The sequence below is a fragment of the Saccharopolyspora sp. 6V genome (genome assembly GCF_020176785.1).
In the GTDB taxonomy this organism is placed as follows: Bacteria; Actinomycetota; Actinomycetes; order Mycobacteriales; family Pseudonocardiaceae; genus Saccharopolyspora_C; species Saccharopolyspora_C gregorii.
This window is the reverse complement of record NZ_JAIUKB010000083.1, coordinates 1-40,839: the sequence shown is the minus strand read 5'-3', so window position 1 is coordinate 40,839 and position 40,839 is coordinate 1. Positions and strand designations below refer to the sequence as shown.

Annotated in this window: 37 protein-coding genes; 19 read left to right on the top strand and 18 right to left on the bottom strand. The window is 73.3% G+C overall.

The features are described 5' to 3' along the window. Positions 1–206: 206 nt before the first annotated feature. From LCD35_RS17185 to LCD35_RS17170, 4 genes are all read left to right on the top strand, one after another. Positions 207–548: a Rieske 2Fe-2S domain-containing protein gene (locus tag LCD35_RS17185; protein ID WP_224957703.1), complete on the top strand. Its 342-nt coding sequence runs from the start codon at positions 207–209 to the stop codon at positions 546–548. Positions 549–688: 140 nt separating this feature from the next. Further along, positions 689–1,441 (top strand): hydrogenase nickel incorporation protein HypB, encoded by a 753-nt coding sequence (gene hypB / locus LCD35_RS17180; RefSeq protein ID WP_224957702.1) that lies wholly within the window; start codon positions 689–691, stop codon positions 1,439–1,441. Positions 1,442–1,591: 150 nt separating this feature from the next. Continuing rightward, a complete protein-coding gene (gene rraA / locus LCD35_RS17175; protein WP_224957701.1) occupies positions 1,592–2,065 on the top strand; it encodes a ribonuclease E activity regulator RraA in 474 nt (157 codons plus the stop codon). A 207-nt stretch (positions 2,066–2,272) separates the two neighbouring features. After that, complete coding sequence (locus tag LCD35_RS17170; protein WP_224957700.1) at positions 2,273–3,208, top strand: phosphotransferase family protein; 936 nt, start codon at positions 2,273–2,275, stop codon at positions 3,206–3,208. A gap of 144 nt (positions 3,209–3,352) precedes the next feature. On the opposite strand, the gene LCD35_RS17165 is transcribed toward LCD35_RS17170, so the two are convergent. The 7 genes from LCD35_RS17165 to tkt all read right to left on the bottom strand — a co-directional run bounded on the left by LCD35_RS17165 (position 3,353) and on the right by tkt (position 12,462). Further along, positions 3,353–4,030 carry a pyridoxamine 5'-phosphate oxidase family protein gene (locus LCD35_RS17165; protein WP_224957698.1) on the bottom strand — a complete coding sequence of 226 codons (678 nt, stop codon included), beginning with the start codon at positions 4,028–4,030 and terminating at the stop codon, positions 3,353–3,355. 128 nt (positions 4,031–4,158) lie between these two features. Continuing rightward, positions 4,159–4,911 (bottom strand): 6-phosphogluconolactonase, encoded by a 753-nt coding sequence (gene pgl, locus LCD35_RS17160; protein WP_224957697.1) that lies wholly within the window; start codon positions 4,909–4,911, stop codon positions 4,159–4,161. Then, positions 4,908–5,897, bottom strand: coding sequence for a glucose-6-phosphate dehydrogenase assembly protein OpcA (gene opcA, locus LCD35_RS17155; RefSeq protein WP_224957696.1), 990 nt, complete (start codon positions 5,895–5,897; stop codon positions 4,908–4,910). The genes pgl and opcA overlap by 4 nt, the downstream gene beginning before the upstream one ends. Then, positions 5,894–7,429 carry a glucose-6-phosphate dehydrogenase gene (gene zwf, locus LCD35_RS17150; protein WP_224957695.1) on the bottom strand — a complete coding sequence of 512 codons (1,536 nt, stop codon included), beginning with the start codon at positions 7,427–7,429 and terminating at the stop codon, positions 5,894–5,896. The genes opcA and zwf overlap by 4 nt, the downstream gene beginning before the upstream one ends. After that, complete coding sequence (locus LCD35_RS17145; RefSeq protein ID WP_225044456.1) at positions 7,426–9,060, bottom strand: glucose-6-phosphate isomerase; 1,635 nt, start codon at positions 9,058–9,060, stop codon at positions 7,426–7,428. The genes zwf and LCD35_RS17145 overlap by 4 nt, the downstream gene beginning before the upstream one ends. A gap of 187 nt (positions 9,061–9,247) precedes the next feature. Continuing rightward, a complete protein-coding gene (gene tal / locus LCD35_RS17140; protein ID WP_224957693.1) occupies positions 9,248–10,348 on the bottom strand; it encodes a transaldolase in 1,101 nt (366 codons plus the stop codon). 14 nt (positions 10,349–10,362) lie between these two features. Next, positions 10,363–12,462 carry a transketolase gene (tkt, locus tag LCD35_RS17135; RefSeq protein WP_225044455.1) on the bottom strand — a complete coding sequence of 700 codons (2,100 nt, stop codon included), beginning with the start codon at positions 12,460–12,462 and terminating at the stop codon, positions 10,363–10,365. Between the two features lie 744 nt (positions 12,463–13,206). Between tkt and LCD35_RS17130 the strand changes: the two genes are divergently transcribed. Together LCD35_RS17130 and LCD35_RS17125 are read left to right on the top strand one after the other, a co-directional pair. Beyond that, the gene (locus tag LCD35_RS17130; protein ID WP_224957691.1) at positions 13,207–14,151 is read left to right on the top strand and encodes a heme o synthase; all 945 of its coding nucleotides are present in this window, start codon (positions 13,207–13,209) and stop codon (positions 14,149–14,151) included. 122 nt (positions 14,152–14,273) lie between these two features. Then, positions 14,274–15,257: a DUF2157 domain-containing protein gene (locus LCD35_RS17125; RefSeq protein ID WP_224977979.1), complete on the top strand. Its 984-nt coding sequence runs from the start codon at positions 14,274–14,276 to the stop codon at positions 15,255–15,257. Between the two features lie 77 nt (positions 15,258–15,334). Here the strand turns inward: LCD35_RS17125 and LCD35_RS17120 are convergent, their stop codons facing one another. Both LCD35_RS17120 and LCD35_RS17115 read right to left on the bottom strand, forming a co-directional pair. Next, positions 15,335–16,270 carry an ABC transporter substrate-binding protein gene (locus LCD35_RS17120; RefSeq protein WP_224977980.1) on the bottom strand — a complete coding sequence of 312 codons (936 nt, stop codon included), beginning with the start codon at positions 16,268–16,270 and terminating at the stop codon, positions 15,335–15,337. A gap of 52 nt (positions 16,271–16,322) precedes the next feature. Further along, positions 16,323–17,291, bottom strand: a complete 969-nt coding sequence (locus LCD35_RS17115; protein WP_224957685.1) for a quinone oxidoreductase — start codon at positions 17,289–17,291, stop codon at positions 16,323–16,325. Between the two features lie 146 nt (positions 17,292–17,437). Between LCD35_RS17115 and LCD35_RS17110 the strand changes: the two genes are divergently transcribed. From LCD35_RS17110 to LCD35_RS17100, 3 genes are all read left to right on the top strand, one after another. After that, positions 17,438–17,755, top strand: a complete 318-nt coding sequence (locus LCD35_RS17110) for a hypothetical protein (protein WP_224957682.1) — start codon at positions 17,438–17,440, stop codon at positions 17,753–17,755. Beyond that, a complete protein-coding gene (locus tag LCD35_RS17105) occupies positions 17,752–18,624 on the top strand; it encodes a hypothetical protein (protein WP_225044454.1) in 873 nt (290 codons plus the stop codon). Before LCD35_RS17110 ends, LCD35_RS17105 begins: the two co-directional genes overlap by 4 nt. A gap of 93 nt (positions 18,625–18,717) precedes the next feature. Next, complete coding sequence (locus LCD35_RS17100; protein WP_224957679.1) at positions 18,718–19,209, top strand: GbsR/MarR family transcriptional regulator; 492 nt, start codon at positions 18,718–18,720, stop codon at positions 19,207–19,209. Positions 19,210–19,235: 26 nt separating this feature from the next. Here LCD35_RS17100 and LCD35_RS17095 read toward each other — a convergent pair whose 3' ends face one another. From LCD35_RS17095 to mptB, 5 genes are all read right to left on the bottom strand, one after another. Then, positions 19,236–20,180, bottom strand: a complete 945-nt coding sequence (locus LCD35_RS17095; RefSeq protein ID WP_255615117.1) for a COX15/CtaA family protein — start codon at positions 20,178–20,180, stop codon at positions 19,236–19,238. Positions 20,181–20,248: 68 nt separating this feature from the next. Beyond that, on the bottom strand, positions 20,249–21,142 hold the full coding sequence (locus tag LCD35_RS17090) for a hypothetical protein (RefSeq protein ID WP_224977982.1): 894 nt from the start codon (positions 21,140–21,142) through the stop codon (positions 20,249–20,251). 48 nt (positions 21,143–21,190) lie between these two features. Beyond that, positions 21,191–21,913 (bottom strand): ABC transporter permease, encoded by a 723-nt coding sequence (locus tag LCD35_RS17085; protein ID WP_224957726.1) that lies wholly within the window; start codon positions 21,911–21,913, stop codon positions 21,191–21,193. Between the two features lie 131 nt (positions 21,914–22,044). Beyond that, complete coding sequence (locus tag LCD35_RS17080) at positions 22,045–22,986, bottom strand: ABC transporter ATP-binding protein (RefSeq protein WP_374108094.1); 942 nt, start codon at positions 22,984–22,986, stop codon at positions 22,045–22,047. Between the two features lie 50 nt (positions 22,987–23,036). Continuing rightward, positions 23,037–24,773: a polyprenol phosphomannose-dependent alpha 1,6 mannosyltransferase MptB gene (gene mptB, locus LCD35_RS17075; protein WP_224967060.1), complete on the bottom strand. Its 1,737-nt coding sequence runs from the start codon at positions 24,771–24,773 to the stop codon at positions 23,037–23,039. A gap of 130 nt (positions 24,774–24,903) precedes the next feature. On the opposite strand from mptB, the gene LCD35_RS17070 reads away from it, so the two are divergent. From LCD35_RS17070 to LCD35_RS17040, 7 genes are read left to right on the top strand one after another with little or no spacing between them, the layout of a single operon-like run. Next, entirely contained in the window at positions 24,904–25,755 is an 852-nt protein-coding gene (locus LCD35_RS17070; RefSeq protein ID WP_224967061.1) for a metalloregulator ArsR/SmtB family transcription factor, read from the top strand. Next, on the top strand, positions 25,752–27,215 hold the full coding sequence (gene sufB / locus LCD35_RS17065) for a Fe-S cluster assembly protein SufB (protein ID WP_224957675.1): 1,464 nt from the start codon (positions 25,752–25,754) through the stop codon (positions 27,213–27,215). Before LCD35_RS17070 ends, sufB begins: the two co-directional genes overlap by 4 nt. Position 27,216: 1 nt before the next feature. Beyond that, positions 27,217–28,407 (top strand): Fe-S cluster assembly protein SufD, encoded by a 1,191-nt coding sequence (gene sufD / locus LCD35_RS17060; protein WP_224957674.1) that lies wholly within the window; start codon positions 27,217–27,219, stop codon positions 28,405–28,407. A gap of 48 nt (positions 28,408–28,455) precedes the next feature. Then, positions 28,456–29,229, top strand: a complete 774-nt coding sequence (gene sufC / locus LCD35_RS17055) for a Fe-S cluster assembly ATPase SufC (protein ID WP_224957672.1) — start codon at positions 28,456–28,458, stop codon at positions 29,227–29,229. Further along, positions 29,226–30,527 carry a cysteine desulfurase gene (locus tag LCD35_RS17050; protein ID WP_224957671.1) on the top strand — a complete coding sequence of 434 codons (1,302 nt, stop codon included), beginning with the start codon at positions 29,226–29,228 and terminating at the stop codon, positions 30,525–30,527. The genes sufC and LCD35_RS17050 overlap by 4 nt, the downstream gene beginning before the upstream one ends. Before the next feature lie 18 nt (positions 30,528–30,545). Next, positions 30,546–31,007: a Fe-S cluster assembly sulfur transfer protein SufU gene (gene sufU / locus LCD35_RS17045; RefSeq protein WP_224957670.1), complete on the top strand. Its 462-nt coding sequence runs from the start codon at positions 30,546–30,548 to the stop codon at positions 31,005–31,007. Continuing rightward, positions 31,004–31,435, top strand: coding sequence for a metal-sulfur cluster assembly factor (locus LCD35_RS17040; protein WP_224957669.1), 432 nt, complete (start codon positions 31,004–31,006; stop codon positions 31,433–31,435). Before sufU ends, LCD35_RS17040 begins: the two co-directional genes overlap by 4 nt. A gap of 120 nt (positions 31,436–31,555) precedes the next feature. Here the strand turns inward: LCD35_RS17040 and LCD35_RS17035 are convergent, their stop codons facing one another. The 3 genes from LCD35_RS17035 to LCD35_RS17025 all read right to left on the bottom strand — a co-directional run bounded on the left by LCD35_RS17035 (position 31,556) and on the right by LCD35_RS17025 (position 34,894). Further along, positions 31,556–32,320, bottom strand: a complete 765-nt coding sequence (locus LCD35_RS17035; protein WP_374108093.1) for a diguanylate cyclase domain-containing protein — start codon at positions 32,318–32,320, stop codon at positions 31,556–31,558. Beyond that, positions 32,284–33,510, bottom strand: coding sequence for an EAL domain-containing protein (locus LCD35_RS30755; protein ID WP_374108092.1), 1,227 nt, complete (start codon positions 33,508–33,510; stop codon positions 32,284–32,286). The genes LCD35_RS17035 and LCD35_RS30755 overlap by 37 nt, the downstream gene beginning before the upstream one ends. Positions 33,511–33,691: 181 nt before the next feature. Further along, positions 33,692–34,894: a lycopene cyclase family protein gene (locus LCD35_RS17025; RefSeq protein WP_225044453.1), complete on the bottom strand. Its 1,203-nt coding sequence runs from the start codon at positions 34,892–34,894 to the stop codon at positions 33,692–33,694. Between the two features lie 142 nt (positions 34,895–35,036). On the opposite strand from LCD35_RS17025, the gene LCD35_RS17020 reads away from it, so the two are divergent. Then, on the top strand, positions 35,037–36,611 hold the full coding sequence (locus LCD35_RS17020; RefSeq protein WP_225044452.1) for a deoxyguanosinetriphosphate triphosphohydrolase family protein: 1,575 nt from the start codon (positions 35,037–35,039) through the stop codon (positions 36,609–36,611). A gap of 57 nt (positions 36,612–36,668) precedes the next feature. Here LCD35_RS17020 and LCD35_RS17015 read toward each other — a convergent pair whose 3' ends face one another. Then, entirely contained in the window at positions 36,669–37,964 is a 1,296-nt protein-coding gene (locus LCD35_RS17015; RefSeq protein WP_225044451.1) for an MFS transporter, read from the bottom strand. Positions 37,965–38,124: 160 nt separating this feature from the next. On the opposite strand from LCD35_RS17015, the gene LCD35_RS17010 reads away from it, so the two are divergent. Together LCD35_RS17010 and LCD35_RS17005 are read left to right on the top strand one after the other, a co-directional pair. Continuing rightward, positions 38,125–38,793: an acVLRF1 family peptidyl-tRNA hydrolase gene (locus LCD35_RS17010; RefSeq protein WP_225044450.1), complete on the top strand. Its 669-nt coding sequence runs from the start codon at positions 38,125–38,127 to the stop codon at positions 38,791–38,793. A gap of 251 nt (positions 38,794–39,044) precedes the next feature. After that, positions 39,045–40,673 (top strand): ABC-F family ATP-binding cassette domain-containing protein, encoded by a 1,629-nt coding sequence (locus LCD35_RS17005; protein ID WP_224957660.1) that lies wholly within the window; start codon positions 39,045–39,047, stop codon positions 40,671–40,673. Positions 40,674–40,839 lie beyond the last annotated feature (166 nt).

The window sequence follows — 40,839 nt, the reverse complement described above, 5'->3', positions numbered from 1 at the left end:
CCCGCCTCTGGGGTGTTTACACCTACAAACCCCCCCGGGGGGCCCCCCCGGGGGGCCCCCCGGGGGGGGGGCGGGCCCCCCCCCCGCCCCGCCTTCGCGTTGTTCGGCGTCCTCCGGACGAGGGGACATCGAGTTGTGGGCCGTCGCGGCGCGGTCGTAGCTTGGGGCGCACCGCAGCACGGCGTCGTCGCAGGAAGCAGGCCCGCATGGTGTCGTCCGAGAACAGCCGTCCCGCGCAGTCGTGGGTGCCGGTGCCGGGGGTGTCGGACCTCGCTCCGGGGGAGGTCGTGACCACCAAGATCGGTGGGGAATTCATCGCGGTGTGCAATGCGGACGGCGTCGTGCGCGCGTTCCGCGACGAATGCCCGCAGTGCGCGCTGCCCATCGGCGGCGGCCGGTTGCTGGGGGATCTGCTGTGGTGCGCCGGGTGCGCGGAACCATTCGACGTGTCCGCCGGGGGAGTCGGCAGGAAACGTGCTCGGTTCCGGCTCGCCGCTAGGTCACTGACCGTTTCCGAAGGTTCCGCGCGCATTGCTCTATCCGCGTGATGTGCGTGCGGAGCGCGTTTCGCGGGCCATTCCGGTATGGAGAACCGAACCGTTCTCTGCGACGATGAGATGATCTTTGCCGCGTCTGGACGGATCAGCCGGAATCCGCCCGGACGCCGCAGCTGGAGGTGTGAGAGACCATGCGCGGTGGGTACGCAGCAGCGGGCCGCGCCGGGGTCCGGGTGTCGGGTCCGGACTTCCCCGAGCCGTGCGGTCACGAAGGACCGTCCGCTTCGGACGGTGCGGTCCCCCGGCAGCGGATCTCCGACGCGTTGGCGGAGCGGACGCGGAACTCGTTGGCACGGCGCAGGATTCTCGCGCTGAACCTGATGAGCTCGCCCGGCTCGGGGAAGACCACCCTCCTGGAGCGGACGCTGCGCGAGCTCGGCTCGACCGTGTCGATCTCGGCGATAGAAGGGGACCAGGAGACCCACCTGGACGCCGACCGGCTGCGGGCCGCGGGCTGCCGCGTGGTGCAGATCAACACCGGTTCCGGCGGGCACCTCGACGCCGACATGGTCGACGAAGGACTTCGGTCGCTGCAACCGGCCGGGCGGTCGCTGGTGTTCATCGAGAACATCGGGAATCTCGCCGCGCCCGCGTTGTTCGACCTCGGCGAGCACCACCGGGTGCTGATCGCCTCGGTCACCGAAGGCGAGGACAAACCGCTGAAATATCCGCACGTATTCCGCAGCACCGATCTGGTGCTGCTGAACAAGGTGGATCTGCTGCCGCACCTCGATTTCGACGTGGACCGATTCATCTCGCACGCGCAGCGCATCAATCCGCGGATCCGCGTGTTGCGGTTGTCCGCGAAACGCGGCGAGGGGATCGGCGAATGGTGCCGTTGGCTGCGCGCGCACCACGACGGGACCGCGCCCATCCCCGCGTGAGCGCTGTGGCGTTGCTCGCCCGGCCCGCTCCGCGCGCTGATCGGCGGATACGCTCGCCGGATCATGCTCCGGGCGCGGTCGCCCGCGTCGGCTCGGCGCCCGGGAAGGTCCGGCGCCGCGGGCGCCGGTGGCCCAGCCGAGGAGACTGTGATGGACCTGTCGACCGCCGACCTCGCGGACCGCGAAGGACCGGCCATCCGCAGCTGCGATGTGCAGTTCCGGCAGTACGGGGGGCGGGAGGTGTTCGCCGGGCGGATCCGCACGGTCACCTGCTTCCAGGACAACGCGCTGCTCAAGAAGGTGCTCTCCGAGCCGGGGGAGGGCCAGGTGCTGGTGATCGACGGCGCCGGTTCGGTGCACACCGCGCTCGTCGGTGACCTGATCGCGGAGCTCGGCCGCTCGAACGGCTGGACCGGCATCGTGGTGAACGGCGCGGTGCGCGACACCGCGGTGCTGGCCGGGATGGAGTTCGGCGTGAAGGCGCTCGGCTCGAACCCGCGCAAGAGCGGCAAGACCGGCGACGGCGTCGTCGACGAGCCGGTGGAGCTCGGCGGGGTGCGGTTCGTGCCCGGCGAATACCTGGTGAGCGACCACGACGGCGTCGTCGTCCTCGCCGAACCGTGATCCGGCCCAGGTGAACGGCCCGGTCGCCCGGCCGGACACGGGCCGTTCACCTCGGCGGACGACCGGATCGCGCGCGGACCGCCCCGGATGTCCGGTTCGGTTACCTGCCGGACATCTGCGCCGCGGCAGTTGACCGGCCGGACACGCGCGCGTAGCAGAGCTGACGGTTCCCGCTCCTAACGTCCGAGGAGTGGGAAGCGTTGCCGGATGAGCGCCGGTCCAGACACGCGGGAGCCGCGGACCCGGCGTGCGGTGCACGCCCTGACCGGCCGCCACGACGTCGAGTACGAGCGGGCGGTGCCGCCGCGGCTGGACCGCACCCGGCAGGCCGCCGTGCACGACTGCCTGTTCCTCACCGGTGAGTGCGACGGCTGGTTCGCGACGGTGCTGCCCGAGGCCCTCGCCGAGCTCGTCGACACCGGGAGCGCCGCCGACTGCGCGGCCGTCGCGCACACCACCGGTGTCGCGCCCGCCGTCCGCGCCGTCGCCGCCGGGGCCGTCGGCTACGAGCGGCTGCCCGCCACCTTCCAGGCGCTGCAGCCGCACCACCTGCGGGAACCCGAGGTGCTCGGCGCGGTCGTCGCGGCGAAGCGGGTGCTGCACCGCGGCCCGGCGATGCCCGTCGACCGGGACGTGTTCGAGGACGTCGAGCGGTGGTCGGAGGCCGCCGCGGCCGCGGGCGTCCCGCTGCCGGTGGACTTCACCTGGATGCGGGAGCGGGTGCGCCGGATCGGCGCGGCGCTGCGGGCGGCCGGCCGGGACTCGCGGCCCTGCCACCGGGACGGCAGCCCGTCGAACGTGCTGGTCGGCCCCGGCCGGGAGGTGCGGCTGGTCGACTTCGACTTCGCGGGCAACGCGGACCCGCACCACGACCTCGCGGCGATGCTGGTGGAGACCTGCCAGCTCGACGACGAGTGGCGCCGGGCCGCGGAGGTCGTCGACGGCAGACCCGATCAGCAGCGCCTCGCCCGCTACCGGCTCAACGCCATCGCCGACGACCTGGCGGTGGGGACGTGGGCGCTGCTGGCCGGGGCGCGCGTGCACCGGCCCGCCGGGTTCACCGGGTACGGCCAGTGGCGGTTGCTGCGCTGCCGCTACGCGTTGCGGCACCGGCACTTCGACACCTGGCTCCGGCGGGTGTGAGGGCTCTTGCTGATCAGGGGCGGGGTGGACCTCAGCGTCCTCCTCGCGAGGAGAACGCGGGGAACCCGCGGGTGGTCCGGTTGACCAGGTGGTCGCGGCCCAGCGGCTTCGCCGCTGACAGGAGAGGGCCGCGGCGGTGGGCGCTCAGCCGTTGGGGGTGCGGCGGTCCGCGATGTGGGGTGGGGTCGGGATGCCGGGGCCGAGGTCCGGGGCCGGGATAGGGGTGCCCCACTCGGTGCGGAGCGGGAGGACCCCTGCCCAGGCGCCCGTCGCGTGCTCCGCCGGGTCGTCGGTGGGCGGACCGGAGCGGATCTTCACCGAGGCCTCCGCCAGCGGCAGGGCCAGCACCGCCACCGCGGCGAGCTCCTTCGCGTCCGGTTCCCGCGCGTGGTCCCACGAGCCGGGCGCCAGGTGCTCGGACAGCACCCGCAGCCCGTGCAGCTTCTCCGCCGGGTCCAGCACCGTCCGCGGCCGGCCGTAGATCACCGCGCTGCGGTAGTTCATCGAGTGGTCGTTGAGGGTGCGGGAGTACACCACCGCGTCCAGCAGGGTGACCGTCACGCACACCTCCGGTTCGGCGCCCGCCGCGAGCACGCTGCGCGCCCCGGTGGAGCCGTGCAGGTAGAGCACCTCGCCGTCGCGCCCGTACCCGGTGGGCAGCACCTGCGGGTGGCCATCGAGGACCAGGCCGAGGTGGCAGATCAGCGCCCCGTCGAGCACGTCGTGCAGGTCGGCGCGGTCGGTGGCGGCCCGGTCCTTCTTGCGCCCCAGCGAGGTGCGGGGCGTCGAGGACAACGGCGGTGCGGTGGTCGGTTCGGTCATGCGCTCATCCTGCGCGGCGAAGTGGACTCCCCCAAGGTCCAATTTCCGGGGAAAACGAAAGGCCACTTCACGCGAACGGGCCGCCCGCCCCGAGGGGGAGCGGACGGCCCGGACTCGATCAGCCGTGCTCAGCCGCGCGGCGCGGCCGCCGGGTCCAGCAGCCACAAGGTGCGCTCCAGGCCGACGGCCCCCGCGGCCGGGATGTCCACCGGATCCGCACCGCCGAGCGCGGCCGCCACCGGCTCGGCCTTCGCCGCGCCCGTGGTCATCAGCCACACCTCGGCGGCGGACCGGATCGCGGGCAGCGTCAGCGAGATCCGCGTCGGCGGCGGCTTCGGGCAGTCGTGCACGCCCACCACCGCGCGTTCCCGCTCCCGCACGTACGGCGTGTCGGGGAACAACGACGCCGTGTGCCCCTCCTCGCCGACGCCGAGCAGCAGCACGTCGAAGCGCGGCACCGGGAACTCCACGGCCGGCTCGGCCAGCGTCGCCAGCAGCTCCGCGTAGTGCGCGGCGGCCGCGTCGGCGTCCGCGCCGAACTTGCCGTCGGACGGGGCCATCGGGTGCACCCGCTCCGGGTCCACCGCCACGTGGTCGAGCAGCGCCGCCCGCGCCTGGGTCTCGTTGCGCTCCGGGTCGCCGTCCGGCAGGAACCGCTCGTCGCCCCAGTACACGTCCACGTTCGCCCAGTCGACCGCGTCCCGGGCGGGGGAGTGCCGGACCTGTTCGAGCACGCCGATGCCGGTGCGCCCGCCGGTGAGCACCACCGACGCCGATCCGCGCGCGGCCTGCGCGTCCACGATCCGGGTGATCAACCTGGCGGCGGCGGCCGCCGCCAGGACCTCGCCGTCGCCGTGCACGACGACTTCTTGCCTGGTCATGCCTCGCCTTCCGCCTGCTCCGGTTCGGTCGCCGCCTGCTCGGGCTCGTCGGCGGCGGGGGGTTGGTCGACGCGCCGGATCCCGGCCAGCCCACCGAGGGTGATCTCGTAGATCTCGTCCGGGTCGAGCCTGCGCAGCTCCTCGGCCAGGCAGTCCCGCACCTCGCGGCGGTGCAGCGAGAGCCGGCGGTCCGGCTGGCCCGGCTGGGTCAGCGTGCCGACCTTCCCGTCCGGCCGGACGATCTTGACCGAGCCGGAGGGGCGCCGCAGCTCGGCCGAGACGATGCCCGGGCCGCGCGGGTGCTCCACCCGGTACACCGGGACCTCCAGGTAGGCGCCGAGCCACGCCGCCAGCAGGTCCGTGGACGGGGAGTCCGCGGCACCGGTGACGACGGCGCTGGTCACCGCCTCGTACGGCGGCAGGTCCAGCGCCGCGGTGAGCATCGCGCGCCATGAGGTGAGCCGGGTCCAGGACAGGTCCGTGTCGCCCTCCACGTAGGAGCCGACGCGGGTCTTCAGGAACTCGATCGGGTCGGGCTCCGCGGCCGCGTCGGTGATCCGGCGGTGCGAGAGCATCCCGATCGGGTCCTTCGCCGGGACCTCCGGGGCCTCGGTCGGCCACCACGCCACCACCGGCGCGTCCGGTAGCAGCAGCGGCACCACGGAACCGGCGCCCTCGTCGGCCAGCGCGCCGTACAGGCGCAGCACCACGACCTCCGAGGCGCCCGCGTCCCCGCCGATGCGGATCTGCGCGTCCAGCCGCGGCGCGGCCTCCTTGGCGCCCCGGGCCACCACGATCACCCGCGCCGGGTGCTCCCGGCTGGCGTCGTTGGCGGCCTGGATGGCCTTCTCCGTCTCGGTGCCGTCCCCGGTGACGATCACCAGGGTCAGCACCCGGCCGAGCGCGACGGCCCCACCGGTCTCGCGCAGCTCGACCATCTTCTTGTTGACCTGCGAGGTGGTCGTCGACGGCAGGTCGATGATCACGGGCGCCTCCAGACACGTCCGGTGCGGGTCATCATGGAGTCCGCGGTCGGCGGCCCCCACGTCCCGGCCTTGTAGTTCTCCGGCGCTCCGTGCGCCGCCCAGTAGTCGAGGACCGGGTCGAGGATCCGCCAGGACTGCTCCACCTCGGCGTTGACCGGGAACAGCGACGGCTCGCCGAGCAGCACGTCCAGGATCAGCCGCTCGTACGCCTCCGGGGACGATTCGGTGAACGCGTGGCCGTAGCCGAAGTCCATCGTCACGTCCCGCACCTCCATCGAGGTGCCCGGAACCTTCGAACCGAAGCGCATCGTGACGCCCTCGTCCGGCTGTACCCGGACGACCAGGGCGTTCTGGCCCAGCTCCTCCGTCATGGTGTCGTCGAACGGCAGGTGCGGGGCGCGCTTGAACACCACGGCGATCTCCGTGACGCGGCGGCCCAGCCGCTTGCCGGTGCGCAGGTAGAACGGCACCCCGGCCCAGCGGCGGCTCTCCACCTCCAGGGTGATCGCCGCATAGGTCTCGGTGGTCGAGTCGCTGGCGAAGCCGCCCTCCTCGTGCAGGCCCGGAACCAGCGAACCGCCCTGCCAGCCACCGGTGTACTGCCCGCGGGCGGTGGTCTCGCTGAACGGGCCGACCGGCTTGGTCGCCGAGAGCACCTTCAGCTTCTCCGCGCGCAGGTCCTCGGGGGAGAAGCTGACCGGCTCCTCCATCGCGGTCAGCGCCATCAGCTGCAGCAGGTGGTTCTGGATGACGTCGCGCGCCGCGCCGATGCCGTCGTAGTACCCGGCGCGGCCGCCGAGCCCGATGTCCTCGGCCATCGTGATCTGCACGTGGTCGACGTAGTGGGCGTTCCACAGCGGCTCGAACAGCTGGTTCGCGAAGCGCAGCGCCAGGATGTTCTGCACCGTCTCCTTGCCGAGGTAGTGGTCGATGCGGAACACCGAGTCCTCGGGGAACACCTCGTTGACGATCTTGTTGAGGTGCTGGGCGCTCTCCAGGTCGTGCCCGAACGGCTTCTCGATGACCACCCGGCGCCACTGGTCCGGGGACTGGTCGGTCAGCCCGGAGCGGGACAGCTGGGTCAGCACCGTCGGGAACGCCGACGGCGGCACCGACAGGTAGAAGGCGTGGTTGCCGCCGGTCCCGCGCTCCTCGTCGAGCTGCTTGACGGTCTCGGCGAGGCGGTCGAACGCCTCCGGGTCGTCGAACGAGCCCGGCACGAAGCGGATGCCCTCGGCCAGCCGGTCCCACACGGACTGGTGGAACGGGGTGCGCGCGTGCTCCTTGACCGCTTCGTAGACGACCTGCATGAAGTCCTGGTCCTCCCAGTCCCGGCGGGCGAAGCCGGTCAGGGCGAACCCCGGCGGCAGCAGCCCCCGGTTGGCCAGGTCGTAGATGGCGGGCATCAGCTTCTTCCGGGACAGGTCCCCGGTCACGCCGAAGATCGTCAGGCCGGACGGCCCGGCGATCCGCGGCAGCCGCTTGTCGCGCGGGTCCCGCAGCGGGTTGCGCGGCAGGTTCCTGGCGCTCACGCCCCACCCCTCTCGTCGTGCAGTTCCTGAACGGCCTTGACCAGCTCGACCAGACCGGCGGCCCGGTCGGTCAGGTGCAGCCGCAGCACCGGGCGCTCGTGCTGGACGAGCACCTGGCCGTCGCCGAGCGCCTGGGCGCGCTGCAGGCCCGCCAGCGAGTAGGGCCGCTCCGGCACCTCCAGGTCGTTCTCGGCTTCGCCGGTGATCTGCAGGAACGCGCCGTTCTGGTGACCGCCCTTGTGGTACTGGCCGGTGGAGTGCAGGAAGCGCGGTCCCCAGCCGAAGGTGGTCTGCAGGCCGGTGCGGCGGGCCAGCTCGGGGCGCAGCAGCGCGGCGGAGGCGTCGTCGAGGCGGTCCAGGTAGGCCTGCACCGCCAGGTAGCCGTGCGCGGGCGCGGACTTGACGAACGCGCGCAGCGCCTCGGCCACGGTGCCCACCCCGGCGGTGAACCAGTCGCCGGAGGCGTAGACCTCGATGGAACCGGACACCAGCGCCGGCGTCACGACCGGACCGCCGTCGGGGCCGTCGAGCAGCGCGCGGGCGGCCTTCTTCGCGGCCTCCACGTCGGGCTGGTCGAACGGATCGATGCCCAGCAGCCGCCCGGCCAGCGCGGTGGCGAACTCCCACAGCAGGAACTGGGCGCCCAGCGGGCCGGTGGTCACCAGCTGCGCGGCGGCGCCGGCGCCGCCGACGGCTACGGTGGTGGCGTCGCGGCCCGCGTCGGCGAAGCCGGGGGCCTGCGGGTTCTCCACGACCACGGGCAGCAGGCCGGTGCCCTGCTTGCCGGTGGACTCGGCGATGAGCTGCTCGGCCCAGTCGCCGAAGCCGGGGATGCCGGAGCCGCCGTCGGCGAGCACCAGCTTCTCGGCGCCGCGCTCGTGCGCCGCGCCCCACGCCGCGGCCAGCCGCACCGCCGGGTTGTCCGCGGAGTCCTGGCGGACCAGCTCGAACGCGCTCGCCGCCTCGTCCAGCAGCGCGGTGATGTCGGCACCGGCCAGCCCGGCCGGGACCAGCCCGAACGCGGTCAGCGCCGAGTAGCGGCCGCCGACGTTCGGGTCGGCGGTGAACACGCGGCGGTACCCGGCCTCGCGGGCGGCGGTCTCCATCGGTGACCCCGGGTCGGTGACCACGACGATGCGCGTAGCGGGATCGATTCCGTTCGCGGAGAACGCCGCCTCGAAGATGCGGCGGTGGCTGTCGGTCTCGACGGTGGTGCCGGACTTCGACGACACGACCAGCACGGTGCGGTCCAGGTCGCCGGACAGCGCGTCCCCGACCTGACCCGGGTCGGTGGTGTCCAGCACGGTCAGCGGCACGCCCGCGGTCGCGGTGATCACCTCGGGGGCGAGGGAGGACCCGCCCATGCCGGCGAGCACGACCCGGTCGACGCCGTCGGCGTGCAGCTCCGCGCGCAGCTCGGCGATCTCCGCCAGCAGCGGGCGGGAGGTCTCGTGCAGGGTGGTCCAGGAGAGCCGGATCGAGGCTTCGCTCTCGGCGTCCGGGCCCCACAGGGTGGCGTCGCCCGCGGCGAGACCGCTCGCCGCGCCGTCCGCGGCCAGCCGCTCGGCGAGCGCGCGAGCCTCCCCGGCCAGACCCTCGTCTGCGATCTCGACTGAAGTTTCGGTTGCCATCTGATTCCTCGTGTCTAGGGGATGGGCGACGCCGGCCGGTGGGCGGACCGGACGCCTCCGCCGCGGGGGTACCCCGATGAGCCTGACCGGGCCCACCCGCCACAGCACCCGGGGCACGCGAATTCCGTGGAATGTCCCCCCCCCGGGGGCGGGCGCGGGGCACACCCGCGGTGGAACGGCCGTTCGCCTACTTGGCCTGGTCGAGCTGCTCGCGCACGGTGTCGAGCAGTTCCTCCCAGGACTTCTCGAACTTCTCGACGCCCTCGCGCTCCAGCACCGCGAACACGTCGTCGAGGTCGATGCCGATCTCGGTCAGCGCGTCGAACACCTGCTGCGAGGCGTCCTTGGTGCCGCGGACCTGGTCGCCTTCGACCTGGGCGTGGTCGGCGGTGGCGAACAGCGTCGCCTCCGGCATGGTGTTCACCGTGTTCGGCGCCACCAGCTGATCGACGTAGCGGGTGTCGGAGTACGCCGGGTCCTTCACGCCGGTGGAGGCCCACAGCGGGCGCTGCGGCTTCGCACCGTCCGCGGCCAGCGCCTGGAAGCGGTCCGAGGAGAAGACCTCCTCGTAGGCGGCGTAGGCCAGCCGGGCGTTGGCGATGGCCGCCTTGCCCTGCAGGTCCTGGCCGCCTTCCACGCCCTCCAGCCGCTTGTCGATCTCGGTGTCCACGCGGGACACGAAGAACGAGGCGACCGAGGCGATGGTGTTCAGCGAGTGGCCGTTGGCCTTCGCCTGCTCCAGGCCCGCCAGGTAGGCGTCCATGACGTCCCGGTAGCGCTCCACGGAGAAGATCAGCGTCACGTTCACGCTGACGCCCTCGGCCAGCACCCGGGTGATCGCGGGCAGGCCCTCGACCGTCGCCGGGATCTTGACCATCAGGTTCGGCCGGTCGACGGCCTTCCACAGCTCCAGCGCCTCGGCGACGGTGCGGTCGGTGTCGTGGGCCAGCCGCGGGTCGACCTCCAGGGAGACCCGGCCGTCGTCGCCCGCCTCGTAGACGTTGCGGAAGACGTCGGCGGCGTCGCGCACGTCCTTCGTGGTCAGCTCGCGGACCGTGTCGTCCACGCCGGCGCCGCGGGCGGCGAGCTCGCGGACCTGGTCGTTGTAGTCGGCCGCGTTGGACAGCGCCTTCGCGAAGATCGTGGGGTTGCTGGTGACACCCACGACCGCGTAGTCGTTGATCAGCTCGGTCAGGTTGCCGGACGTGATCCGCTGGCGGGACAGGTCGTCCAGCCAGATCGCCACGCCCGCCTGGCTGAGCGCGGTGAGGTTCTGGTTGTTCGTCACTGCAATACCTCCACTCACGCGTTCGAGCGCGCGTTCTCCAGGCTCCGCCGGGCGGCGTCGACGACCGCCTCCGTGGTGAAGCCGAACTTCTCGAACAGGGTCTTGTAGTCCGCCGAGGCGCCGAAGTGCTCGATCGAGACGTTCTCGCCGAGGTCACCGGTGAACCGGTGCCAGGACTGGGCGATGCCGGCCTCGACGGAGACGCGGGCGCGCACCGACGGGGGCAGCACCTGCTCGCGGTAGGCCTTGTCCTGCCGGTCGAACCACTCGACGCACGGCATCGACACCACGCGGGTGGCAACGCCGTCGGCCTCCAGGATCTTCCTGGCCTCGACGGCCAGCTGGACCTCGGAGCCCGTGGCGATGATCACGAGCTCGGGGGTGCCGGAGGACGCCTCGGCCAGCACGTAGCCGCCCTTGGCGACGCCCTCGGCGTCGGTCCCCTCCAGCGTCGGCACGCCCTGGCGGGTCAGCGCCAGCCCGGCGGGGCCGCTGGTGTCCTCCAAGATCGCCTTCCAGGAGAAGGCGGTCTCGTTGGCGTCCGCGGGGCGGACCACCGACAGGCCGGGGATGGCGCGCAGCGAGGAGAGCTGCTCGATCGGCTGGTGCGTCGGGCCGTCCTCGCCCAGGCCGATCGAGTCGTGCGTCCACACGTAGATCGTCGGGGCGTTCATCAGCGCCGCGAGCCGCACCGCGGGCCGCATGTAGTCGCTGAAGATCAGGAAGGTGCCGCCGTACGGGCGGGTGCCGCCGTGCAGTGCGATGCCGTTGAGGATCGAGCCCATCGCGTGCTCGCGGACGCCGAAGTGCAGCGTCCGGCCGTACGGCTGGGCGTTCCACATCCCGGTGGAGATGTGCTTCGGGCCGAACGAGTCGACGCCCTTCATCGTGGTGTTGTTGCTCTCCGCCAGGTCGGCGGAACCGCCCCACAGCTCCGGCAGCACGTCGGCGAGGGCGTTGAGCACCTCACCGGAGGCCTTGCGGGTGGCGACGCCCTTGCCGTCGGCCTCCCAGGTCGGCAGCTTCTCGGACCAGCCGGCGGGCAGCTCGCGGACCCGGATCCGCTCCAGCAGCGCCTTGCGGTCGGGGTGCTCGGCGGCCCACGCGTCGTAGGACTTCTGCCACTCGGCGTGCGCGGCCTTGCCCCGATCCACGGCCTTGCGGGCGTGCGCGAGGACCTCGTCGGAGACCTCGAAGGTCTGCTCCGGGTCGAAGCCCAGCGCCTTCTTGATCTCGGTGATCTCCTCGCCGCCCAGCGCGGCGCCGTGCGCCTTGCCGGTGTTCATCTTCGTCGGCGCGGGGAAGCCGATCACGGTGCGCAGCACGACCAGCGTGGGCTGCTCCGGCTTGCCCTTGGCCGCGTCCAGCGCGTCCAGGATGCTGGAGACGTCCTCGCCGCCGTCGACGGTGACGACGTGCCAGCCGTAGGCCTCGTAGCGCTTCGCGGTGTCCTCGGACAGCGCGATGCGGGTGTCGTCCTCGATGGAGATCTCGTTCGCGTCGTAGATCACCGTGAGGTTGCCCAGCTGCTGGGTGCCCGCGAACGAGGAGGCCTCGGAGGTGACGCCCTCCTCGATGTCGCCGTCGGAGGCGATCACGTAGATCTGGTGGTCGAACGGGCTCTCGCCCGGGGCCGACTCCGGGTCCAGCAGACCGCGCTCGCGGCGGGCGGCGACCGCCATGCCGACGGCCGTGGCCAGGCCCTGGCCCAGCGGGCCGGTGGTGGTCTCCACACCGGGGGTGTGCCAGTACTCCGGGTGACCGGGGGTCTTGGAGTCCCAGGTGCGCAGGGCCTTGATGTCGTCCAGCTCCAGCCCGTACCCGGACAGGAACAGCTGGAGGTACAGCGTCAGGCTGGAGTGACCGGCGGACAGCACGAAGCGGTCGCGGCCGATCCAGTCGGCGTCGGTGGGGTCGTGCCGCATGACGCGCTGGAACAGCGCGTAGGCGGCGGGGGCCAGGCTCATGGCGGTGCCTGGGTGCCCGCTGCCGCATTTCTCGACCGCGTCGGCGGCCAGCACCCGGACCGTGTCCACGGCGCGCTGGTCCAACTCGGTCCAGTCTGCGGGCAGTCGCTTGGTGGTCAAGCGGGCAAGATCGTCGGTGACGGACACGGACGCAGCTCCAGTTTCCCTCGAAGCGGTCCTTCGCGGCTCCGGCGCGTCGCCCGCTGACCCGGACCGATTCGGACCGCAGTTATCCCTCGTCCAGCGGGCAGCCTAGTCGTGACCTCGTGGGCGCGCGGCGGCCCGCCTGAATTGATGCGGTCCCCCACCGGGGTGAGAGGATCGCGGGTCAACCGCCTGCATCGCCGGAGACCCCTCGTCGTGCGGCGCCGAACCGCGCCGGCCGGTGTTCGCGCAGCTCACCGGTGCCGCCACGGCCGTGCCCCCCGGGGTGTCGACGGTGCGTGCCCGGGGCGCCACGGCCGGTGCCCGGCCCGGTTCGCGGTGCGTCGCCCGCCCGGCGGCGCCTCGACCGCCGCGGGGCCGATCCCGCGACGGTGCGGCGGACCCCACCACCGGCAACGCGGCGCGGCGGGCGTGCCTTCCGCGCGGAGCGTGTCCGGTGGCTCACCCCACGGTACCGGCGCCGCCGGGTCCGGTCCCGGCCGCGAGGTATCCGGGGCGCGCGCCCGGACCCTGCGAGCGGCGCTGGGGTGTAGCGCGCCTACCATTCAGGGCGGTCGGTCGCCGTCGTTCCGGTGGTCACCCCGAGCTGACTAGGAGTCCCATGCCTGCGATGCGGTGCGCTTCGGGCGGACACCACGGCGCGGCCCCGGCCGCGGCGCGGACCGCGCTCCCCGGCGGTGCGGAGCACGGCGTGCGGCTCGCGGCGCGCGCGGCAGGGGCGGCCTCGTGACCAGCACCGAAACCCCGGTCGGCGGTGCGCAGCGGCACGCGCGGCGGCCCGGCGACCTGCTCAAGGCCTACCTCGGCCTGCTCAAGCCGCGCGTCATCGAGCTGCTGCTGGTCACCACCATCCCGGCGATGCTGCTGGCCGAGCGCGGCATCCCCTCGCCGTGGCTGGTGCTGTCCACCCTGGTCGGCGGCACCATGGCCGCGGGCAGCGCCAACGCGCTCAACTGCGTCGCCGACGCCGACATCGACCAGGTCATGCAGCGCACCAGGGCCCGGCCGCTGGTGCGCCACACCGTCTCCAACCGGCACGCGCTGCTGTTCGGGATCGCGCTGGGGCTCGGCTCGTTCGCGTTCCTGTGGGCGACGACGAACCTGCTGGCCGCGGTGCTGGCGGTCGCCACGATCCTGTTCTACGTCCTCGTCTACACGCTGGTGCTCAAGCGCCGCACCGCGCAGAACATCGTCTGGGGCGGGGCCGCCGGGTGCATGCCGGTGGTCATCGGCTGGGCCGGGGTGACCGGGCGGGTGGACTGGCCCGCGCTGGTCATGTTCGGGATCATCTTCTTCTGGACACCGCCGCACACTTGGGCGCTGGCGGTGAAGTACAAGGCGGACTACGAGCGCGCCGGCGTGCCGATGCTGCCCGTCGTCGCCGAACCGGCCTACGTGTCGCGGCAGATCGTCGCCTACAGCTGGCTGATGGTGCTGTGGACGCTGCTGCTCGCCCCCGCCACCGGGTGGCTCTACACCGCGTTCGCGGTGCTCTCCGGCGCCTGGTTCCTGTGGCTCGCGCACCGGTTGCACACCGCGACCAAGCGGGGCGAGCCGACGAAGCCGATGCGGCTGTTCCACATGTCCAACACGTACCTGATGATCGTGTGCGTGGCGCTGGCGGTGGACTCGGCACTGGGACTGCCGGTGCTGGGCTGGCCGTTCGCGTGATCGCCACGAGCTGAGCGGTCCGGCGCCGTCCCACCTGGTCGTCGCGCGGGCCGTCGCACCCTCCACCGCGGGCCCGGCCGCATGTGCGACAGTCGGCGCGGATCACCGGTGGAGGGAGATCGATGAGCGCGGAACTGCCGCCGCGGCACCGGCAGGCGCTGGAGCGCCTCGTCGAACGCGGCACGCTGACCTCCGAGCAGGCCGATGCGGTGCGCGCCGAGCTCACCGCCGAACCCGCACCGCAGCGCGCGGGCGGGGTCTGGGAGGTCCTCGGGTACGCGGGCGGCGCACTCGTGATCGGCGGTGCGTCGCTGCTGGTCGGCATGTCCTGGGAGGTGTTGTCGACCGCGGCCCGGATCGGCCTGCTGGTCGCCGCCACCGCGGTGCTCGTGGTCGCGGGCGGACTCATCGCGGGCGGCCCGCGCGGTGCGCGGGAGCTCGCCGCCGATGCGCCCTCGCGGCGCAGCCGCATCGTGTCCGCACTGCTCGCGCTGGCCTCCGGGTCCGCGGCGATGGCGGTCGTGGCCGGGCTGGACGGTTCGGACTCCTCGCTGTCCGCGAGCGGGCTCGGGCTGGTCGCGGCCGCCGCCGGGTACGCGCTGCTGCCCGCGGTGCCGGGGCTGGTGGCGACCGGTGCCTTCGCATTCTGGTTCGCGCTCGCGCTGGCCGATGAGCTACCGGGCAGCGGGTCCGTGCCGCAGATGCTGGTGCTGATCGTGCTCGGCGGGCTGTGGGCGGTGCTCGCGGTGCGCGGTGTGCTCGACCGGCCGACCCGGGGCCGCGCGGGCCGGGTGCGGCGCGACGTGGGCTTCGGGATCGCGGCGGCGACGGCGCTCACCGGCGCCCAGTGGACCGTGATCGCGCACCAGTCGTGGAGCTACGCGATCACGTTCGTGCTGGCCGTCGGCTGCTTCGCCGCGTTCGTGGCGCTGCGCTCGGCGGTGCTGCTGGTGTTCGGCGTGCTCGGGGTGACCGTCGCGGTGCCGGAGGCGCTGTACCACTGGACCGGCGGTGCGCTCGGCGGGCCGCTGATCGTGCTGCTGGTGGGTGTGGTGCTGCTGGCGGCGGGCGGTTTCGGCCTGCGGCTGCGGAACCGGGTCGGCTAGCGCGGCCGGGCCTGCTTGGAGCGACCGGGCCTGCTTGGAGCGGCCGGTCGGCTGGAGCGGCCGGTCGACTGGAGCCCTCAGCCGGCGCGGAACCCGCGCAGCCGATCGAGGCCCCCGGGCGAGCCGATGCCGAGCAGTGGCGCGGCCCGCTCCAGCAGCAGCCCGGCCAGGTCGGCCAGCACCCAGCGCGCGCTGGGCAGCGAGGCCAGGGCCGCCCACTCGAACTGGTCGGCCTCGACCACCCGGCCCGCGCGCACCGCGGGCGAGGTCCGCAGCAGCGGCTGCTCCCGCACCGACCCGGCGTTGCCGCGCAGCACCACCAGCAGGTCCGCGTCGTGCTCGCCGAGCCGTTCGCCGGAGATCTCCGGGAACGGCAGCGGCCCGTCCGCGACCGCTTCCTGCGCAGGGGGCCGGGCCACGCCGAGCGCCCGCAGCACCTGTCCGGCGGCCGTCGAGCCGGACACCGTGGTGACCACCTCGTCGCCGCGGCCCGCGCCGAGCACCGAGATCGTCGGCATCCGGCGGGTCGCGAGGCGGGCGGCGAGCTCGGCGCGGTCCCGCTCGAAGGCCTCCCACGCGGCCACCGCGGCTCCGGCCGCGCCCACCGCCGCGCCGAGCGCGAGCGCGTCCGCGCGCACGTCCCCGGTGCGCCGCACCAGCCGCAACCGGGCCAGTCCGCGCAGCAGCTCCGCCGGGACCCCGGGCAGCCGGTGCCCGGCCAGCACCTCCGGGCGCAGGCGGGCCAGCGCCTCCAGGTCCAGTCCGCCCGCGCCGCCGAGGTCGAGCACCGGCGCGCCCTGCACGGCCGCGATCGCGGGCAGCACCGGGTCACCGGCGGTCACCGCCACCGTGCCCACCTGTTCGCGCCCCAGCAGCAGGGCGAGGCGAGCCGTCCCGCCGTCCAGGGTCACCAGTCCGCGGCCGGCTTCGGCCGGGACCGCTCGGCAGCCGCCGAGCAGCCCGGCCGCGAGCAGCGCCAGCGCACCGCGCCGCCCGATCACGCGATCGATCATGGTCGATCAGTCGGTCCCGGGGCACTCGGAGTTCCCGGGCGGGCGCTTCCGCTCAGGGCAGCAGCAGGAGCTTGCCCGTGCTGCGGCGCGCCTCCAGGTCTTCGTGCGCCCGGCCGGCCTGCTCCAGCGGGTAGCTGCCGCCGATGCGCACGTCGAGCTCACCCGCGCGCACCGCCTGGAAGATCTCCCCGGCCCGCCGGTCCAGCTCCTCCCGATCCAGCATGTGGTGCGCCAGCGACGGCCGGGTGAGGAACAGCGAGCCCCCCGAGTTCAGCCGCTGCGGGTCCACCGGCGGCACCGGCCCGCTGGACGCGCCGAACAGCGCGAGCGTCCCGCGCGGGCGCAGCGACGCGAGGCTGCCGTCGAAGGTGTCCTTGCCGACGCCGTCGTAGACCACGTCCACCCCGCGCCCGTCGGTGAGGTCGCGGACCTCCTCGGCCACGTCGGCGTCGGTGTAGCGGATGATCTCGTCGGCACCGGCCGCGCGCGCCAGCCGCTCCTTCTCGTCGGTGGACACGGTGCCGATCACGTTCCCGCCGCGCGCCTTGATCAGCTGGGTGAGCAGCAGTCCCACGCCGCCCGCCGCCGCGTGCACCAGCGCCGTCTCGCCGGGGCGGATCGGGTGGGTGGAGGTGACGAGGAAGTGCGCGGTCATGCCCTGCAGCATCGCGGCGGCCGCCGTCCGGTCGTCGACGCCGTCGGGGACGCGGACCGAGTTGCGCGCGGGCACCACGGCCTGCTCGGCGTAGCCGCCGGGCGTCATGGCCCACGCGATGCGGTCGCCGGGGGTGAATCCGGTGACGTCCGGGCCGACCTCGCGGACGGTGCCCGCGCCCTCCACGCCGGGGGTGAACGGCAGCGGCACGCTGTAGAGGCCGCTGCGCTGGTAGGTGTCGATGAAGTTCACCCCGGCCGCGGACACCTCCACCAACAGCTCACCGGACTGCGGGGTCGGCCGGTCCAGTTCGGCGGGCTCCAGCACCTCCGGTCCGCCGTGGGCCGGTACCCGAATCGCGCGCATGCGTGCCTCCTAGATCGCCTCGTCCGCCCGGCGCCGGGACGGCCGCCGGGGATCATCCCCACTCTCGCAGGCGCGGAGGCGGCCGGGCGGTGGCCTGGGTAACTGTTCGCCCCGTGTCGTCGGGGTGGTTGTCTAGGATCACCCGCATGGCAGCCGAGAACGACACCGAGCAGAGCACCGCGCCCGAGCCGAAGGCGATCGCCCGGGTGAAGGCGTTCGCCGCGGGCCACGGCGGTTCCGCGCGAGCCGTGGTGGAGAACCTCGGCCAGGCGGGCGCCCGCATCGTGCTGATCGGCGAGGACGGCGCGCTCGGCGACGTGCTGGTCGCAGGCGTCGCGGCGGGGGAGGCCGTGGTCGAGGCCGTCGAGCAGGTCACCGCGGGGGAGTGGGACGGCGACACGACCGCCGCGCTGCAGATCGGCCCGGCGCACCGCCGGAAGATGGCCGGCCCGCGGGCCCGGTGAGACCGGCACCTCGGGTCCTGCTCGCCAGCTGCGCCGAGCTGCCCCGCTCGAACGCCGACGACACCGACCTGCCGGAGGTGCTGGCCGAGCTGGGCGTGCCCGCGGCCTGGGCGCCGTGGGACGACCCGGCCGCGCCGTTCGATTCCGCCGAGCTCGTGGTGCTGCGCAGCACCTGGGACTACCCGCTGCGGCGCAAGGACTTCCTGGCCTGGTGCGAGTCGGTGCCCGCGCTGGTGAACCCGGCGCGGGTGGCGCGCTGGAACACCGACAAGACCTACCTCGCCGATCTGGCCGCGCGGGGCGTCCCGGTGGTGCCGACGGAGCTGATCGCACCGGGCGAACCGCTGCGCTGCCCGGACTTCGAGTTCGTGCTGAAGCCCTCGGTGGGGGCGAGCTCGCGGGGCGCGGCCCGGTTCGCGGTGGGGGAGCGGGACGCCGCGGCCGCGCACCTGGCCGCGCGGCACGCCGTGGATCACGCGGTGCTGGTGCAGCCCTACCAGCGGGCGGTGGACCGGGAGGGCGAGACGGCGCTGGTGTTCGTCGGCGGGGGTTATTCGCACGCGTTCGTGAAGGGCGCGATGCTGCCGGATCCGGCGGCGCCGGGGCCGGGACCGGGCGACCGCTTCGGGGTGGAGCCGGATGCGGCGCTACGCCGCGCGGCGGAGGACGCGGTGGACGCGGCGGCGGCGATTCACGGGATGCGCCGGTCCGAGCTGCTGTACGCGCGGGTGGACCTGGTGCGCCGGGAGGACGGGTCGCCGCTGCTGCTGGAGCTGGAGCTGACCGAACCGTCGTTGGGGTTCCGCCAGGCGGATCCGGGGGCGAAGCCGCGGTTCGCGTCGGCGGTGCGGGCGGCGCTGGCCGGGTGAGCCCGCTTCCGGGGCGTGTCGGGGTGGCTTCGCCGTTCTCCTGAGTCTATGGTTTCAGCATCGGTTGAAGTCGATCAGTCGGAGGCACCCGAGGTGACCGAGTACGCCCAGCGCACCGACCGTCCCGCCATGTCCGAGTGGATCGAGCAGATGGCCGCGCACTTCGAAGCGACCGAGGGCATGCCGCTCATCGCCGGACGGATCCTCGCGTTCCTGCTGATCTGCGACCCGCCGGAGCGCACCGCGGCCGAGCTCTCCCACGGGCTCAACGCCAGCAGCGGCTCCGTCAGCACCAACGTCCGGTTGCTGCTGCGCCTCGGGGTCATCTCCAAGACGACCCGGCAGGGCCGCGAGGCCGCGCTCTATCGCGTGGAGGAGCACCGCTGGCCGGAACTGGTCCGGCACCGCATGGAGCAGGTCACCGGGCTCGAACAGCTCACCGAGGACGGGCTGCGGATGTTCAGCGGCCAGGGGGAGCGGGCGCGGCGGCTGCGCACCGTGCACGAGTTCTACAAGTGGCTCTCCGGCGAGATGCCGCAGCTCTGGCAGCGGTGGGAGCGGGAGCGCCGCGCACTGCGCTACTGAGCCGGGCCGGGCACCGGAACCGGCGGTCAAGCCGGGACGGGCTCCGCGGATTCGCCTGCCGGGACCCGCGGCACCGGCCCGCGGTAGCGGGACTCGCACCACAGCAGCGCGGTCGCCGTGATCACCAGGGTGGAACCGAGCACGTGCAGCACCACCAGCGCCCCGGGCACCCCGAGCACGTACTGCGCGGAGCCGAGCGCCCCCTGCGCCAGCACCAGCACGCACGCCGCGCCGTAGGCCTTCAGCAGCGCGCCGGTCGGGCGGGCGCCGCGCAGCCACACGCCGAACACCGCGAGCAGGCACACGTACGCCATCACCAGCAGGCCGTGCACCTGCACCAGCGTCGGCACCGGCACCACGAGCCGCGGCGTGTCGGCGTCCCCGGCGTGCGGCCCGGCCGCGGTCACCAGCGTGCCCGCGACCAGCATCGCCGCCGTCACCGCGGTGAGCGCCACCAGCAGCCGGCGCATCCGGGCCGGGAGCACCGGCGTCGCGGGCTCGTCGCCCTCGCCCGCGGCCTTGAACAGGTACGCGGCCAGCCAGATCAGCACGGCCGAGGCCATGAAGTGGATGGACACGCTCCACCAGCTCAGGTCCACCAGCACCGTGATGCCGCCGATGACGGCCTGCGCGAGCACGCCCAGCGGCATGACCAGCGCCAGCTTCACCAGGCGCGGCCGGTGCGGGCGCACCCGCCACGCGGCGATCAGGCAGGCCAGCGCGACGAACCCGACGAGGCCGGTCAGCGTGCGGTTGCCGAACTCGATCACTTGGTGCAGCGTCGCCACCTCGGGGTGGTCGACCGGGACCATGCTCCCCGGGAAGCACTGCGGCCAGGTGGGGCAGCCGAGGCCGGAGCCCGTCACCCGCACCACGGAACCCGTCACCGAGATCAGCGATTGGGTGATGAGGACGGCGAGCGCGAGCCAGCGCACCAGGCGGTGGTCGGCGGCCGGGATCCGGGACAGCATCGACGACGGCACGCATCGATGGTATTCGCCGCCCCGCACCGCCCGGCCGCCAGGTGGTGCGCCGCAGGTCACTCCACGCGCTTCTCGCGGGCGAAGGTGCCCTTCGGGAACGCGCCGGCCTTGAGCACCTGGGTGCTGAGCTTCTTGCCGTACCCGGCGAGGCGCTGCGCGTTCTCCGCGCCGAGGTGGGCCCAGGGGGCGGCGGCGAGCGCGTCGGTGCGCTGCTCGACGTCCTCCCGGAAGGCGACACCCCGCTCGGTGAGCCCGTCGTCGGCGTCGAGCAGGCCGCGGTCGGCGAGTTCGCGCTGCGCCTGCGCCCACTCCTCATCGGACCAGCCGCGGCTGGCCTGCGAGAACTGCCGGGAGAGTCCTTCGCCGCTCGCGGACTGCAGGACCAGCGCCTGCAGCCCGGTGAGGCCCACCGCCTGCAGCACTATCAGGTGGCCGTCGCCGCGGTGCTCGCGCAGCAGCGACTGGGCGTGCCAGAGCACCAGGTGCGGCTCGTCCGGCCACTCCAGGTCGGCGTGCCCGGCGTAGAGCGGGCGGGCTTCGGGACGGCAGGCCTCGGTGGCGCGGCGGGCGAGCGCGGCGGCCTCCGCGAGCTCCTCGGAGGCGATCGTCTCGGGGCCGAGCAGCTTGCGCAGCGCGGTGTCGGCGGCGCGGAACCGGGCGGCGACGACGGCTTCCGGGGTGGTGATCGTCCACGCGTGCGGGATGACCTCGGCGATCACCCGCGGGTTGAAGTTGTAGAAGGTGGCGGCGACGACTCCCGCGCCGACGGCGCCCATCGGGGCGGCGCGGCCGGCGAAGTAGCGCATCCGGGTGCCGTCGAGGCCGAGCGCGCCGAACTCCTCCTCGGCTTCGGGGCTGAAGTAGATCAGCGAGTGCAGCGGTTCCAGGCTGCGGTGGCAGGGGCGGGCCAGTTCGGTGCCGGGCGTCACGTCGGCGTGCTGCTCAGTCATGCTCTCACCCTACTTCCGGTAACCACCGGGTCCGGAAGTTCGGTCCGGTCAGGTGAGCCGAGTGGTGCGCACCGCCAGCGCCCCGGCCGCCGCGGCCCACGCCACCAGCACCAGCAGCGGCTGCCAGCCCGGCAGCGCCGCGTGCTCCAGCGCCGCCTCCAGCGAGGTCGCCAGCGCACCCGAGGGCAGCAGCCCGGCGATCGCGCCCACCGGGCCCGGCAGATCGCTCATCGGCAGTGCCAGCCCACCGGCCAGCAGCAGCACGAACCAGATCGCGTTCGCCACCGCCAGCACGATCTCCGCCCGGAACGCGCCGCCCACCAGCACCCCGGCCGCGCCGAACGCGAGGGTGCCCAGCACCAGCAGCGGCAGCGCCGCCACGATCCCCAGCGGGCTCGGCGTCCAGCCCAACAGCGCGGCCGTGATCCCCAGCAGCACCGCCTGCAGCGCCACCACCAGCAGCGTCGCCAGCACCCGGCCGCTGATCAGCGTCCAGCGCGGCAGCGCCGTCGCGGACAGCCGCTTGAGCACCCCGTAGCGGCGGTCGAAGCCGAGCGCGATGGCCTGCCCGGTGAACGCGGTGGACATCACGGCCAGCGCGAGGATGCGCGGCGCCACCGAGTCGACCCGCGGTTCCGGCACGGTGCCGATGTGCAGCGTGCTCAGCCCGATCAGCAGCGCCAGCGGGATGATCAGCGTGAGCAGCGCCTGCTCGCCGTGCCGGATGATCAGCAGCGCTTCGATCCGGGTGTGCGCGGCGAGCATCCGCAGCGCCCGTCCGCGTCCCGGGGCGGGCGCGAAGGTGCCCGCGGGGAACCGCTCGCCGGGGCGCGGGGCGTCCCGGTCGTCGCGGGCGAGTCCGGTCCCGGCGGTGCCGGTCCCCGTCTTGGCGGCGCCGTGGTTCACGAGCGCAACTCCCGTCCGGTCAGGTCCAGGAACACGTCCTCCAGGCTGCGCCTGCTCACCCGCAGCTCGTTGGCGAACACGCCGTGCCGTGCGCACCACGCGGTCACGGTGGAGACCACCTGCGGGTCGATGGTGCCGCGCACCACGTACCGGCCCGCGCGCTGCTCGACGGCCTCGTAGCCCTCGGGCAGCGCGGCCAGCAGCAGGCCGAGGTCGAGCGCGGGCTCGGAGTGGAACTTCAGCTCCTGCCTGCCCCGCGGGTCGGCGGTGAGCTCGGCGGTGGTGCCGTCGGCGACGGCGCGCCCGTGGTCGACGATGACGACCCGGTCGGCGAGCGCCTCGGCCTCGTCCATCAGGTGGGTGGTCAGCAGCACGCCGACGCCGTCCCGGCGCAGCGCGGCGACCAGGTCCCACACCAGGTGGCGGGCCTGCGGGTCGAGCCCGGCGGTCGGTTCGTCCAGGAACACCAGCTCGGGGCGGCCGACGAGCGCGCAGGCCAGCGACAACCGCTGCTGCTGTCCGCCGGAGAGCCGCTTGTACGGGGTGCGCCCGGCGGAGGTGAGCCCGAGGACGTCGAGCAGCCAGCGCGGGTCGATGGGGTCCGCGGAGCAGGTCGCGACCAGCTCCAGCATCTCGGCGGCCCGCACGCCCGGGTAGGCGCCGCCGCCCTGCGGCATGACGCCGATCCGGGGCCGCAGCCGTTCTCCCTGGGTGGCGGGGTCGAGCCCGAGCACCCGCACCGTTCCGCCGTCGGGCCGCTGGAAGCCTTCGCAGATCTCGACGGTGGTGGTCTTGCCCGCGCCGTTGGGTCCGAGCAGGGCGAGCACGCTGCCGCGCGGCATCCGCAGGTCGAGCCCGTCGACGGCCGTGGTGTCGCCGAAGCGCTTGGTCAGCCCGCGCACGTCCAGCGCGTCGCCGTCGGCGGCCGGTTCCTCGATCACCGGGCCGGGCGTGGGGGTGCTCGCGGCTTCGTTCACGACGTCCAAGCCTATGACGTGACGGGGCGCTCATCCGCCCGGGTCGGCAGCAGCGGCGGGACCTTGCCGCGCACGAGCCACAGCAGGATCCCGAAGGCGAGGATCGAGGCGATGACGGCGAACGGCACCTGGTAGGCCCGCAGGATGTAGGCGGCCCCGGTCGGCGGGACCACGAGCGCGACGATGGAGCAGATGGTGGCCGCGCCGATCCGGAAGCGGTGGTCGTTGGTGGCCAGCGACAGCGGCACCACCATCCACAGCAGGTACCAGGGGTGCAGCACCGGCCCGAACACGGCGAGCGTGCCGAGGGTGATGCCGAGCGCGGCCAGCGGTTCGATCCGGCCCTTGAACGCCAGCCACAGCAGCCGCACGCACACCAGCCCGGTGATGGCGTATCCGAAGATCTTGGTGATGACCAGCATCGAGTTGGTGTGGTTGCCGAGGCCGAGCAGCATGCCGACCCCGCCGCCGGTCATGCCGAACGCGGTCATCGGCGCCAGCCAGGTCTTGATCCGGTTCGGCACGTCGTAGGTCTCGATCCAGCCGAGGCCCCAGCCGCTGGCCACCGTGATGATCGTCATGGTGCCGAGCATCAGCACGGCGAGCACGGCGGCGACGCCGACGAGGTCGCGCATCCGCCCGCCGCGCCTGCGGGCCACGTAGATGCCGAAGAAGCCGAGGGCCACGAAGCCGGGCGGTTTGATGGCCCCGCCGATGCTGAGCAGTACCCCGGCGACGACCACGCCGAGCGGTCCGCGCCAGCGCAGCCCGAGCTCGATGGCGGCGAGCATGATCCCGACCAGCAGCGCCTCGTTGTGCGCGCCGCTGACCACGTGGAACAGCGTGATCGGGTTGGCGGCCGAGAGCCACAGCGCGGCCACCGGGTGCACCCCGCAGCGGGCGGCGAGCCGCGGGATCGCCCAGATCGCCAGCATCAGACCGATGATCATCACGACCCGCCAGAGCAGCACGCCGAACACGACGTCGTCGCCGATGACGCGGCCGAGGTGCTGGCCGAACAGCAGGAACAGCGGACCGTAGGGCGAGGGCGTGTCGCGCCAGATGTTCGGCACGTTGGCGACCAGCGGGTGGTCCACGCCGAGCGCGGTGCCCGGTCCCAGCGTGTACGGGTTGATGCCCTGCGCGGCCACCGCGTTCTGCGCCAGGTACGTGTACATGTCGGTGCTGAACAGCGGCGGCGCGACGGCCAGCGGCAGCCCCCACATGACGATGGTGCGGTCCATCTGGGTGCGGCTGACCATCCGGTCCCGGCCGGGCCAGGACAGCTTGCCGAGCCAGAGCCACGCGGTGACGACCATGAGCATGCCGAGCCAGGCGCAGGCCATGGCGACGGTGGGGATGCGCGCGGGCAGCCCGAGCAGCCGGACCCCGATCAGCGGGTTGTCGACGGGAGCGGCGCCCGCGCCGATGGCGCCGAAGGCGAGCACCAGCGAGCCGGTGGTGCCGAAGCGGCGGACCAGGTCGAGCTGGCGGCGTTCGGGCGCGTCGAGCGGGGCGGGCTGCTGCGCGGCGGGCGCGTCGCCCGCGTAGGCGGTGTCGCTGCTGAGTGGGGCGTCGGCGACCCGGGTGGTGCCGCGTCCGTCCCGCTCAGCGCCGGTCGGTGCGGTCGCGGCGGCGTCCCGCGACCGGGTCGCGCCCCGGGGGGTGGTGCCGTCGGCCGGGGTGCCGGAGGTCGCTGACTCGCCCGGCCCGGCTTCGTCCTGCTGGTTCGTCTCGCCTGCGCCCACGGCACCGAAGCTTAGGGCAGTCGGTGGGCGGCCCGTCCCGCCGTCGCACAACCGCCGTTCGGGGTGATCCGGGTCACGTTGGCGGACCTGCGGTCTGGTGTGTCGGAGCTAAATAGGTAACATCGGTGTTGTGAAAAACGCCGGAACGCCACCTCCGGCTGCGGCCGCCGACTCGGGAGCCGCAGCCCCGGGTGCTGGTGCGCCGTCCGGGGACGGGCGGACCCGGCACTCGGTCGCCCGCCTCCTGCTGGAGCGCGGGCCGATCACCGCCGCGGCGGTGGCCGAAGCCCTCGGGCTCAGCTCGGTCGCGGTGCGCAGGCACCTCGACGCGCTGGTCACCGAAGGCGAGGCCTACACCAGGGAGTCCTCCGCCCGGCAGCGCCGGGGGAGGGGCAGGCCCGCGAAGCTGTTCCTGCTGACCGAGGTCGGCCGGGCCAGGTTCGGGCACGCCTACGACGACCTGGCCGTGGCGGCGCTGCGGTTCATCGCCGACACCGACGGTGAGCAGGCGGTGCGGGAGTTCGCTCGCAAGCGCATCGCCGCACTGGTCGCCCACCACCGGGAGGCGCTGGCCGCCGCGCGGACCAGGGCCGAACGGGCCGAGGTCCTCGCCGGTGCGCTGACTCGCGAGGGCTACGCTGCCTCGACGCGCAGCGTGGCCTCCGGTGAGCAGCTCTGCCAGCACCACTGCCCGGTGGCGCACGTCGCTGCGGACTTCCCGCAGCTGTGCGAAGCCGAGACGGAGGCCTTCGCCGAAGTCCTCGGCACCCACGTGCAGCGGTTGGCCACCATCGCCAACGGCGATGCGGCCTGCACGACGCACGTACCGCTCACGCGGTCCGAGCGAACCGCCGATCGCGGCCCGGAGACCCAGGTCATCCCGGCATCCGCGTCGGCCGAAACCGATCCGGCCGCCCACGACCGGTCCCAGACCGACGGGCGGCAGACCGCCCCGATTCCTGACGGAGGGGAGTCCGTATGACTGCCGCTGCCGAGCAGCGCACACCCACCACGGCGTCGAACAACTCTGGCCAGCTCAGCCAAGAGGAGACGCTGGCGACCCTGGGCAACTACGAGTACGGCTGGGCCGACAAGGACGTCGCGGGCGAAGGCGCGCGACGCGGGCTCAACGAGGACGTCGTCCGGGAGATCTCGGCCAAGAAGGACGAGCCGGAGTGGATGCTCGAAGCGCGGCTGAAGGCGCTGCGGCTGTTCGAGCGCAAGCCGATGCCGAACTGGGGCGCCGACCTGTCGGGCATCGACTTCGACAACATCAAGTACTTCGTGCGCTCGACCGAACAGCAGGCCCAGAGCTGGGAGGACCTGCCCGAGGACATCAAGAACACCTACGACCGGCTGGGCATCCCGGAAGCGGAGAAGCAGCGGCTCGTCGCCGGTGTCGCCGCCCAGTACGAGTCCGAGGTGGTCTACCACAAGATCCGCGAGGACCTTGAGGAGAAGGGCGTCCAGTTCCTGGACACCGACACCGCGCTGCGCGAGCACCCGGAGACCTTCAAGGAGTACTTCGGCTCGGTCATCCCGGCCGGGGACAACAAGTTCTCCGCGCTGAACACCGCGGTGTGGTCCGGCGGCTCGTTCATCTACGTGCCGAAGGGCGTGCACGTCGACATCCCGCTGCAGGCCTACTTCCGGATCAACACCGAGAACATGGGCCAGTTCGAGCGGACGCTGATCGTCGTCGACGAGGACGCCTACGTCCACTACGTCGAGGGCTGCACCGCCCCGATCTACTCCAGCGACTCGCTGCACTCGGCGGTCGTGGAGATCGTGGTCAAGAAGGGCGCTCGCTGCCGCTACACGACCATCCAGAACTGGTCGAACAACGTCTACAACCTGGTCACCAAGCGGGCCAAGGCCGAAGAGGGCGCAACCATGGAGTGGGTCGACGGCAACCTCGGCTCCAAGGTCACCATGAAGTACCCGTCGGTGTTCCTGATGGGCGAGCACGCCAAGGGCGAGGTGCTCTCGGTGGCGTTCGCCGGTGAGGGCCAGCACCAGGACGCGGGCGCGAAGATGGAGCACATGGCTCCGCACACCTCCTCGACGATCGTCTCCAAGTCGATCGCCCGCGGTGGTGGCCGCACCTCCTACCGGGGTCTGGTGAAGGTCGCCAAGCGCGCCAACCACTCGGCCTCCACGGTCAAGTGCGACGCGCTGCTGGTCGACACGATCAGCCGCTCGGACACCTACCCGTACGTCGACGTGCGCGTCGACGACGTGTCCATGGGCCACGAGGCCACCGTCTCCAAGGTCAGCGACGACCAGCTGTTCTACCTGATGCAGCGCGGTCTGACCGAGGACGAGGCGATGGCGATGATCGTGCGCGGCTTCGTGGAGCCGATCGCGCGGGAGCTGCCCATGGAGTACGCGCTGGAACTGAACCGCCTGATCGAGCTGCAGATGGAAGGGGCCGTCGGCTGACATGACGAGCACCACTGACACCGCCGACGCCCAGCACGGCCTGACCGAGCACAGCCACGGGGGCGCGGTCGTGCCGCAGTCCTCCCGCGGCGAGCGCTTCACCTCCTACGACGTCGAGGCCTTCGAGGTCCCCGGCGGCCGCGAGGAGGACTGGCGGTTCACCCCGATCAAGCGGCTCAAGGGGCTGCACGACGGCACCGCGAAGGCGACCGCCTCGCTGAACGTCGAGGTCGAGGCGAGCGCCGAGGTCACGGTCGAGACCGTCGGCCGCGACGACGAGCGCCTCGGCAAGGGCGGCGTGCCCGCCGACCGGATCGCCGCGCAGGCCTGGAGCTCCTTCGAGCAGGCCACCGTCATCACCATCCCGAAGGACGTGCAGCCGGCCGAGCCGGTCAGCGTCGTCGTGCACGGCCCCGGCGAGGGCGAGACGGCGTTCGGGCACATCCAGATCCGCGCCGAGCGGTTCGCCGAAGCGGTCGTCGTCCTCGACTACCGCGGCTCCGGCGTGCTGGGCGAGAACGTCGAGTTCATCACCGACGACTCCGCCCGGCTCTCGGTCGTGTCCGTGCACGACTGGGCCGACGACGCGACCCAGGTCAGCTCCGAGCACGCCTACCTGGGCCGGGACGCGGTGTTCCGGCACCTGGCGGTGACCCTCGGCGGCGACCTGGTCCGGGTCAACACCACGATCACCTACGGGGACAAGGGCGGGGACGCCGAGCTGCTCGGCCTGTACTTCGCCGACGCGGGCCAGCACCTGGAACACCGGATGCTGGTCGACCACGCGCAGCCGAACTGCCGCAGCAACGTGCTCTACAAGGGCGCGCTGCAGGGCGACGCGGCGCACTCGGTGTGGATCGGCGACGTGCTGATCCGGGCCGCGGCCGAAGGCACCGAGACCTTCGAGCTGAACCGGAACCTGGTGCTCACCGAAGGCGCCCGCGCCGACTCGGTGCCGAACCTGGAGATCGAGACCGGTGAGATCGAAGGCGCCGGTCACGCCAGCGCCACCGGCCGGTTCGACGACGAGCAGCTGTTCTACCTGCAGGCCCGCGGCATCCCGAAGGAGCAGGCCCGCCGACTGGTGGTCCGCGGCTTCTTCGGCGAGATCCTGCAGAAGATCACGGTGCCCGCGGTCCGGGAGCGGCTGGAGGCCGCGATCGAGGCCGAGCTGGCCGTCGTCGGCGCCTGACGCCGCCCCCTCACTCCCTTTCCCCACGTACCAGGAGAACACAGCACAATGGCCACCCTGGAGATCAAGGACCTGCACGGTTCCGTCCTCACCGAGGAAGGCGCCAAGCCGATCCTCAACGGCGTGAACCTCACGATCGACTCCGGCCAGATCCACGCGATCATGGGCCCGAACGGTTCCGGCAAGTCCACCCTGGCCTACGCCATCGCCGGGCACCCCAAGTACCAGATCGACTCCGGCTCCGTCCTGCTCGACGGCGAGGACGTGCTGGAGATGAGCGTGGACGAGCGCGCCCGCGCCGGCCTGTTCCTCGCCATGCAGTACCCGGTGGAGGTGCCGGGCGTGTCCATGTCGAACTTCCTGCGCACCGCCGCCGGTGCCGTCCGCGGTGAGGCCCCGCAGATCCGGCACTGGGTCAAGGAGGTCAAGCAGGCGATGACCGAGCTCGACATCGACCCGTCGTTCGCGGAGCGCAGCGTCAACGAGGGCTTCTCCGGCGGCGAGAAGAAGCGGCACGAGATCCTGCAGCTGGACCTGCTGGACCCGAAGTTCGCCATCCTCGACGAGACCGACTCCGGCCTGGACGTCGACGCGCTGCGGGTCGTGTCCGAGGGCGTCAACCGGTACACGTCCAAGGGCGACAAGGGCGTGCTGCTGATCACGCACTACACCCGCATCCTGAACCACATCACGCCGGACCACGTGCACGTGTTCGCCGGCGGCAAGGTCGTCGAGTCGGGCGGGCCGGAGCTGGCCGACGAGCTCGAGAAGAACGGCTACGTGCGGTTCACCGGCAAGAAGGAGGCCGTCGCGCAGTCATGACCGCTCAGCCCCTCACCACTGCCGGTGCGGCCGCGGGCCCGCTGGACGTCGCGGCGATCCGCTCCGACTTCCCGATCCTGGGCCGCACGATCCGCGACGACCGGCGCCTGGTGTACCTGGACTCGGGGGCGACGTCGCAGCGCCCCCGCCAGGTGCTGGACGCGGAGCGCGCCTTCGTGGAGACCTCCAACGCGGCGGTGCACCGCGGTGCCCACCAGCTCGCGGAAGAGGCCACCGACGCCTACGAGGACGCCCGCGCCAAGATCGCCCGCTTCGTGGGTGCCGGGGTGGACGAGGTCGTGTTCACCAAGAACGCGACCGAGGGCGTCAACCTGGTCGCGTACGCGATGAGCAACGCCGCGACGTCCGGTCCCGAGGCGGAGCGCTTCCGCCTCGGCCCGGGCGACGAGGTCGTGGTCAGCGAGATGGAGCACCACGCGAACCTCGTGCCGTGGCAGGAGCTGTGCCGCCGCACGGGGGCGACGCTGCGCTGGTTCGGCGTCACCGAGGACGGCAGGCTCGACCTGTCCGACGTGTCCGCGGTGATCACCGAGCGGGCCAAGGTCGTCGCCGTCGCGCACCAGTCCAACGTGCTCGGCACGGTGAACCCGCTCGACGAGGTCGTGGCGCGGGCGCACCAGGTCGGCGCGCTGGTCGTGCTCGACGCGTGCCAGTCGGTGCCGCACGCGCCGGTGGACTTCGCCGAGCTCGACGTGGACTTCGCGGTGTTCTCCGGGCACAAGATGCTCGGGCCCTCCGGGGTCGGCGTGCTCTACGGGCGGCACGAGCTGCTGCGCGCGATGCCGCCGTTCATCACCGGCGGGTCGATGATCGAGATGGTGCACATCGACCGCGCCACGTTCGCCGAACCGCCGCAGCGGTTCGAGGCGGGCGTGCCGATGACCTCCCAGGTCGTCGGGCTCGGCGCGGCCGTGGACTACCTGTCGGTGGTCGGCATGGAACGCATCGCCGCGCACGAGAAGAAGCTGGCCGCGGCGGCGCTCGACGAGCTGTCGGCGATCGACGGGGTGCGCATCATCGGCCCCGCCACCACCGAGGCCCGCGGTGCCACGGTCGCGTTCGTGGTCGAAGGGGTGCACCCGCACGACGTCGGCCAGGTGCTCGACAGCCAGGGCGTCGAGGTGCGCGTCGGTCACCACTGCGCGTGGCCGCTGCACCGGGCGTTCGGCGTGCCCGCGACGGTCCGCGCCAGCTTCTACCTGTACAACGATCTGGACGAGGTCCGGGCGCTCGGGGAAGCTGTGCGGGAGGCCCAGCGTTTCTTCGGTGTCGGGTGAACGGCTGAAGGACGTGTGATGCAGCTCGAACAGATGTACCAGGAGATCATCCTGGACCACTACCGCAACCCGCACGGGCACGGCCTGCGGGACCCGTTCGACGCGGAGTCCTCGCAGGTCAACCCGGTGTGCGGGGATGAGGTGACGTTGCGGGTGCGGCTGGCGGGCAACGGCCTCGACGCCACCGTCGAGGACGTCTCCTACGAGGGGCAGGGCTGTTCGATCAGCCAGGCCTCGATCTCCGTGCTCACCGACCTCGTCGTCGGCAAGTCGGTGAAGGAGGCGATGGGCAGGCAGGCCGCGTTCAGCGAACTCATGCAGGGTCGTGGCCAGGTCGAACCCGACGAGGACGTCCTGGAGGACGGCATCGCCTTCGCGGGGGTGGCGAAGTACCCGGCGCGCGTGAAGTGCGCGCTGCTGGGCTGGATGGCTTTCAAGGACGCCGTTTCGCGCGTCGTCGACGAAGTGGGAGCGTCATGACAGACCGAACCCAGGTGCAGGACGAGCAAGCAGCCGCGGGCGAGGCCACCGACGTGGCGCGCGGCGCCGAGAACCTCCCGGAGCCCCCGGCTCCGGCCGCGGAACTCGCCGCGCTCGAAGACGTCGAAGAGGCGCTGCGCGACGTCGTGGACCCCGAACTGGGGATCAACGTCGTCGACCTCGGCCTCGTCTACGACGTGCGCGTGGAGCAGGACAACAGCGCCACGGTGGACATGACGCTGACCTCGGCGGCCTGCCCGCTGACCGACGTGATCGAGGAGCAGGCCCGCTCCGCGCTCACCGGCGGTCCGGGCGGCGGCCTGGTCAGCGACTTCCGCATCAACTGGGTGTGGATGCCGCCGTGGGGCCCGGAGAAGATCACCGAGGAGGGGCGCGAGCAGCTGCGCGCGCTCGGCTTCACCGTCTGACCCGGACCGAACCGGTTCGCAGCGCGGCCCCCGGCGGGACTCCGGTCCCGAGCCGGGGGCCGCCGCGCGTTCCGGGGTCGGCAGCCCGGGGATCAGCCGCCGGGGTCGGCAGCCCGGGAATCAGCGCAGCCGGGACTGCGGCCGGCGCCGGTCCGGGTCGTGCGCCGGGAAGATGCCGCCCGCCGGGTCGTCCGGCACGGCGAACGGCTGCGGCGCCGGTTTCCCGCGCAGCACGTCCACGTGGTCCGAACCGGGGCGCGACATCACCCAGCTCGACCCGGTGAGGTCCTTCGCGCGGTGCTTCAGCGGCGCCAGCAGCCGGGACGCCTCGTCGTAGCCGGTCACGGTGCTCTGCGTGCACACCAGCGTCGCCAGCGACAGCGTCACCGGCACCCCGCCCGCCTCCCGCGGCGGGTCCAGCAGCAGCTCGGACAGCGGTACCAGGTCGTCCAGATCGGCGACCAGCAGGAAGTCGTCGCCGCCGACGTGCCCGACGCGCACCGACGGCAGCGAGGTCGCCGCATCCGTCAGCACCCGCCCGATCGACCGGATCAGGTCGTCCCCCGCGGAGAACCCGGCGCCGTCGTTGACCGACTTGAACTCGTCGATGTCCAGCCAGCTCACCGCGAACACGTCCCCGGCGGCGATCCGCCTGCCCACGTCCCTGGCGATGGAGTCGCTGCCGGGCAGTCTGGTCAGCGGGTTCAGCGCCGCCGCCTCCTCCACCTTCAGGTCCGCCATGCCGCGGATGAGGTGCCCGGCCCGCACCGCGCCCAGGCAGCGGCCGGACTCGTCGACGACGATCGCGTCATCGTACATCCGGTACTGGTCGGACCGGGTGACCAGGCTCAACGCCTCGATGGCGGTGGTCGCGGTGGTGACCACGCGGGGTTCGTCGGCCAGCCGCGAAGCCGGGCGCTTCGCGTGCAGCGCGTGCCCGTACGGACCGGTGACGGCGAGCAGGAACCGGTTGCGATCGATGGTGTACTGCGGCGGGGGGGGGGGGGGGGGGGGGGGGGGGGGGGCCCCCCCCCCGCGGGGGGGGGGGGGGGGCGCCCGCCCCCCCCCCCCGGCGCCGGGCCCGCCCCGGCCCCCCCGCGCCCGGCGGGCCGGGGCCGGCCCCGCCGCCCGGGTGGCGCTGCTTGGGGCCCCCCCGCGGGGGGGGGCCCCCCCCCCCCCCCCACCGCGCTGATCTCGGGGTGGTCGGCGAGCACGCCGCGCACCTTGTCGGCGGTCGCGTCCACCGGCAGCAGCGTGGCTGGGGAGAGGAACTCGGTGACCCGCGGGCCGGCGGCGAGCGTGTTCACCGGCTGCCCGGCCGGGTCGGTGACCTCGGCGGCCACCCCCGGGACGGTGATCGTGGTCGGAGGCCGGCGCGCGGGCGGGGCCAGCAGGTTGCCCTGCACCAGCCGCACCCCGGTGCGCCGCAGCGCCGAGAGCTGCCGGTCGTTCTCCACGCCTTCGGCGACGAGGTCGGCGTCCGCGGCCTCGCACAGGTGCCGCACCGCCTCCAGCACCGCCCGGCGCGCCGCCGAATCCGGCAGGCCGCTCACCACGCCCCGGTCCAGCTTCACCATGCCCGGTTCCATGTCGGCGATGAGCGCCAGCGGCACGTCACCGTCGCCGACGCCGTCCCCCGCGATCTGGAAGCCGTCGGCCTTGAGCGCCTGCACGCCCTCCACCAGCTGGCCCGGGTCGAGGCGGGCGAACGGCGGGCCGATCTCCAAGGTCACCTCGTGCTCGCGGCGGCCCACCTCGTGCAACCGCTCCCGCAGCCGTTCGATGCGGGGCAGGTCGTGGGTGAGGGTGCCGCCGAAGAGGTTGAGGTGCAGCGGTAACAGCGTCTCGTGGTCGGCGGCCGCGGTCACGGCGCTGCGCGCCAGCTCGACGTCGAGCTCGGTGAGCCTGCGGTGCCGGGCCGCTTCCCGGAACAGGTCGTGCACGTCCCCACCGGTGGGCCGGGCGAGGGCCTCCACCGCCACGATGGCACCGGTCTTGACGTTGATCAGGGGCTGGAACGCGAAGCGCACTTCGTTGACCAGCGCGAGCACGGGGTCGATGCTGCCTGCACTCATGGCTCTCCATCGAGCGGGTTCACGACCTGTTCACCGACATCTCAGCTGCTCCTCGTCTGGGGACGGGGGGTTGCCGGACGCCAACCTAGCGCGACGAACCGTCCTCGGGCACCCAGCTCGCCCACCCGCTGTGGGAACCGACACAGCGTCCTGACGTGCGGGTCGTGGCGTGCGGTACCGCTCAGAGACCGCCGAAGCCGTGCTGCGCCTCGCCGCCTCCGGGGCCGAATCCGCCGGTCACGAGCCTACGCCGGACGGACCAGGGGGAGCGGCGGAACAGCGCCGTCATCACCGCCGCCGTCCGGGCGGGGTCGTGGTCCGCCGCGAGGAACACGGCCTGGTCGGCGTCGGGCAGCGAGAAGAACACGTCGAAGAACTCGGGCACCAGTTCCGGCGGGAACGCCAGCAACGCGCGCAGCGCCCGTCTGCGCAGCCCGTGCACCGCGACCGCGCGCGGCGGCCAGGAGATCGCCCAGGCCGCCTTCGACGCCTTCGCCGGACCCGCGCTCAGGCCCGCGCTGAGCGCTCCCGCCAGCCACGGCGCCTGCCGCAGCGCGGCGGCCACGCTGAACCCGCTGGCCGGGTGCACCAGGCCACCGGAGGCGCCGAAGGCCACGACCCGGCCCGGCATCGGCACCGGGTCGTCCACCGGGAACCGCACCCGCTCCTCGACGGCCCCGTCGGGCACCTCGATGCCCGCCGCCGCGAGCCTGCCGTGCAGCCGGCGGCGCAGCAGCGCCAGCGGCAGCGACGGCCGCCGCGCCAGCGAGGTCTCCTCCAGCAGCACCGCGCCGCCGCCGAGCCGCACGCAGTACAGGAAGGTCGGCCAGCCGCCGCGGGTGTCGGGCGCGGACCGCCAGTCCATGAACACCCCGGACCCCGGCGGGCACAGCGGTTCGGCCGCGGCCGAGTCCAGCACCACGCCCACCGCGGACTGCTGGGCCGCGGTCCGCGCCGGGCGGCCGCCGGAGAGCACCCGCGCCGCGCCGGAGGCGTCGACGACGAGGGCCGCGGCGAGCCGCCTGCCGTCCTTGAGGTGCACCGTCGATCCGGTCGGGCCGTGCTCGGCGCCCACCACGCGGCCCGTCACGTCCTGCACGTCGGGTCGCCACAGGTGCTTCCACAGCGCGGTGTTGTCCAGCACGGCGTAGGGCCGGTCCAGTTCGTGGCGCGCGGTGCCGTAGGCCAGCATCGAGCCGGTCACGGCGGCGAGCGCCTCGCGCGGGACCGACGCGGGCAGTTCGTCGACCCAGGAGCCGTAGGTGTGCCCCCAGCCGCGCCGCGGCGCCGGATCCACCACGGTCGTGTCCAGTCCGGTGTCGGCGCAGGCCGCGGCCACCGCCCGTCCGGCCGGCCCCGCCCCCACGATGAGCACGTCCACCACGGTGGCATCAGATCACGACCGGTGCGGGTGCCGCCGCTCGGCCGGGGCGGCTTCGACCACGCGCCGCGGGTTCCGGTGGTTCCGCGGTGGCGCCGTCCGAACGCTTCCCCGGCAGCGGGGAGGCACGCAGTAACGTGCGGGCATGCGAACCGAACCTCCGGTCGAGCGAACCTCCCGCCGCAGCGACGCAGTCCGCGCCGGACGCCCGGCCTCCGACCTGGCGGCCAGCCCGTTCCGGGCCGACCGGGACCGGGTGTCGAGCTCCGCGTTCTTCGCCCGCCTCGGCGGTGTCACGCAGGTCGTGACGCCCAGCGGGTCGGGGATGCTGCTGCACAACCGGCTCACGCACAGCTTGAAGGTGGCCCAGGTGGCGCGAGCCATCGGCGAGCGGTTGTGCGCCGATCCGGACGCGGCGGCGGTGATGGACGAGCTCGGCGGCTGCGACCTGGACGTGGTGGAGGCCGCCGGGCTGGGGCACGACCTGGGGCACCCGCCGTTCGGACACCTCGGGGAGACGGTGCTGGACCGGATCGCGCGCCAGGACTTCGGGCTCGTGGACGGTTTCGAGGGCAACGCGCAGTCCTTCCGGATCGTGAGTTCGATCGACGTGCGCGGCGACCCGGGTGGGGCCGGGGACGGTCTGGACCTCACGGCCGCGGTGCGCGCCGCGCTGCTGAAGTACCCGTGGACCCGGCGGCACCGCCCGTCGCCGCACCCGCGCGACCTGCGGGTCCCGCCGCGGGGCGCGTCGGAGCCCGACGAGGCGCCGGGCACCGGCTCGGCGAAGTTCTCCTGCTACGTCACCGAGCTGGAGGACATGCGGGACTGCCGGTCGGTGTTCCGCGGCCGCATCGAGAGCTGGCAGCAGACCGTCGAGGCCTCGGTGATGGACACCGCCGACGACATCGCCTACGCGATCCACGACCTGGAGGACTTCCACCGGGTCGGCATCCTGCAGCACACCACCGTGTCCAACGAGCTCACCGAATGGCTGGCGCACCAGGTGGAGCTGGCGAAGCTGGGCGACGCGGACCTCGCGGGCACCGAGCACCTGCCGGGCCGGTCGCTGGAGCGGCTGCGGCGCAGGCTGCACGCGAAGGACTCCTGGATCGCCTCGGACGCGGCGTTCACGGACGCGGTGAAGCGGGTGCTCGACGAGCTGGTCGCGAAGCTGCTCCAGGCGCCGTTCGACCGCTCCAAACAGGCCGAGCAGGCGGTCGCGGTGTTCTCCGGTGAGTGGACGCGGCGGCTGGTGGAGGGCGTGCGGGTGGAGCGGACGCCGACGGTGCGCTCCGGGCACGTGTCGCTGGCACCGGAGCAGTGGCACGAGGTGCAGGTGCTCAAGTTCGTGCACCGCCGCTTCGTGCTGCAACGCCCCGACCTGGCGCTGCACCAGCGCGGCCAGGACCGGTTGCTGACGAAGCTGGTGACCGCGCTCGACTCGTGGCTGATCGACCGCAGCGAGGCCGCGCGGCTGCCGCACCGGCTGCGGGACCTGTTCGAACGGGCCCGCGCGGAGTTCGCGGAGCTGCGCGGGAGCGATCCGATCGCGCTGTCGACCGGCGGCCACGAGCTCGGCGCGGCGGACCTGGAGCGGTGGGCCCGTGGCCGCGCGGTGATCGACTTCGTGGCCTCGCTGACCGACGACCAGGCCGCGTCCCTCCTCGAAGCGCTCTCCGGCAGGACCACCCGGCTGTTCTCGGAGATCTCCATCTGAGGGATCCCCGTTCCCGCCGCGCGGGGTCCCGGCGCAGGGGAGTGGAGCTACCGGTGCTCAGCCGGTCGGCGGTGCCTCGGTGAGGGTGCGCCGGTAGGTCTCGGTGAGCAGGTAGCCGGAACCCAGCGAGATCAGGCACACCGCGATCACGTACCCGGCGATCGCCATCGACGAGCCGGTCCACCCGTACAGCGCGGTGCAGATCATCGGCGCCAGCCCGCCGCCGAAGATCGCCGCCAGCTGGTAGGCCAGCGACGCGCCGCTGTAGCGGAACCGGGTGCTGAACAGCTCCGCGAAGTACGCCGACTGCGGCCCGTACACCGCGGTCCGGCACAGCTGCACCACTACGCCGCCCAGCAGGAACAGGCCGATCGAGCCGCTGTCGACGAGCAGGAAGTACGGCACCGCGAACACCGCCAGCCCCGCCATGCCCGCCATCGACATCCCGCGCCGCCCGATGCGGTCGGAGAGCAGCCCGAACGCCAGCATCAGCGGGATGTCGGCGAAGCTCAGCAGCGCGTTGGCGCCGAGGACGGTGGTGCGCTCGTAGCCCAGCGAACTCGTCGCGTACGCCACGATCCAGGTGGTGCCCACGTAGAAGGTGGCGTTGGTGGCGAGGAACGAGCCCGCGGCCAGCGCCACGGTCCGCGGGTGCTCGCGCAGCACGTCGAGCACCGGTGCCCGGGTCCGCGGCTGCTCGCGGGCGGCCTGCTGGAACACGGGGCTCTCGCTGATCCGCAGCCGGATGAGCAGGCCGACGCCGATCAGCACCCCGCTGCACAGGAACGGAACCCGCCAGCCCCAGGTCAGGAACGCGGCCTCGTCGAGCCCGGCGGACAGCGCGGCGAACACGAGGTTGCCCAGCAGCAGCCCGGCGGGCACCCCGATCTGCGGCCAGCTGCCGTAGAAGCCGCGCCGGTGCGGCGGCGCGTGCTCCACCGCCATCAGCGCGGCCCCGCCCCACTCGCCGCCGACGCCGATGCCCTGCGCGAACCGCAGCACCGCCAGCAGCAGCGGAGCGGCGACGCCGATGGTCCCGTAGGTCGGCAGCACCCCGATCAGCACCGTCGCCACGCCCATCAGCAGCAGCGACGCGACCAGCACCGGTTTCCGCCCGTGCCGGTCCCCGTGGTGCGCGAACAGCACCCCGCCCAGCGGCCGCGCGACGAACCCGACGGCGAAGGTCGCGAACGAGGCGAGGGTGCCGAGCAGCGGTTCGAACTCGGGGAAGAACAACCGGTTGAACACCAGCGCGGCGGCGGTGCCGTAGATGAAGAAGTCGAACCATTCGATGGTGGTGCCGATCAGCCCGGCGAACGCGACCCGCCGCGCGCTGGAAGGGGGAGCGGTCATCCCGGCGCACCTCCCGATCGATGTGATCCAGATCATCCGCACTCGGGTCGGTGCACGTCAACGGGCTGCCGATCGCCGCAGCGGTGGCTCGGGCGAGCGGAGCCCCCGGCTGCGCCGAACGTCCTCGCGCCGGGAAGCCCGCGCGTGCTGGGATGGGGGCATGCGCAGCAGGGAACTCGCCGGGGGCGGCCGGGCGGCGGCGGTGCCGCCGGAACGGCTGGCCGGCTGGTTCGAGCGCTTCGCCACCCGCCACGGCGGGGCGGAGCGCACCGAGCTCGCCCCGCGCGAGGTCGTGGTCACCGCCGCCGAGGGCGCCACCGCGCGGGTCGCGGTCGCGTTCGCGGACCGGCCGGGGCCGCACGGCGAACGCCCCGGCCTCGCGGTGCGACCGCTGGTGGAGCACGCGCGCACGCCGCGACGGATCGGGTTGGTGCTGGTGCGCCTCGGCGCGCACAGCGTCGGCATCGCCCGCGGCGGCACCGTCGAGGTCTCCCACACCGACCGGCACCTGGTGCACGGCCGGAACAAGGCGGGCGGCCAGTCCCAGCAGCGCTTCGCCCGCCGCCGCGAGGGCCAGGCCCGGCGCTCGCTGGAGTCGGGCGCGGCCGACGTGGCGCGGGTGCTGCTGCCGGAGCGCGACCGGCTGGACGCGCTGGTGCTCGGCGGTGACCGGCGGGCGCTGGAGGCGCTGCGCGCCGAACCGCGGCTGCGGGAGTTCCTGGCCACCGCGGAACCGCGGGTGCTCGACGTCCCGGAACCACGACGTTCCATCCTCGACGACGCCGCCGAACGCGCCACCGCCGTCGAGGTCCACGTCCGCGAACCGTGACCGGCCGGTCGCGTCCCGTCGCCGGGGTGCGGAGTGCGCGCCGGAGCCGCGGGACCGGCCGCTACACTGGGCACGTGGTGAGCAAGCGCGCGACGAACAGGTGCGCGGCGGAGCTCCGCCTGCGGGGGCCGCGCACGACGGTCTCCGCCGATTAGCCGCGGTGCCCTCGGCCCGTCGAACCCAGTGACCGGACCGGCCTGCGGCGGGCGTCCCCGTGATCTCGCTCGACCACTACGTCTTCGGAGCCTTCCTTGATCTCTGCCTCGGGCCTAGAACTGCGCGCGGGTTCGCGCATCCTGCTCTCCGGCGCCACGTTGCGCGTCCAGCCGGGCGACCGGATCGGCCTGGTCGGCCGCAACGGCGCGGGCAAGACGACGACGCTGCGGGTGCTCGCCGGTGAGGGCGAGCCCTACGCCGGGGAGCTCGTCCGACGCGGCGAACTCGGCTACCTCCCGCAGGACCCCCGCGAGGGCGACCTGTCGGTGACCGCGAAGGACCGGGTGCTCTCCGCCCGCGGCCTCGACCAGCTGCTGCGCGACATGGAGAAGGCGCAGACCGAGATGGCCGAGTTCGCCGACGACCGGAAGCGGGACAAGGCGATCAACCGCTACGGCAAGCTGGAGGAGCGCTTCGGCGCCCGCGGGGGCTACGCGGCCGAGAGCGAGGCCGGGCGGATCTGCTCGAACCTCGGGCTGGCGGACCGCATCCTGTCCCAGCCGCTGCGCACCCTCTCCGGTGGTCAGCGCAGGCGCGTCGAGCTCGCCCGCATCCTGTTCGCCGCCTCCGAGGCGGGGCCCGGCGGCCGTTCGGCGACGACCCTGCTGCTGGACGAGCCGACGAACCACCTCGACGCGGACTCGATCAACTGGCTGCGCGAATTCCTCCGCTCGCACGACGGCGGGCTCGTGGTGATCAGCCACGACGTGGACCTGCTGGCCGACGTGGTGAACAAGGTGTGGTTCCTCGACGCGGTCCGCGGCGAGGCCGACGTCTACAACATGGACTGGAAGCGCTACCAGGAGGCGCGGGCCGCCGATGAGAAGCGCCGCCGCCGCGAACGCGCCAACGCCGAGAAGAAGGCCTCCACGCTGATGGCGCAGGCCGACAAGATGCGCGCCAAGGCGACCAAGGCCGTCGCCGCGCAGAACATGGCCCGCCGCGCGGAGAAGCTCGTCAACGACCTGGAAGAGGAGAAGGTCGACGACAAGGTCGCCAAGATCCGCTTCCCCGACCCGGCGCCCTGCGGGCGCGTCCCGCTCACCGCGAGCGGGTTGTCGAAGTCCTACGGCTCGCTGGAGATCTTCAGCGGCGTGGACCTGGCGGTGGACCGCGGGGCGAAGGTCGTGGTCCTCGGTCTCAACGGCGCGGGCAAGACCACGCTGCTGCGGCTGCTCGGCGGCATGGAGGAACCGGACGCGGGTGCCATGGAACCCGGGCACGGCCTGCGCGTCGGCTACTACGCGCAGGAGCACGAGACCCTCGACCACGACGCGAGCGTGTGGGCGAACATCCGCAGCGCCGCCCCGGACACCCCGGAACAGCAGCTGCGCACCCTGCTCGGCGCGTTCCTGTTCCGCGGCGAACAGCTGGAGCAGCCCGCGGGCACCCTCTCCGGTGGCGAGAAGACGCGGTTGGCGTTGGCGGGCCTCGTCTCCAGCGCCGCGAACGTGCTGCTGCTGGACGAGCCGACGAACAACCTGGACCCCGCGAGCCGCGAGCAGGTCCTCGACGCGCTGCGCAGTTTCACCGGAGCGGTGGTCCTGGTCACGCACGATCCAGGAGCCGTGGAAGCACTCGAGCCGGAACGGGTGATCCTGTTGCCCGACGGGACCGAGGACCACTGGTCGGCTGATTACTTGGAGCTAGTGCAACTCGCCTGACGAGTGGTTTTTCCCACCACGACCTTTCCGCAACGCGTCACGGTCCGCCGCGGGGCCCCCGGGGCCCCCCCCCCCCCCCCCCCGCCCCCGGGGGGCGCCCCCCCCCCCGCGGGCCCCCCCAAAAAAAGAGGGGGGGGGGGGGCGCCCCCCCCGGGGGGCGCCCGGG

Coding starts and splice junctions, on each gene's coding strand:
- LCD35_RS17185 (WP_224957703.1), top strand. CDS start 207: ATGGTGTCGTCCGAGAACAGCCGTCCCGCGCAGTCGTGGGTGCCGGTG.
- hypB (WP_224957702.1), top strand. CDS start 689: ATGCGCGGTGGGTACGCAGCAGCGGGCCGCGCCGGGGTCCGGGTGTCG.
- rraA (WP_224957701.1), top strand. CDS start 1,592: ATGGACCTGTCGACCGCCGACCTCGCGGACCGCGAAGGACCGGCCATC.
- LCD35_RS17170 (WP_224957700.1), top strand. CDS start 2,273: ATGAGCGCCGGTCCAGACACGCGGGAGCCGCGGACCCGGCGTGCGGTG.
- LCD35_RS17165 (WP_224957698.1), bottom strand. CDS start 4,030: ATGACCGAACCGACCACCGCACCGCCGTTGTCCTCGACGCCCCGCACC.
- pgl (WP_224957697.1), bottom strand. CDS start 4,911: ATGACCAGGCAAGAAGTCGTCGTGCACGGCGACGGCGAGGTCCTGGCG.
- LCD35_RS17145 (WP_225044456.1), bottom strand. CDS start 9,060: ATGGCAACCGAAACTTCAGTCGAGATCGCAGACGAGGGTCTGGCCGGG.
- LCD35_RS17125 (WP_224977979.1), top strand. CDS start 14,274: ATGAGCGCGGAACTGCCGCCGCGGCACCGGCAGGCGCTGGAGCGCCTC.
- LCD35_RS17120 (WP_224977980.1), bottom strand. CDS start 16,270: ATGATCGATCGCGTGATCGGGCGGCGCGGTGCGCTGGCGCTGCTCGCG.
- LCD35_RS17115 (WP_224957685.1), bottom strand. CDS start 17,291: ATGCGCGCGATTCGGGTACCGGCCCACGGCGGACCGGAGGTGCTGGAG.
- LCD35_RS17110 (WP_224957682.1), top strand. CDS start 17,438: ATGGCAGCCGAGAACGACACCGAGCAGAGCACCGCGCCCGAGCCGAAG.
- LCD35_RS17095 (WP_255615117.1), bottom strand. CDS start 20,180: ATGCTGTCCCGGATCCCGGCCGCCGACCACCGCCTGGTGCGCTGGCTC.
- LCD35_RS17090 (WP_224977982.1), bottom strand. CDS start 21,142: ATGACTGAGCAGCACGCCGACGTGACGCCCGGCACCGAACTGGCCCGC.
- sufB (WP_224957675.1), top strand. CDS start 25,752: ATGACTGCCGCTGCCGAGCAGCGCACACCCACCACGGCGTCGAACAAC.
- sufD (WP_224957674.1), top strand. CDS start 27,217: ATGACGAGCACCACTGACACCGCCGACGCCCAGCACGGCCTGACCGAG.
- sufC (WP_224957672.1), top strand. CDS start 28,456: ATGGCCACCCTGGAGATCAAGGACCTGCACGGTTCCGTCCTCACCGAG.
- LCD35_RS17050 (WP_224957671.1), top strand. CDS start 29,226: ATGACCGCTCAGCCCCTCACCACTGCCGGTGCGGCCGCGGGCCCGCTG.
- sufU (WP_224957670.1), top strand. CDS start 30,546: ATGCAGCTCGAACAGATGTACCAGGAGATCATCCTGGACCACTACCGC.
- LCD35_RS17040 (WP_224957669.1), top strand. CDS start 31,004: ATGACAGACCGAACCCAGGTGCAGGACGAGCAAGCAGCCGCGGGCGAG.
- LCD35_RS30755 (WP_374108092.1), bottom strand. CDS start 33,510: ATGAGTGCAGGCAGCATCGACCCCGTGCTCGCGCTGGTCAACGAAGTG.
- LCD35_RS17020 (WP_225044452.1), top strand. CDS start 35,037: ATGCGAACCGAACCTCCGGTCGAGCGAACCTCCCGCCGCAGCGACGCA.
- LCD35_RS17015 (WP_225044451.1), bottom strand. CDS start 37,964: ATGACCGCTCCCCCTTCCAGCGCGCGGCGGGTCGCGTTCGCCGGGCTG.
- LCD35_RS17010 (WP_225044450.1), top strand. CDS start 38,125: ATGCGCAGCAGGGAACTCGCCGGGGGCGGCCGGGCGGCGGCGGTGCCG.